The organism is Geodermatophilus obscurus (assembly GCF_900115395.1).
In the GTDB taxonomy this organism is placed as follows: domain Bacteria; phylum Actinomycetota; class Actinomycetes; order Mycobacteriales; family Geodermatophilaceae; genus Geodermatophilus; species Geodermatophilus obscurus_B.
Genome location: NZ_FOWE01000002.1, coordinates 1 through 54634, shown reverse-complemented (window position 1 = coordinate 54634; position 54634 = coordinate 1). Strand labels below are relative to the sequence as shown.

61 protein-coding genes, 1 tRNA gene, 1 pseudogene and 1 riboswitch (1 of these 64 cut by a window edge) are annotated in these 54634 nt (G+C 76.2%); of the genes and pseudogenes, 30 read left to right on the top strand and 33 right to left on the bottom strand.

The genetic code is table 11. The features are described from left to right. Both BM165_RS03635 and BM165_RS03630 read left to right on the top strand, forming a co-directional pair. A protein-coding gene (locus BM165_RS03635; protein WP_177225100.1) for a VOC family protein crosses the window boundary here: on the top strand, positions 1–69 show its 3' end. The gene continues 291 nt to the left of window position 1, outside the view; only the last 69 of its 360 coding nucleotides appear in the window; its start codon lies beyond the left edge, outside the window; its stop codon occupies positions 67–69. Then, positions 66–485 (top strand): PaaI family thioesterase, encoded by a 420-nt coding sequence (locus BM165_RS03630; protein WP_083427027.1) that lies wholly within the window; start codon positions 66–68, stop codon positions 483–485. Before BM165_RS03635 ends, BM165_RS03630 begins: the two co-directional genes overlap by 4 nt. 16 nt (positions 486–501) lie before the next feature. Here the strand turns inward: BM165_RS03630 and BM165_RS03625 are convergent, their stop codons facing one another. The 4 genes from BM165_RS03625 to BM165_RS03610 form a co-directional block, all read right to left on the bottom strand. Beyond that, positions 502–1464 (bottom strand): MSMEG_6728 family protein, encoded by a 963-nt coding sequence (locus tag BM165_RS03625; RefSeq protein WP_075012184.1) that lies wholly within the window; start codon positions 1462–1464, stop codon positions 502–504. Positions 1465–1495: 31 nt separating this feature from the next. After that, positions 1496–1852 (bottom strand): biopolymer transporter Tol, encoded by a 357-nt coding sequence (locus BM165_RS03620; protein WP_244274007.1) that lies wholly within the window; start codon positions 1850–1852, stop codon positions 1496–1498. Continuing rightward, complete coding sequence (locus tag BM165_RS03615) at positions 1849–2706, bottom strand: NAD-dependent protein deacetylase (RefSeq protein WP_083427026.1); 858 nt, start codon at positions 2704–2706, stop codon at positions 1849–1851. Before BM165_RS03615 ends, BM165_RS03620 begins: the two co-directional genes overlap by 4 nt. Before the next feature lie 95 nt (positions 2707–2801). Beyond that, the gene (locus tag BM165_RS03610; protein WP_075012183.1) at positions 2802–3251 is read right to left on the bottom strand and encodes an SRPBCC family protein; all 450 of its coding nucleotides are present in this window, start codon (positions 3249–3251) and stop codon (positions 2802–2804) included. A gap of 90 nt (positions 3252–3341) precedes the next feature. On the opposite strand from BM165_RS03610, the gene BM165_RS03605 reads away from it, so the two are divergent. Next, positions 3342–4214 (top strand): alpha/beta fold hydrolase, encoded by an 873-nt coding sequence (locus tag BM165_RS03605; protein WP_075012182.1) that lies wholly within the window; start codon positions 3342–3344, stop codon positions 4212–4214. Here the strand turns inward: BM165_RS03605 and BM165_RS03600 are convergent. After that, the gene (locus BM165_RS03600; RefSeq protein ID WP_075012181.1) at positions 4150–4521 is read right to left on the bottom strand and encodes a hypothetical protein; all 372 of its coding nucleotides are present in this window, start codon (positions 4519–4521) and stop codon (positions 4150–4152) included. The genes BM165_RS03605 and BM165_RS03600 overlap by 65 nt on opposite strands. Before the next feature lie 96 nt (positions 4522–4617). Between BM165_RS03600 and BM165_RS03595 the strand changes: the two genes are divergently transcribed. Further along, positions 4618–4693, top strand: a tRNA-Arg gene (locus BM165_RS03595). Between the two features lie 3 nt (positions 4694–4696). Here BM165_RS03595 and BM165_RS25115 read toward each other — a convergent pair. From BM165_RS25115 to BM165_RS03585, 3 genes and pseudogenes are all read right to left on the bottom strand, one after another. Beyond that, entirely contained in the window at positions 4697–5035 is a 339-nt protein-coding gene (locus BM165_RS25115) for a hypothetical protein (RefSeq protein ID WP_208976631.1), read from the bottom strand. A gap of 14 nt (positions 5036–5049) precedes the next feature. Next, positions 5050–5262 (bottom strand): annotated as a pseudogene (locus BM165_RS26275) (DUF6817 domain-containing protein); the annotation flags it as partial. Between the two features lie 10 nt (positions 5263–5272). Beyond that, a complete protein-coding gene (locus BM165_RS03585; protein WP_075012180.1) occupies positions 5273–5959 on the bottom strand; it encodes a maleylpyruvate isomerase family mycothiol-dependent enzyme in 687 nt (228 codons plus the stop codon). Positions 5960–6086: 127 nt separating this feature from the next. Here BM165_RS03585 and BM165_RS03580 point away from each other — a divergent pair, with 127 nt between their 5' ends. Continuing rightward, a complete protein-coding gene (locus tag BM165_RS03580; protein WP_075012179.1) occupies positions 6087–6383 on the top strand; it encodes a hypothetical protein in 297 nt (98 codons plus the stop codon). Between the two features lie 38 nt (positions 6384–6421). Here the strand turns inward: BM165_RS03580 and BM165_RS03575 are convergent, their stop codons facing one another. Further along, positions 6422–8041 carry an alpha/beta hydrolase gene (locus BM165_RS03575; protein WP_177225098.1) on the bottom strand — a complete coding sequence of 540 codons (1620 nt, stop codon included), beginning with the start codon at positions 8039–8041 and terminating at the stop codon, positions 6422–6424. A gap of 384 nt (positions 8042–8425) precedes the next feature. Between BM165_RS03575 and BM165_RS03570 the strand changes: the two genes are divergently transcribed. From BM165_RS03570 to BM165_RS03560, 3 genes are read left to right on the top strand one after another with little or no spacing between them, the layout of a single operon-like run. Next, positions 8426–8746 carry a GNAT family N-acetyltransferase gene (locus BM165_RS03570; RefSeq protein ID WP_075012177.1) on the top strand — a complete coding sequence of 107 codons (321 nt, stop codon included), beginning with the start codon at positions 8426–8428 and terminating at the stop codon, positions 8744–8746. Between the two features lie 48 nt (positions 8747–8794). Continuing rightward, complete coding sequence (locus BM165_RS03565; protein WP_075012176.1) at positions 8795–10168, top strand: cryptochrome/photolyase family protein; 1374 nt, start codon at positions 8795–8797, stop codon at positions 10166–10168. After that, positions 10161–10970: an Fpg/Nei family DNA glycosylase gene (locus BM165_RS03560; RefSeq protein WP_075012175.1), complete on the top strand. Its 810-nt coding sequence runs from the start codon at positions 10161–10163 to the stop codon at positions 10968–10970. Before BM165_RS03565 ends, BM165_RS03560 begins: the two co-directional genes overlap by 8 nt. A gap of 86 nt (positions 10971–11056) precedes the next feature. Here BM165_RS03560 and BM165_RS03555 read toward each other — a convergent pair whose 3' ends face one another. Next, on the bottom strand, positions 11057–11368 hold the full coding sequence (locus BM165_RS03555; RefSeq protein ID WP_075012174.1) for a putative quinol monooxygenase: 312 nt from the start codon (positions 11366–11368) through the stop codon (positions 11057–11059). A gap of 80 nt (positions 11369–11448) precedes the next feature. Between BM165_RS03555 and BM165_RS03550 the strand changes: the two genes are divergently transcribed. Further along, a complete protein-coding gene (locus BM165_RS03550) occupies positions 11449–12837 on the top strand; it encodes an FAD-dependent oxidoreductase (protein WP_083427023.1) in 1389 nt (462 codons plus the stop codon). On the opposite strand, the gene BM165_RS03545 is transcribed toward BM165_RS03550, so the two are convergent. Continuing rightward, positions 12834–13898 carry an inositol monophosphatase family protein gene (locus tag BM165_RS03545; RefSeq protein ID WP_348271784.1) on the bottom strand — a complete coding sequence of 355 codons (1065 nt, stop codon included), beginning with the start codon at positions 13896–13898 and terminating at the stop codon, positions 12834–12836. The genes BM165_RS03550 and BM165_RS03545 overlap by 4 nt on opposite strands. Positions 13899–13964: 66 nt before the next feature. Between BM165_RS03545 and BM165_RS03540 the strand changes: the two genes are divergently transcribed. Further along, positions 13965–14915 carry a glycosyltransferase gene (locus BM165_RS03540; RefSeq protein WP_075012173.1) on the top strand — a complete coding sequence of 317 codons (951 nt, stop codon included), beginning with the start codon at positions 13965–13967 and terminating at the stop codon, positions 14913–14915. Here BM165_RS03540 and ppc read toward each other — a convergent pair. Beyond that, complete coding sequence (gene ppc, locus BM165_RS03535; protein WP_083427022.1) at positions 14878–17691, bottom strand: phosphoenolpyruvate carboxylase; 2814 nt, start codon at positions 17689–17691, stop codon at positions 14878–14880. The genes BM165_RS03540 and ppc overlap by 38 nt on opposite strands. Positions 17692–17748: 57 nt before the next feature. Here ppc and BM165_RS03530 point away from each other — a divergent pair, with 57 nt between their 5' ends. Beyond that, entirely contained in the window at positions 17749–18648 is a 900-nt protein-coding gene (locus BM165_RS03530; RefSeq protein ID WP_075012172.1) for an SMP-30/gluconolactonase/LRE family protein, read from the top strand. Between the two features lie 31 nt (positions 18649–18679). Here BM165_RS03530 and BM165_RS03525 read toward each other — a convergent pair whose 3' ends face one another. From BM165_RS03525 to BM165_RS03515, 3 genes are all read right to left on the bottom strand, one after another. Further along, positions 18680–19540: a tetratricopeptide repeat protein gene (locus BM165_RS03525; RefSeq protein ID WP_075012171.1), complete on the bottom strand. Its 861-nt coding sequence runs from the start codon at positions 19538–19540 to the stop codon at positions 18680–18682. A gap of 127 nt (positions 19541–19667) precedes the next feature. Next, entirely contained in the window at positions 19668–20849 is a 1182-nt protein-coding gene (locus BM165_RS03520; RefSeq protein ID WP_244274006.1) for an ABC transporter permease, read from the bottom strand. After that, positions 20846–21772, bottom strand: coding sequence for an ABC transporter ATP-binding protein (locus BM165_RS03515; protein WP_075012170.1), 927 nt, complete (start codon positions 21770–21772; stop codon positions 20846–20848). Before BM165_RS03515 ends, BM165_RS03520 begins: the two co-directional genes overlap by 4 nt. A gap of 90 nt (positions 21773–21862) precedes the next feature. Between BM165_RS03515 and BM165_RS03510 the strand changes: the two genes are divergently transcribed. After that, a complete protein-coding gene (locus BM165_RS03510; RefSeq protein WP_075012169.1) occupies positions 21863–22537 on the top strand; it encodes a UdgX family uracil-DNA binding protein in 675 nt (224 codons plus the stop codon). A 100-nt stretch (positions 22538–22637) separates the two neighbouring features. On the opposite strand, the gene BM165_RS03505 is transcribed toward BM165_RS03510, so the two are convergent. Both BM165_RS03505 and pdxH read right to left on the bottom strand, forming a co-directional pair. Next, a complete protein-coding gene (locus tag BM165_RS03505) occupies positions 22638–23897 on the bottom strand; it encodes an MFS transporter (protein ID WP_244274005.1) in 1260 nt (419 codons plus the stop codon). Beyond that, entirely contained in the window at positions 23894–24541 is a 648-nt protein-coding gene (gene pdxH / locus BM165_RS03500; protein WP_143108012.1) for a pyridoxamine 5'-phosphate oxidase, read from the bottom strand. Before pdxH ends, BM165_RS03505 begins: the two co-directional genes overlap by 4 nt. A 161-nt stretch (positions 24542–24702) precedes the next feature. Here pdxH and BM165_RS03495 point away from each other — a divergent pair, with 161 nt between their 5' ends. Together BM165_RS03495 and serC are read left to right on the top strand one after the other, a co-directional pair. Beyond that, positions 24703–25833, top strand: a complete 1131-nt coding sequence (locus tag BM165_RS03495) for a citrate synthase 2 (RefSeq protein WP_075012168.1) — start codon at positions 24703–24705, stop codon at positions 25831–25833. Positions 25834–25864: 31 nt separating this feature from the next. Beyond that, entirely contained in the window at positions 25865–26980 is a 1116-nt protein-coding gene (gene serC / locus BM165_RS03490; RefSeq protein ID WP_075012167.1) for a phosphoserine transaminase, read from the top strand. On the opposite strand, the gene BM165_RS03485 is transcribed toward serC, so the two are convergent. Continuing rightward, positions 26977–28230, bottom strand: coding sequence for an osmoprotectant NAGGN system M42 family peptidase (locus BM165_RS03485; RefSeq protein ID WP_083427021.1), 1254 nt, complete (start codon positions 28228–28230; stop codon positions 26977–26979). The two genes, serC and BM165_RS03485, sit on opposite strands and share 4 nt — an antisense overlap. A 140-nt stretch (positions 28231–28370) precedes the next feature. Here BM165_RS03485 and sepH point away from each other — a divergent pair, with 140 nt between their 5' ends. Together sepH and BM165_RS03475 are read left to right on the top strand one after the other, a co-directional pair. After that, positions 28371–29255 (top strand): septation protein SepH, encoded by an 885-nt coding sequence (gene sepH / locus BM165_RS03480; protein ID WP_075012166.1) that lies wholly within the window; start codon positions 28371–28373, stop codon positions 29253–29255. Positions 29256–29347: 92 nt separating this feature from the next. After that, complete coding sequence (locus BM165_RS03475; RefSeq protein ID WP_075012165.1) at positions 29348–29824, top strand: YflT domain-containing protein; 477 nt, start codon at positions 29348–29350, stop codon at positions 29822–29824. A gap of 69 nt (positions 29825–29893) precedes the next feature. On the opposite strand, the gene BM165_RS03470 is transcribed toward BM165_RS03475, so the two are convergent. Continuing rightward, positions 29894–30694 (bottom strand): TrmH family RNA methyltransferase, encoded by an 801-nt coding sequence (locus BM165_RS03470; protein ID WP_177225094.1) that lies wholly within the window; start codon positions 30692–30694, stop codon positions 29894–29896. A gap of 51 nt (positions 30695–30745) precedes the next feature. Between BM165_RS03470 and BM165_RS03465 the strand changes: the two genes are divergently transcribed. The 5 genes from BM165_RS03465 to BM165_RS03445 all read left to right on the top strand — a co-directional run bounded on the left by BM165_RS03465 (position 30746) and on the right by BM165_RS03445 (position 34910). Continuing rightward, the gene (locus BM165_RS03465) at positions 30746–31714 is read left to right on the top strand and encodes an NAD(P)/FAD-dependent oxidoreductase (RefSeq protein WP_244274003.1); all 969 of its coding nucleotides are present in this window, start codon (positions 30746–30748) and stop codon (positions 31712–31714) included. After that, positions 31715–32746 (top strand): ABC-2 transporter permease, encoded by a 1032-nt coding sequence (locus BM165_RS03460; RefSeq protein WP_075012163.1) that lies wholly within the window; start codon positions 31715–31717, stop codon positions 32744–32746. A 93-nt stretch (positions 32747–32839) separates the two neighbouring features. Further along, positions 32840–33562 (top strand): ABC transporter ATP-binding protein, encoded by a 723-nt coding sequence (locus BM165_RS03455; RefSeq protein ID WP_075012162.1) that lies wholly within the window; start codon positions 32840–32842, stop codon positions 33560–33562. Further along, positions 33559–34293, top strand: a complete 735-nt coding sequence (locus BM165_RS03450; protein WP_075012161.1) for an ABC transporter permease — start codon at positions 33559–33561, stop codon at positions 34291–34293. Before BM165_RS03455 ends, BM165_RS03450 begins: the two co-directional genes overlap by 4 nt. Positions 34294–34349: 56 nt before the next feature. Continuing rightward, the gene (locus BM165_RS03445) at positions 34350–34910 is read left to right on the top strand and encodes a TetR/AcrR family transcriptional regulator (protein WP_083427020.1); all 561 of its coding nucleotides are present in this window, start codon (positions 34350–34352) and stop codon (positions 34908–34910) included. Here the strand turns inward: BM165_RS03445 and BM165_RS03440 are convergent. After that, the gene (locus tag BM165_RS03440) at positions 34907–35719 is read right to left on the bottom strand and encodes a thioesterase family protein (protein WP_075012160.1); all 813 of its coding nucleotides are present in this window, start codon (positions 35717–35719) and stop codon (positions 34907–34909) included. The two genes, BM165_RS03445 and BM165_RS03440, sit on opposite strands and share 4 nt — an antisense overlap. Before the next feature lie 28 nt (positions 35720–35747). On the opposite strand from BM165_RS03440, the gene BM165_RS03435 reads away from it, so the two are divergent. Then, a complete protein-coding gene (locus BM165_RS03435; protein WP_075012159.1) occupies positions 35748–36716 on the top strand; it encodes an aldo/keto reductase in 969 nt (322 codons plus the stop codon). On the opposite strand, the gene thpR is transcribed toward BM165_RS03435, so the two are convergent. The 5 genes from thpR to BM165_RS03410 all read right to left on the bottom strand — a co-directional run bounded on the left by thpR (position 36697) and on the right by BM165_RS03410 (position 41117). Beyond that, positions 36697–37236: an RNA 2',3'-cyclic phosphodiesterase gene (gene thpR, locus BM165_RS03430; protein WP_280140685.1), complete on the bottom strand. Its 540-nt coding sequence runs from the start codon at positions 37234–37236 to the stop codon at positions 36697–36699. The genes BM165_RS03435 and thpR overlap by 20 nt on opposite strands. Positions 37237–37256: 20 nt before the next feature. Beyond that, on the bottom strand, positions 37257–37673 hold the full coding sequence (locus tag BM165_RS03425; protein WP_075012158.1) for a hypothetical protein: 417 nt from the start codon (positions 37671–37673) through the stop codon (positions 37257–37259). 85 nt (positions 37674–37758) lie between these two features. Beyond that, on the bottom strand, positions 37759–39060 hold the full coding sequence (locus BM165_RS03420) for an MFS transporter (RefSeq protein ID WP_075012157.1): 1302 nt from the start codon (positions 39058–39060) through the stop codon (positions 37759–37761). Then, entirely contained in the window at positions 39057–39491 is a 435-nt protein-coding gene (locus BM165_RS03415) for a MarR family winged helix-turn-helix transcriptional regulator (protein ID WP_244274002.1), read from the bottom strand. The genes BM165_RS03420 and BM165_RS03415 overlap by 4 nt, the downstream gene beginning before the upstream one ends. A gap of 63 nt (positions 39492–39554) precedes the next feature. Further along, entirely contained in the window at positions 39555–41117 is a 1563-nt protein-coding gene (locus tag BM165_RS03410; protein WP_083427019.1) for an NCS2 family permease, read from the bottom strand. A gap of 105 nt (positions 41118–41222) precedes the next feature. On the opposite strand from BM165_RS03410, the gene BM165_RS03405 reads away from it, so the two are divergent. After that, positions 41223–41480 carry a DUF2530 domain-containing protein gene (locus BM165_RS03405; RefSeq protein ID WP_075012156.1) on the top strand — a complete coding sequence of 86 codons (258 nt, stop codon included), beginning with the start codon at positions 41223–41225 and terminating at the stop codon, positions 41478–41480. Between the two features lie 22 nt (positions 41481–41502). Here BM165_RS03405 and BM165_RS03400 read toward each other — a convergent pair whose 3' ends face one another. Beyond that, a complete protein-coding gene (locus tag BM165_RS03400) occupies positions 41503–42813 on the bottom strand; it encodes an ArgE/DapE family deacylase (RefSeq protein WP_244274001.1) in 1311 nt (436 codons plus the stop codon). A gap of 138 nt (positions 42814–42951) precedes the next feature. Between BM165_RS03400 and BM165_RS03395 the strand changes: the two genes are divergently transcribed. After that, positions 42952–43389: an Lrp/AsnC family transcriptional regulator gene (locus BM165_RS03395; RefSeq protein WP_075012155.1), complete on the top strand. Its 438-nt coding sequence runs from the start codon at positions 42952–42954 to the stop codon at positions 43387–43389. A 6-nt stretch (positions 43390–43395) separates the two neighbouring features. Here the strand turns inward: BM165_RS03395 and BM165_RS03390 are convergent, their stop codons facing one another. Then, the gene (locus tag BM165_RS03390) at positions 43396–44202 is read right to left on the bottom strand and encodes a DUF3027 domain-containing protein (RefSeq protein WP_075012154.1); all 807 of its coding nucleotides are present in this window, start codon (positions 44200–44202) and stop codon (positions 43396–43398) included. A gap of 96 nt (positions 44203–44298) precedes the next feature. Between BM165_RS03390 and BM165_RS03385 the strand changes: the two genes are divergently transcribed. Continuing rightward, positions 44299–46104: an MFS transporter gene (locus tag BM165_RS03385; RefSeq protein WP_244273999.1), complete on the top strand. Its 1806-nt coding sequence runs from the start codon at positions 44299–44301 to the stop codon at positions 46102–46104. Continuing rightward, positions 46101–46595: a DUF2771 family protein gene (locus BM165_RS03380; protein ID WP_075012153.1), complete on the top strand. Its 495-nt coding sequence runs from the start codon at positions 46101–46103 to the stop codon at positions 46593–46595. Before BM165_RS03385 ends, BM165_RS03380 begins: the two co-directional genes overlap by 4 nt. Here the strand turns inward: BM165_RS03380 and BM165_RS26270 are convergent. Both BM165_RS26270 and BM165_RS03370 read right to left on the bottom strand, forming a co-directional pair. Further along, entirely contained in the window at positions 46592–46987 is a 396-nt protein-coding gene (locus BM165_RS26270) for a cold-shock protein (protein ID WP_075012152.1), read from the bottom strand. The two genes, BM165_RS03380 and BM165_RS26270, sit on opposite strands and share 4 nt — an antisense overlap. A gap of 119 nt (positions 46988–47106) precedes the next feature. Then, on the bottom strand, positions 47107–47676 hold the full coding sequence (locus BM165_RS03370; protein WP_083427088.1) for a nucleotidyltransferase family protein: 570 nt from the start codon (positions 47674–47676) through the stop codon (positions 47107–47109). A 38-nt stretch (positions 47677–47714) separates the two neighbouring features. Here BM165_RS03370 and BM165_RS03365 point away from each other — a divergent pair, with 38 nt between their 5' ends. Beyond that, positions 47715–48482, top strand: coding sequence for an endonuclease/exonuclease/phosphatase family protein (locus BM165_RS03365; protein ID WP_075012150.1), 768 nt, complete (start codon positions 47715–47717; stop codon positions 48480–48482). A gap of 51 nt (positions 48483–48533) precedes the next feature. Here BM165_RS03365 and BM165_RS03360 read toward each other — a convergent pair whose 3' ends face one another. Together BM165_RS03360 and BM165_RS03355 are read right to left on the bottom strand one after the other, a co-directional pair. Then, positions 48534–48761, bottom strand: coding sequence for a hypothetical protein (locus BM165_RS03360; protein WP_075012149.1), 228 nt, complete (start codon positions 48759–48761; stop codon positions 48534–48536). A gap of 95 nt (positions 48762–48856) precedes the next feature. Next, positions 48857–49396 carry a hypothetical protein gene (locus tag BM165_RS03355; RefSeq protein ID WP_432276810.1) on the bottom strand — a complete coding sequence of 180 codons (540 nt, stop codon included), beginning with the start codon at positions 49394–49396 and terminating at the stop codon, positions 48857–48859. A gap of 57 nt (positions 49397–49453) precedes the next feature. On the opposite strand from BM165_RS03355, the gene BM165_RS03350 reads away from it, so the two are divergent. Together BM165_RS03350 and BM165_RS03345 are read left to right on the top strand one after the other, a co-directional pair. Beyond that, positions 49454–51715: a helicase C-terminal domain-containing protein gene (locus tag BM165_RS03350; RefSeq protein WP_075012566.1), complete on the top strand. Its 2262-nt coding sequence runs from the start codon at positions 49454–49456 to the stop codon at positions 51713–51715. A gap of 37 nt (positions 51716–51752) precedes the next feature. Continuing rightward, positions 51753–53438: a DNA repair helicase XPB gene (locus BM165_RS03345; protein ID WP_075012148.1), complete on the top strand. Its 1686-nt coding sequence runs from the start codon at positions 51753–51755 to the stop codon at positions 53436–53438. Positions 53439–53514: 76 nt separating this feature from the next. Here the strand turns inward: BM165_RS03345 and BM165_RS03340 are convergent, their stop codons facing one another. Beyond that, a complete protein-coding gene (locus BM165_RS03340; RefSeq protein WP_075012147.1) occupies positions 53515–53775 on the bottom strand; it encodes a hypothetical protein in 261 nt (86 codons plus the stop codon). An 89-nt stretch (positions 53776–53864) separates the two neighbouring features. Then, a riboswitch (guanidine-III (ykkC-III) riboswitch) is annotated at positions 53865–53931 on the top strand. Positions 53932–53942: 11 nt separating this feature from the next. Here BM165_RS03340 and BM165_RS03335 point away from each other — a divergent pair. Further along, positions 53943–54257 (top strand): DMT family transporter, encoded by a 315-nt coding sequence (locus BM165_RS03335; RefSeq protein ID WP_075012146.1) that lies wholly within the window; start codon positions 53943–53945, stop codon positions 54255–54257. A 25-nt stretch (positions 54258–54282) separates the two neighbouring features. Here the strand turns inward: BM165_RS03335 and BM165_RS03330 are convergent. After that, positions 54283–54634: HNH endonuclease signature motif containing protein (locus tag BM165_RS03330; RefSeq protein WP_244273997.1), on the bottom strand; the 352-nt coding region annotated here is incomplete at its 5' end.

Sequence of the window (54634 nt, the reverse complement as noted above, 5' to 3'; positions counted from 1 at the left end):
GGCGGAGGCGACTTCCGCGTCTACGCCGACCCTGCCGGCCACCCCTTCTGCCTGGTGTGGGACGCGTGAGCGCCGAGCTGCCCGGCGTCGACCGGGCCTCCGCGAGCGAGTTCGTCGCGGCCACCGGGTTCGACGTCGGCGAGGCGGGCGGCGCCCGGGTCACCGGCACCGTCGACCTCGGGCCCGAGCACCACACGCCGTGGGGCGTCGTGCACGGGGGCGTGTACTGCGCGGTGGTGGAGTCCGCGGCGTCGATCGGGGCCAGCGCCGCCGTCGCCGACCGCGGCCAGTTCGCCGTCGGGGTCAGCAACAGCACCGACTTCCTGCGGCCGGTCACCACCGGCCGGCTCGACGTCCTCGCCGAGCCGGTGCAGCAGGGCCGCACCCTGCAGCTGTGGCAGGTGCTGCTCACCCGCGCCGAGGACGGCAAGCTCGTCGCACGCGGTCAGGTGCGCCTGCAGAACGTCCCGCTGCCGGGGACCTGAGGGCGCGGCGCACGGGCTACACCAGCGGGAGGGCCGGCTCCCGGTAGGTGGTCCCGGCCAGCGACGGCGGGAGCACGTCGGGGTCGATGACGACCGAGAACAGCGCGCGCGGGTCCTGCAGCGTCGCGGGCGGCCGGGCGGCGGCGCGCGGCACGACGTGGTCCCAGCGGGCGGGGCGGCGGTGCGGCAGCAGCTCGCGGCCGTCGAAGAGGTAGTCGCCGAGCACCTCCCCCACCAGCAGCCCGGCGCCGTGCTCGATCGGCAGCGCCACCGGGTCGCCGGGGCGGATCTCGTCGAGGAAGGTCGACAGCTGCCGCAGGTCCTTGCTCGGGCGCCGCCCCGACAGCTCCTTGGCCAGCGCCCGCAGCTCCGCCGGGGACAGCCCGGTGGCGTCGACGTCGACCCCCGACTGGGTGCCCAGCCCGACGACGCCCGCGGCCAGGCACGCGCCCAGCTCGTTGTGCGCCCGCGGCCGCACGACCCACACCCGCGTCCCCTCGGGGGCCGGTGCCGGCGGGACGTCGTCGGCGCCGGGCCACAGGTAGGGCAGGTCCTCGGGCTCGGCGCCGAACAACGGACGGAACAGCGGCCGGTAGAAGTCCGGGTCCTTGGCCAGCAGGTTCGAGCGGTGCGACCGGTGCACCGCCTCGTCGCCCACCCAGGACGGCAGCAGCCCGGCGCCGGCGAGCTCCTGCTGCGTGGCGCCGGTGACGTCGGGGGCGAACTCGGCGATCAGCGTGTGCGTGCTGTCGGCGAACCCGCGCTCGCGCCACACCTCCACCATGGCGAGGCCGTAGACGACGAGGGCCGCCGTCCGCCCGCGCCACATGTGCACGACCGGGTGCGACGTCCAGCCGTAGTCGGGCAGTTCGAGGGCGCGCAGGACCTGCAGCGTCTCCACGCGCTGCTTGCCCAGCCGTGGCGAGTCGAGCAGCCGCGCGCTCTCCCGGAAGTCCGGCACCGGCAGGAAGGTCTGCATCGGGGGACCTCCTATCCCGGCCCGCTCCGGGTCAACCGTCCAGCGCCGCCAGCGCCGCCTCCCACCGGGCGCGGCGGGCGTCGTCGTCCTGCTCCCACCACGCGGGCCCGCGCTCCCCCAGCCCGGTCTTGGCCAGCTGCACCCGGTCCCGGGCGGCCCGCACGGCCGCCGGGTCGGGCGCCGTCCGCACCGCGGCGCGGGCGGCGCCCAGGTGGGAGAGCAGGCGGGCGCGGACGTCGTCGGGCAGCGACGGGTCGGCCGTCCGCCACCGCCGGCCGTCGACGACGACCCAGCGGCCGTCGTCGGTGAGCTGGCCTCCCTGCAGGGGCCCGGCGCGAGCCTGCGAGCGCTGGGGGGCGGGGAGGTCCTTCCGCTCGCGGCGGGTCACGCGCCGCAGCGGCGGGCGAGCTCGGGCAGCACGTCGCCGAGCGGGGCGTCGACGCGGACGTCGGCCCTCGCGTCGCCGCGGGTGGGGCCGAGGTTGACCACCCCGACCGGGATACCGAGCTCGGCGGCGCGCAGCACGAAGCGGTAGCCGCTCATGACGGTCAGCGAGGAGCCGAGGACGAGCAGGCCGGCGGAGTCCTCGAGCATGCGGAAGCAGGTGTCGACGCGCTCGCGTGGCACGGTCTCGCCGAAGAAGACGACGTCGGGCTTGAGCGGGCCGGCCCCGCAGGCGCGGCAGTCGACCATGACGAAGCCGTCGAGCACCTCCTCGGGCAGCTCGGCGTCGCCGTCGGGGTTGACCTCGTCGGCGCGGGGGCCGAAGTCCGGGTTGGCCGCGCGCAGCCGCCGGTGCAGCTCCGCGCGCGGGGCGACGTCGCCGCACGACAGGCAGACGGTGCGGTCGAGCCCGCCGTGCAGCTCGAGGACGTCGCGGGCGCCTGCGGCCTGGTGCAGCCCGTCGACGTTCTGCGTGATGACGCCGCCGAGCAGACCCGCCCTCTGCAGCCGGGCGACGGCGGAGTGGCCGGCGTTGGGGCGGGCGGCGGCCATCTGCGGCCAGCCGACGAAGCTGCGCGCCCAGTAGCGGTGCCGGCCGCGGGGGTCGCGGCAGAAGGTCTGCCAGGTCATCGGGGTGTGCCGGCGCAGCGAGCCGGTGGCGCCCCGGTAGTCGGGGATGCCGGAGTCGGTGGACAGGCCGGCGCCGGAGAGGACGAGGACGTCGCCGTCGGCGACCAGGCCGGCCAGCTCGTCGAGACCGGACGGGCTCTCGACGGCGGCGGGGAGGGCGGCGGTCACCGTCCCATGGTGCTCCGCGACGGCGCGCCGCGCCGCCGTCAGACCGTGGTGCCGGCGGCAGACCGTGGTGCCGCCGTCAGACCGTGGTCCCGCCGTCAGACCGTGGTGCCGCCCAGCTCGCGCTCGAGCCGGCCGAGCAGGTCGCCGTAGACGCGGCGCAGCCCCCTCGGCGCGAAGGTCCGCTCGAAGAAGCCGCCGACGCCGCCCGCGCCGTCCCAGGTGGTGCGCACCGCCACCGTGCTCCTCCCGGCGTCGGCCGGGGTGACCGTCCAGGTGGTGACCATCGACGAGCGGGTGTCGCGCTCGACCAGGGTGCCGTCGGGCTCGCTGACCTCGACCAGCTGGTCGCGCACCCGCTTCGACGTCGCGGCGAAGCGCCAGTGCACCTGCGTGCCGGCGCCCCGGCCACCGGCCTCGACGCGGTAGTCGCTGAACTGCTCGGGCAGCACCCGCGGGCGCATGCCGGAGTAGTCGGCGAGGGCCTCCCGGACCCGCTCGGCGGGCGCTGCGACGACGCGTTCGGCGGTGGCCACGACCTGTCCCATGTGCCCATCCTCCCCTCGTCCCCGCCGGCCCCGCCGGGGACGTGGCCCGGCTCACCGGTCGACCCGTTTCCCACCGGGTACTGACGGCGGATGCGCGAACTGCTGTCCGTCTCCCGCGCGGGCTCGGGCGAACCCCTGCTGCTGCTGCACGGCATGGGGAGCTCGCGACGCGACTTCGCCGCCGTCCTCCCCCTGCTGACCGGCCGCTTCGACGTCATCGACGCCGACCTCCCCGGAGTCGGCGGGTCGCCGGCCCTCGAGGTACGGCCCACGGTCGCCGCGATCACCGACGCGGTCGAGCGGACGCTGGACGCGGAGGGCGTCGACCGGGTGCACGTGCTCGGCAACTCGCTCGGCGGCCGCGTGGCCCTCGAGCTGGCCCGCCGGGGACGCGCCCGGTCGGTGGTGGCGATCGGGCCGTCGGGCCTCAACGTGCTGCCGGAGCGGATCCTGCAGGGCAGCGGCATGGCGCTGGCGCGCGTCGTGATGCGGATCGGCGCGCCGCTGGTGGCGCCGCTGTCGCGCTCGGCCCTGGGCCGGGCCGCGCTGCTGGCACCGCTGAAGGTCCGCCCCTGGGACACCTCCGTCGACGAGGCGATCGGGGCGCGCGAGGGGTTCGCCGACTCCCGCGACTACTGGCGCACCCTGCTGTGGGGACTGCTGCTCGACGTCCCCCTGGGCCTGGACCGCATCGACTGCCCGGTCACCCTGGCACAGGGTGTGGCCGACTGGATCGCCTCGGGGCAGACCTACCGGTACCTGCCGCTCGTCCCCGGCTCCCGCTTCGTCCTGCTGTTGTGGGCCGGTCACGCGCCGCAGTCGGACCGGCCGCGGACGATCGTGCGCCTGGTCGAGGAGACCGCGGCCCGGGCGGCCGCCGTCCCTGCCGTGGAGCAGGTCAGCGCTCCTCCTCGGCGTTCAGGTACCCGCACCGGTACCGGGCGTCGGCCATCGCCTCGGTGAACCGCACCTCCCAGGCCGGGTCGGCGGAGGGGAACGTCTGGAACACCCGCTCCTCCAGCACGGCCGGCAGGCCGTCCGGGCCGGTGTAGGCACGCCGCAGCAGCACGCGCGTCTCGCCGTCGACCTCGTCGTGGGCCGGCGCCCAGCGGGCCCGGGCGACCGCCGCCTCGGTGCGGCGCCGGCCGGGCAGCCGGGCCGGCGTCGCGCCGGGGGACCCGGACGGGGAGGCCGACCACACGCCCAGCCCGTACAGCAGGAGTCCGGCGAGCAGCAGGAGGACCACCAACTCGGCCACCAACACCACCATGGACCGACGGTAGTTCCCCCGGAGCGCCGGGAGGAGGGGCCGGACACCGGCCCGCTAACCTCGACCGGCACGCCCCAGCCGGCCTCCGGCCGACGAGCCCCCGTAGCTCAGGGGATAGAGCATCGGTTTCCTAAACCGTGTGTCGCAGGTTCGAATCCTGCCGGGGGCACCAGCCTCATCGCGCGCCCGCGGGCCCCAGCACCCGCCGTGCGTCCTCGCGGCCGGCCGGGCTGAGCAGCGGCTCCCAGGCCGCGACCAGCCGGCGGAGGTAGGCGCCGTACCGGTCGAGGAAGTCCGCCGAGTGCTCGGCGACGTCGAGCTCGTCGACCGTGCTCAGGTCGGCGAGGTCCCGCAGCTCGCCGGCGGTCAGATCGTGGTGCTCCCCGGTGAAGCGGTCCACCACCCGCCGGGTGCCGGGCAGCGCCGTCCAGGTGCGGCCGCGGTCGCAGGCGGCGTAGAGGTAGTCGCAGGCGGCGTAGAGGTACACGAGCCGCTCGGCGTCGGGGCCGACCACCCGGCCAGCAGCGGCCGCTCGTCGAGCCCGAGGAGGGCGACGTCGAAGCCGTCGGTGCCGTAGACGGCGTGCGCCCCGGCGGCCAGCTGCAGCGTCGTCGAGGCGCCCAGTCCGGCCAGCCGGTGCCCCACGCGCTCGAGGTGGGCGGCCAGCGTGCCGCCGGGGTGCCCGATCGTCCCGGCGCCCCGCTCGCGCAGCAGGTCGGCGAGCGCCGTCCCGTCGGACACGGGACCGACGCTAGCGCCGCTCACGGGACGCCGCGCGCCCCCGCGGCGGGCCGCCCGCGCAGCGCCGCCGCAGGACGGCCGCGCCGGGGCCGGTGAGCTCGTCGCAGGCGGACTCCCGGCCGGCCATCGCCACGAGGAGCGCCAGCGTCGTCCCGCGGACGAGCGGGCCCTCGCCGGTCGCGAAGGGCCCGTCGGTGGCCTCCAGGCGCAACCCCGTGACGGCGGTCCGGCCGGAGACGGTGAAGTCCCGCCGGGCGGAGAAGCGGGCGACCGCGGTGACGGTCTCCACCGGCGGGGTGTGCGACAGGCCCAGGGGACGGCGGACGTCCTCGCCGTGGATCACGACCTCGCCCAGCCACGCCTCGACGGGACCCCACGGCGCCGTGGTGCTGGTGGTGACGCGGCGGAACCGCTCGAGCGTCTCCGCCGGTGTCGCCCCGCGGTGCTCGGCCAGCCGCCGCTGGTTGTGCAGGTCGGTGTCGAACCGCGCCCCCACGACGCTGGCGACCCAGCGCCACGGGCCCACGCTGGCGGCCGCCGTCAGGTGGGCGACGACCTCCTCGACCGACCAGCGCGCGCACAGCGACGGCAGCGCCCACCGCGCGTCGTCGAGGCCGGCCAGGTCGTCGGCGAGGGCGGCGCGCTCGGCGTGCGCCGCCGCCCAGAGGTGATCGCGTGTCGGGGCGGTCCTGCGCACGGGGTCCTCCGGGGGGTCGGACGGGGCTGTCGCCAGTACCGACCGGCCGGCGCCGCCGGGCTCATCGGTCCGGACCGGATGACCGGACGCCGCACGGTGCCGGCGCGTCGGCGGGTATGCACCCGGCATGTCACCGCGCACCTCGGCCGTCGCGGCCTCCGGCCAGTGGACCGACCCGGACGACGGCATCCGTTACCCCTCCGGAGAGGTGCACGCCTGGGAGCAGGGGCGCAACGAGGCCGTGTGCGGGCTGTCGCTGTCGCGGTCCCGGCTCACCCGCTTTCCGCACGTGAGCTGGGCCGACGTCCAGCCGGAGTCCGGCCGGCACGCCGAGGAGGTGCAGGCGGTCTGCCGTCGCTGCCGGGCCGGGCTCGGCGGCCGGCGCGACGAGCGCCCCTGGACGCGGAGGGACCCCCGCCCCTGACCGGGACGGTCAGAGGCGGGGGTCCCGGGTGGAGCGCGTCAGCGGAGGGCGGTGAGCAGTCCCCGGTCCACCGGTCGGGCCGTGAGGACGCCCGTGCCGGACGCGGCGTCGACGCCCTCGAGCGCGGTGAAGGGCACCTCCTGCGTGCACACCGTCCCCGGGGCGGGGAGCGTCACGTCGACCAGGTAGGCCTCGGTGGCGGAGTCGATGCAGGTGGAGCGGCCGCCGTAGGCGGTGTGCCCGTCACCCTCCATCGTCAGCAGGGTGGCGTTGCCGAGGTCCTCGACCATCTGCAGCGACCCCCGGTACGGGGTCGCGGGGTCGTAGGTCGTCCCGATGACCAGCGGCGCGGGCGAGGTCGCCGGCACCTCGAACGGACCGGCGAAGGCGTCCTCGTCCCGGGCCGGCCACAGCCCGAGCGTGATCTCGGCGTAGGCGAAGCTGGCCCAGAAGTGCGGGAAGGCGACCCACTCCTCCGCACCCCGGTCCAGGTACTCCTCGACGTCGCGCGGCCACTGCTGCTCGCCCGCGGAGATGGAGAAGAACGCGTCGTTGCCCACCGGGTCGGAGGTGATCAGGTCCAGCAGCGCCCGGACGGGCGAGCCGTCGCCGGCCTCGGCGGAGGCCAGCACCGCGGCGAGCAGGCCCCAGTTCTCCTTGGCGTACAGCAGCGTCAGCGTGACCGCGCGGATGTCGTCGGCGGTGACCGGCGTCGGGTCGTCGGGGTAGCCGTCCGCCGGCAGCGGCGCGGCGTCCGCGGCGGCCAGCAGCCGGTCGTAGGCCAGGTAGGGGTCGGTGCCGCCGAAGCCGGCGCAGGCGACCTGGTCGACCGCGCACGCCTGGGTGAAGCGGGCCAGCGCGAGCTCGAAGCCGCTCGCCTGCGCGGTGCTCAGCGAGACCGGGTCGTTGATGTACCCGGTGGGGTCCAGCGCCCCGTCGAGCACCATGGCGCGGTAGCGGTCCGGGAAGAGGCTCGCGTACGTGGCGCCCAGGAACGTCCCGTAGGAGAAGCCGAGGAAGCTCAACTTCTCGTCGCCGACGGCGGCGCGCAGCGCGTCCAGGTCTCGCGCGACGTTGGCGGTCGAGACGTGCTCCAGGAGCTCGCCGTTGGCCGCCGCGCACCTGTCGGCGTAGCGCTGGGCCCCGGACACCAGCTCCTCGACGTCGACGTCGAGCGGCGTGGGTGCGGGGCTCGGGAAGAACTCCTCGGTCCGCTCGTCGATCTGGCAGTCGATGGCCGGCGTGCTCTGGCCGACGCCGCGCGGGTCGAACGCGACGATGTCGAACCGCTCGTTCAAGGTGGCGAACAGGCCGGCACCGGCCGCCTGCAGGTAGTCAACGGCGGGACCGCCGGGGCCACCGAAGTTGAAGAACAGCGAGCCGACCCGGTTGGCCGGGTCGGTGGCCGGCACCTTGGCGACGGCGATCTGCACCTGCCCGCCGGTGGGCTCGTCGTAGTCCAGCGGCAGGCCGGCCACCGCGCACTGCACGTCGGCGGCCGTCGCCTCCTCGGTCAGGCCGCAGGCGGCCCACGACAACGACGGCACGGTGAGCGTCGCAGGCACGACGCTCGCCTCCTCCGTCGCGGCGGCGGGTGCCCCGCTCGCCACCAGGAGAGCGACGACCGCGCCTCCCACCGTGCCGACCTGTCGTCTCATCCGCATCTCCCTGCTCGAGCTGTGAGTTGCCTGTGAAGAGCGCCTGCAGGAAAGCGGGCAGCAGCCCCCAGGACCAACCCGCCGGGAGGAATCAGCCGGGCCGACGCGCGACCCGCCGTGCGGCCGCCCCGGAGGGTGACCGCCGTCCCCCTCCTGGGTGACGACGGCGCCCGCGCGCCCGTGACGGGGACGGCCTGGTCGGGCACGTCCCCGGTGTGGCGGAGCCGCGCGCGCTGACGGTGCGGAGCGGCGGCGACCGGGCCGACCCGTCCGCGGGACACCCCGTCGGAGGGGCACGGACGCGGCTCCGAGGCGTTACCGTTCCAGTTGCACGTCGTGACCCCGGCAACGGCGCCGGGGCGATGCGGAGGTGGCAGGACAACGATGGAGACCACGGTGGTCGACGTCCCCGAGCGGGGACGGTTCGAGGTGCGCGTCGGCGAGCAGGTCGTCGGACTGGCCAGCTACCACGTCGAGGACGGCACGATGGCCCTGCCGCACACCGAGGTGGACCCGAGCATGGGCGGCCGCGGGCTCGGCAAGATGCTGGTGAGCGGCGTGCTCGACGCCGCCCGCGAGCGGGGGCTCACCGTGCTCCCCTACTGCTCGTTCGTCCGCCACTACATCCAGCAGCACCCGGAGACGCTGGACCTGGTCGCCGACGAGGACAAGCCCCACTTCGGGCTGGCCACCTCCGACGCCTGACCGGTCGCTGACCTGCGGCGTCGCACCCGGCCACCTAGCCTGGGGCGGGTGCCCACCGCCCTGCTCTGGTTCCGCCGCGACCTCCGGCTCGCCGACCACCCCGCGCTGCTGGCCGCCCTCGACGCGGCCGGCGACGGCGGGTCGGTGCTGCCGGTCTTCGTCGTGGACCCGCGGCTGTGGGAGCCCTCGGGGCGGCCACGCCGCCAGTTCCTCCGCGGCTGCCTGGAGGACCTGCGGGGGCAGACCGGCGGCGCGCTGGTCATCCGCTCCGGCGACCCGGTGCGGGTGGTCCCCGACCTCGTCCGCGAGACCGGGGCGGAGAGCGTGCACGTCTCCGCCGACGCCGGCGTCTACGGCCGGGCCCGTGACGCCGCCGTCGAGCAGGCGCTCCGCGACGTCCCCCTGGTGCGCACCGGCTCGCCCTACGGCGTGACGCCCGGCCGGCTGACCAAGGACGACGGCACGCCGTTCAAGGTCTACTCGCCGTTCGCCCGCGCCTGGCGGGCCCGCGGCCTGCACGGGCCCGCGCCCCGGCCGGACGACGTCGCCTGGGCCGACGGCGTCCGCTCGGAGGACCTCCCGCCCGCGCAGGACCTCGGCGACACGGTGCTGCCCACCGCCGGGGAGGCCGCCGGGCGCGACGTCTGGGCGCAGTTCCGCGACCAGCGGCTGCTCGGCTACGCCACCGGCCGCAACACCCCCGGCACCGACGCCACCAGCCGCCTGTCCGCGCACCTGAAGTACGGCACCGTGCACCCGCGCACGCTCCTCGCCGAGGCGCAGGCACTGGCCGACGAGCACGCCGAGGCGGTGGACAAGTTCGTCGGCGAGCTGATCTGGCGGGACTTCTACGCCGACGTCCTGTGGCACCGCCCCGAGACCGCGCGCGAGCCGGTCGACCCCCGGATGACGGCGATGCGGTACGACACCGGGCCCGTCGCCGACGAGCACTTCCGCGCCTGGGCCGAGGGCCGCACCGGCTACCCGATCGTCGACGCCGGGATGCGCCAGCTGCTCGGGGAGGCCTACGTGCACAACCGCGTGCGGATGGTCGTGGCGTCGTTCCTGGTCAAGGACCTGCACATCGACTGGCGGCGCGGCGCGCGCCACTTCTTCGACCACCTCGTCGACGGCGACCTCGCCAGCAACCAGCACGGCTGGCAGTGGGTGGCCGGCACCGGCACCGACCCCTCGCCGTACTACCGCGTGTTCAACCCGACCCGGCAGGGCGTGCAGTTCGACCCCGACGGCGCCTACGTGCGGCGCTGGGTGCCCGAGCTGCGCGACGTCCCCGACCGCTACGTGCACGAGCCGTGGACCGCGCCCGGCGGCCTGCCCGTGGGCTATCCGGAGCGGATCGTCGACCACGCCGAGGAGCGGCAGGTCGCCCTGGCGCGGTACCAGGCGGTGCGCGATGCCTGAGGGGCACACCCTCTTCCGACTGGCCAGGGAGCAGTCGGAGCTGTTCGCCGGCCGGCCGGTGCACGTGACCAGCCCGCAGGGCCGCTTCGCCGCGGGCGCCGCGCTGCTCGACGGCCGGGTCGTGGAGGAGATCACCAGCTACGGCAAGCACCTGTTCGCCGATTTCGGCGGGCCCGTCCTGCACGTGCACCTGGGCCTCTACGGCACCTACACGACCGGCCTGGGCGACCCGCCGTCCCCGCGCGGGGCGCTGCGCATGCGCTGGGTCGCCGACGGGCCGAAGGGCGAAGGTGTCTGGACCGACCTGCGCGGGGCGACGGCGTGCGACGTCCTGACCCAGCCCGAGGTCGACGGGATCCTCGACCGGCTCGGCCCCGACCCGCTGCGCACCCGCCGCGGCGGCCCGCTGTCGTACGCGAGGGTCGGCCGCAGCCGGACGGCGGTCGGTGCGCTGCTCATGGACCAGTCGGTGCTGGCCGGGGTGGGGAACGTCTACCGCGCCGAGATCCTCTTCCGGCACCGCATCTCGCCGTTCCGCCCCGGCCGCGACGTCGGCGCGCAGGAGTGGCAGGCGCTGTGGGACGACCTGGTGAAGCTCATGCGGGCCGGCGTCCGGATGGGCCGGATCGTGACGACCGAGCCTGCGGACCGCTCCCGGCGCTCGGGTGCGGTGCGCCGGGAGGACGCGCACTACGTCTACCGGCGCACCGGCCTGCCGTGCCGGATCTGCGGCACCGAGGTGCGCACCGAGGAGATGGTCGGCCGCAACCTGCACTGGTGCCCGACCTGCCAGGCGGTCTAGCGCACCACGCCCGTCGAGATCCCGTGATCTCGACGCGCACGCCGGCCCTGGATGCCGAGATCACGTGATCTCGACGAGACACCGGGCTACAGCGCGCCCTTGTCGGGGTCACCGGCGGGCAGCGCGTCGAGCACGGTGACCGCCGGCGCCCCGGTGAGCTTGCCCTCCAGCCTCCCCGACAGCGCGGTCAGCGCCTCCGCCTTGCCGTGGGCGGCCAGGGCCTCGGCGCTCTCCCACTTCTCCACCATCACCAGCGCCCCGTCGCGGCCCTGGTGCAGCGAGTAGCGCTCGCAGCCCGGCTCGCCGTGCACCGCCGGCACCGTCCCGAGCACCGCCTCGCGGACCTCCTCGGCGTGCTCGGGCTTCGGGGTGATGGTGGCGATGACGACGACGGACACGGGCGGTCCCCTTCACTGCAGCGGTGTGTTGTGGGCGGTGATCTGGCGCACCACTACCCCGCCGGGCCAGGATCCCAGTCGTGGCGGACGAGAGTGACGCGGAGAGCCGCCCGCTGCGGGTGGCCGTCGTCGGCGCGGGGCCGGCCGGCATCTACGCCGCGGAGACCCTGACCCGCCGGGCACCGGTGCCGGTGACGGTGGACCTGCTCGACCGGCTGCCCACGCCCTTCGGCCTGGTCCGGCACGGCATCGCCCCCGACCACCCGAAGATGCGGGCCATCCGCGACACCCTGCACCGCGCGCTCGACGACCCCGGCGTCCGCTTCGTCGGCAACGTCGAGGTGGGCACCGACGTCACCCTCGAGGACCTGCGCGCGCACGTCGACGCCGTCGTCTACACCTACGGCGCGGCGCTGGACCGGCCGCTGTCGGTCGACGGCGAGGACCTGCCCGGCAGCCTCGCCGCCACCGACCTCGTCGCCTGGTACTGCGGCCACCCCGACGCCGACCGGGCCCGGGTGGAGTCCGCGCTCGAGGGCGTGCGCCGCGCGGTCGTCGTCGGCGTCGGCAACGTCGCCCTCGACGTCGCCCGCGTGCTGGCCCGCGCCCCCCAGGAGCTCGAGCCCACCGACATGCCCCAGCACGTGCTCGACGTCCTGGCCGCGGCGCCGGTCGAGGAGGTCACCGTCCTCGGCCGGCGCGGCCCCGCCCAGGCCAGCTTCACCACGATGGAGCTGCGCGAGCTCGACGGGCTGGAGCAGGCCACGGTGCTGGTCGACCCGGCCGACCTCGAGCTGTCCCCTGCCGCCGAGGAGCGCATCGCCGGCGACCGCAACGCCACCCGCAACCTCGCCGTCCTGCGCGGCTGGGCCGGTCACGACGCCGGGCCCGGCCGCGTCGCGCTGCGGCTGCGCTTCCACCGCCGACCGGTGCGCCTGCTGGGTGCCGACCGGGTCACCGGCGTCGAGGTCGAGCGGACGACGGTCGGCGACGACGGCCGCGCGACCGGCACCGGAGAGTTCGAGGTGCTGCCCGCCGACCTGGTGGTGCGCTCGGTCGGCTACCGCGGGGAGGGCCTGCCCGGCCTGCCGGTCGACCAGCGCAGCGGCACCGTGCCGAACGAGCAGGGCCGGGTGCTGCGCGACGGGCGGCCCTCACCCGGGGAGTACGTGGCCGGCTGGATCAAGCGCGGGCCCAGCGGCGTCGTCGGCACCAACAAGCACGACGCCCGGGAGACGGTGACCTCGCTGCTGGCCGACGCGGAGGCCGGCGTCCTCCGGTCCGGGGGCGACCGCGACGACCTCGTGCGCACGCTGCAGGCGCGGGGCGCGGAGCCGGTGCTGCTGGAGGACTGGCGGGCCATCGACGCCGCCGAGGTCGCCCTCGGCGCCACCCGGGGACGGGCCCGCACCACGATGCACGAGCGGGAGACGCTGCTGGCCGCCGTCCGCGCCGCCACGGCCCGCTAGCGGCCCACCGCGCCGATCAGCTCGCGCGCCGACCGCTCGCTGGCCGCGGCGGCGAAGCGGATCAGCGTCTCGGTGTCCGGGCGCAGCCGCAGCGGCGCGCCGTCGTCGGTGAGCGCGACCCCGCCGGCCGCGGCCAGCACCGCCAGCCCGCCGGCGACGTCGTGGACGTGGGTGCCGCTGCGGTCGAGGTCGTGCCACGCGCCTGCCGACCCGTCGGCGACCAGGCACAGGTCGACGGCGGTGCAGCCGGTCACCCGCACCCGCCACGCCGTCGACGGCACCCGCACCACCCGGCCGGACGGGGCGACGACGGTCGAGCCCTCGCGCACCCGCGCCGGGACGCCGTCGCGCCAGGCGCCGGTGCCCACTCCCCCGGCCCAGCGGCGCCCCGACGACAGGTCGACCACCAGCCCGGCCACCGCCTCGCCGCGGTGCACCAGGGCCGCGGAGAACGCCCACGGCGGCAGGCCGGCGCGGAAGTTACCGGTGCCGTCGAGGGGGTCGAGCACCACCCACGGCCCGTCGTCGGGCACCGCGGGGTCGGCCCGCTCCTCCGACAGCACCGGCACCCCGAGCGGGGCGAGCACCTCGACGGCGGCGTCGTGCGCGGCGTCGTCGGCGGCGATCGACCAGCTGCCGTCGTCCTTGCGCTGGTCGCGGCCGCTGTCCCGGGCCAGCGCCACCGCCACCTCCACCCGGGTGGCGGCCAGCGCGGCCAGGTGGGCGAACCGCTCGGGCAGCGGGGCGTCCTCCGGCGGGCCGGCGACCTCCAGCACCCGGCCGGTGCCGGCGTCGTGGACGGTCGAGCAGCCCCACGCCGAGGCGACGGCGAGCAGCGCCGACCGCCCGGTGACGTGTGTCGAGCGGCGCAGGACCACGGCCTCGGTGCGGCCGGCGTCGGTCCAGCGCCGGCGCAGGTGGGCCGCGGCGCCGTCGGTGAGCAGCAGGCGGGCGCCGGGGTCGAGCAGCTCGGGGGCGAGCGCGGCCGGCGCCACGCCCAGCAGCGCCGCGGCGGCGCGCAGCTCGGCTCCCGACGCCGCGACCCGCATCGTCTCGGTCACGGTCCCCCCGCTGTGTGTGCTCCCCGGAACGGTAGGCCACCCGCGCGCCCCGGGTAGGGCGGCACGGTGGAGACCCCCGCGCGCACCGGCCTCGACGACGTCGACGTCGTCCTCCTCGTGCACCGCGAGCCGCCGGAGGTGCTGGCCCGCCACTGCGCGGCGGTAGCGGCGGCCACCGGTCCCGGCTGGCGCGGGCGGGCGCTGCTGGTCGAGAACGCGCCCGCCCCGGCCACCTCCGCCGCCGCTCGGCGGCTCCTGCGCAGCGGCCACCCCGACGCGGACCGGCGCGTGCTGTCCTCGCCCCGCAACCTCGGCTTCGCGCGCGCCATGGACCTCGCGCTCGACGCCTGCCGCGGCCGCTACGTCGCGCTGCTCAACTCCGACGGCGAGCCGGCGCCGGACGTGCTGCGCCGGCTGGCGGAGGTCCTCGACGCCGAGCCCGACGCCGTCTGGGCCGCCCCGGCGGTCTCCGGTCCCGGCGAGGACGACGACCCGCCGGGCCCGCCGTTCGACGTCGACGACCTGCCCGGCACCGCGCTGCTGGTCCGCCGGGAGGAGTTCCTCGCCGCCGGCGGGTTCGATCCGCTGTACTTCTTCTACAACGAGGACCGCGACGCCTCGCGGCGCCTGCGCGCCGCCGGGCACCGGCTGCTGCGCGTCCCCGACGCCCGGTTCCACCACGGCAAGGACGGCCGCGGCCGCCGCGCGGCGCTGCGCCGCGAGTGGCACTACGCGCGGACGGTGCAGGTGCTCGTCCCGCAGCACGCCGCCCGCCCGGTGCGGGAGACGGCCGCGTTCCTCGCCCGCCGGCCGCGCGCCGTCGCCCGCCACGTGCGCGAGGGCGACCTGCTCGGCGCGGCCGGGATCGTGCTCGCCCTGGCCGAGCTCCCCCGCGCGCTGGTGCTGGCCGCCGCCCGCCGTCGCCGCCCCTGGGACGGCGCCCGGCTGGCGGCCTGGCTGGAGAGGAACCGGATCGAGGTCAGCCGGAGTTCCGCAGCGCCGTCGCGATCCCGTTGATCGTCAGCTGGATGTTGCGGCGGACGATCTCGTCGTCGTCGCCCGTGCGGCGGCGGCGCAGCATCTCCACCTGCAGGTGGTGCAGCGGCTCCAGGTAGGGGAAGCGGTTGCGGATCGAGCGGACCAGCGACGGGTTGTCGGCCAGCAGCGACTCGTCGCCGGTGACGGCCAGCAGGACCCGGCAGCTGCGCTCGTGCTCGGCCCTGATCTGGTCGAACACCCGGGCCCGCAGCTCCTCGTCGGGCACCAGCGCGGCGTAGCGGGCGGCGAGGTCGAGGTCGGTCTTGGCCAGCACCATGCCCATGTTCGACAGCACGGTGCGCAGGAACGGCCACCGCCGGTGCAGCTCCCGCAGCCGGGCCAGCCGGGCGGTGCGTCCGCCGGGGCCGTCGCCGTCGATCCACGACTCCAGTGCCGTCCCGGTGCCGTACCAGCCGGGCAGCATGATGCGCGCCTGCGACCAGCTGAACACCCACGGGATCGCGCGCAGGTCGGCGATCCGGTCGCCGGCCTTGCGCGACGGCGGCCGGCTGCCGATGTTGAGCTCGGCCAGCTCGCGGATCGGCGTCGCGGCGCGGAACCACTCCACGAACCCCGGCGTCTCGTGCACCAGGGCCCGGTAGGCGGCCTGCGCGCGGGCGGCGAGGTCGTCGAGCAGCGCGTAGGCCTCCTCGGCGTCGTCCCCGAGGCCCTCGACGTCGAGCAGCGTGGCCTCGAGCGTGGCCGCGACCAGCGCCTCGAGGTTGCGGCGGGCGAGGTCGGGCTCGCCGTACTTGGCGGCGATCACCTCGCCCTGCTCGGTCACCCGCAGCGCCCCGGCGACCGCGCCCGGCGGCTGCGCGCGGATCGCCTCGTAGCTCGGCCCGCCGCCGCGGCCGACGGTGCCGCCGCGGCCGTGGAACAGCCGCAGCCGCACGCCCTCCCGGCGCGCCACCTCCACCAGCGCCAGCTCGGCGCGGTACAGCGCCCAGTTGGCGGCCAGGTAGCCGCCGTCCTTGTTGCTGTCGGAGTAGCCGAGCATGACCTCCTGCTGGTCGCCGCGGGCGCCGACCAGCGCCCGGTACAGCGGCTGGGCGAGGACGGCGGTCATCGTCGCGCCCGCGCCCTGCAGGTCGGCGATCGTCTCGAACAGCGGCACGATCCCGACCGGGCAGGAGGGCCCGGCCGGGTCGAGCAGGCCCACCTCCTTGAGCAGGACGGCGACCTCCAGCACGTCGCTCACCGACTCGCACATGCTGATCACGTAGTTCGGGATCGCCCGCGGGCCGAGCAGCGCCACCTGCTCGGCGGCGGCGACCAGCAGGTCGAGCTCCCCGCGGGCCAGCTCGGAGAGCTCCGCGCCGGCGCGGACCAGCGGGCGGCGCAGCCGGAGCTCCCCGGCCAGCAGCTCGACCCGGGCGGCCTCGTCGAGGGCGGCGTAGTCGGCGCAGACGCCGGCCCACGCCAGCAGCTCGGCGACCACCTCCTCGTGGACGGCGGAGTTCTGCCGCATGTCCAGCCCGGCGAGGTGGAAGCCGAAGACCTCGACGGCGTCGCGGAGCCGGGCCAGCCGGTCGTCGGCCAGCGCCCCGGCGCCGTGGCTGCGCAGCGAGGCGTCGACGACGTCGAGGTCGGCGAGCAGCTCGTCCGGGGTGCCGTAGGGCGCGAGCTCCGCGTGCGGCGGCACACCCGGCACCGAGCCGAGGACCCGCCGCGCGGTGGCCGCCAGCCGCGCGTGCACGCCGTTGACCGCCCGCCGGTAGGGCTCGTCGGCGCGGAACGGGGAGTCGTCGCGGGCGGCGTCGGCCAGCCGCGACAGCTCCGGCGTCACGGTCACCAGCCGGTCGGACATCGACAGGTCGCGGTAGAGCTCCACCAGCTCGCCGAGGTGGTGGGCCAGCGCCGTCTCGGCGTGCCGGGTGGTGGCCCGGCGGACGGCGTCGGCGGTGACGAACGGGTTGCCGTCGCGGTCGCCGCCGATCCAGGAGCCCGGCTGCAGCACCGGCTGGGTGGGCAGCCCGCTGCCGGGCCAGCGCGCGCCCAGCTCCCGGCGCAGGCCGGCGTTGATCTCCGGGACGACCCGGAACAGCGACAGGTCGTAGTAGCGCAGCGCCTCGTCGATCTCGTCGGTCAGCCGCAGCCGCGACAGCCGCAGCAGCGCCGTCTGCCAGAGCGTGAGCACCGAGCGCTCCAGCGCCGCCGACCAGCGCTGCTCGTCGAGGTCGCCGGGTGCCGTCCGGTCGCGCTCGCGGACCAGCTCGGTGACGTCCCGCTGCACCTGCGAGATCGTCTTGCGGCGCACCTCGGTGGGGTGGGCGGTGACCACCGGCACCACCAGGGCGCCGTCGAGGTGGCGGGCCACGACGTCGGGGTCGAGGCCGGCCCGGTCGAGCAGCGCGAAGGTGGCCGCGAGGCTGCCCGGCTGGGGTGGCGACCCGGCGCGGCGGTGGTGCCGGCGGCGGCGCTCGTGGTGCAGGTCCTCGGCGAGGTTGGCCAAGAGCGAGAAGTGGCTGAACGCGCGGATGACGTGGTTGGCGGCGCGGACGTCGAGGTCGGCCAGGCGGCGCGCCAGCCCGGCGCGGTCGGCCTCCGAGCGGCGCACGGCGAACGCCTGGAGGCGGGTGGACTCCACCAGGTCGAGGACGTCGTCGCCGGCCTGCTCGCGGATGACCTCGCCGAGCACCCGGCCCAGCAGCCGGATGTCGTCGCGCAGTGGGGCGTCGTCGGCCCGGCCGTCCCCCTCGGGGTCCCGCCCGGGCAGGCGGAGGTCGGCGACGTCGACGGTGGCTTCGGACATGGCCGGCAGTATCGACGGTCCGTGTGACGCGGAGGTGTCGCGGGCACCTGGGCGGCCGTGCAGACGCTGCGAGCCACCCCCGCCGCCCCCGCTCCCGCCGACCACGGCGAGGGCCCGACCTGGGACGCCGCCCGCGGCGAGCTGCTCTGGGTCGACATCTCCGCGGGCCGGGTCCGCCGCGGCGCCCTCGACGACGACGGCGCGATCCGCGACACCGGCTCCCTGCACGCCGGCGACACCGTGGGCTTCGCCGTCCCCGCCGCGGCCGGGGGCTGGCTGACCGGCGCCGGCGGCGGGTTCACCCACGTCGCCGACGACGGCACCGCCCGCGTGCTGGTCGACCTGCCCGGCGAGGGCGGCGGCGAGGGCGACGGCGGCACGCGGATGAACGACGGGAAGTGCGACCGCGCGGGCCGGCTCTTCGGCGGGACGATGGCCTTCGACCAGCGGCCCGGCGCCGGCAGCCTGTACCGGGTCGACACCGACGGCACCGTCACCACGGTGCTCGACGGGCTGACCGTCTCCAACGGCCTGGGCTGGTCACCCGACGGCCGGACGGTGTACTTCGCCGACTCCGGCCCCGCCGTGGTGCACGCCTTCGCCTACGACCCGGGCAGCGGGGAGTTCTCGGACGGCCGTGTGCTGCTGGAGACCGGCGGCCCCGACGGCGTCGCCGACGGGCTGACCGTCGACGACGAGGGCTGCCTGTGGACGGCGATGTGGGGCGGCGGGCAGGTACGCCGCTGGTCCCCCGAGGGCGAGCTGCTCGCCGTCGTGGAGGTGGGGGTGGCGAACACGTCGAGCTGCGCCTTCGCCGGCGACCTGCTGGTGATCAGCACCGCGCACGGCGACGCCGACGAGCCCGACGCCGGGCGGCTGTTCACCGTGCGGCCCGGTGTCAGCGGCCCGCCGGCGGAGCCCTACCGGGGTCCGCTGGAGGGGCTGCGGACGGTGTAGACCTGCGCACTTCCGCGGAAGTGCACGGGTCTCAGCTCTCCTGGAGCAGCGCGAGGGCCGCGGCGGCGAGCTGGTCGCCGGCGTCGGCGCCGCGCTGGAACTCCTCGGCGGCGCCGGTGAGGTCGCCGCGGTCGGCCAGCAGCACGCCCAGGTTGTGGTGGCAATAGGAGTCACCGGCCTGGATGCCGGCGCGGTAGGCCTCCTCGGCCGCCTCGTCGTCGCCCAGCTGCTCGCGGTAGAGGTTGCCCAGCGGCAGCCACGCCACCTGCTCGCCGAGCTTGGCGCCGCGCTCGAGGACCGAGCGCGCCTCGGCGCCGCGGCCGGTCTGCAGCAGCAGCGCGGCGAGGTCGGCCCGGGCGGCCGCGAAGTACGCCGCGCCGGTCCGCAGCCGCTCCTCCAGGGCGGGGTCGAGGGTGGCGCACCACTCCCAGCAGGCGGCGACGGCGTCGGCCTCCTCGTCCCCGCCGGCGGCGAGCTCCTGCGCGACGGTCAGCGCCTGCTCGCGCTCGCCCTGCTCGCGCAGGAGGAACGCCAGCTGCAGCCCGCCCTCGGTGTCGCCGGCCGCGGCGGCGCCGCGGTAGGCGGCCATGGCCCCGGCCAGGTCGCCCAGCTGCTCCAGGGCCAGGCCGAGGTTGCGCCAGGCGTCGACCTCGCCGCCGGACAGCGCCACCTCGTAGGCCTCGACGGCCTCCGACCAGCGCTCCTGCGCGGCCAGGCTGTTGCCCAGGTCGTAGTAGCCGGTGACGTCGCCGAGGGCCGCAGCGCGGCGGAAGCACCACTCGGCGTCGGTCTGCCGGCCGGCCTCGGCCAGGTCGCAACCCAGGTCGATGAGCTCGTCGGCGTCCTCGGAGGCCTGCAGCCGCCAGAGGCGTGCGTCCAGGTCCTCCGTCATGCCGACGATGATGCGGGCGCTGACCTGGGCGCACGCCCTCCCACGGGGTGAGGTCACCCCAACGTGTCCGGGCCTCGTCCGGGCGGGTGTCCCCCCGCCGGGACCCCGCCCGGGACGGGCCCGGAGGTCACGCCTGACCGGCCCGCAGGGCCTCCTTCAGCTTCGTCCTGCCGCCGGTGCGCAGCAGGGCGCCCGAGTACACCCGCCCGCCCAGCCGGACCACCAGCGCGATGGCCACGAGCATGAGCAGCACGGCCACCGCGACCTCCCAGAGCGCCACGTCGCCGGCGGCCTGGCGCACCGGCATGACCATCGGCGAGAGGCCCGGCACGTAGGAGGTGACGACCGCCAGCGTCGACTCCGGGTCGCTCGCGGCCTGGATGGCGACGATGAAGCCGGCGACCAGGACCAGCGAGGCGGGGGTCAGGACGCTGCCGAGGTCCTCCTGCCGGCTCACCAGCGAGGCGGCGACGGCGAAGAGGGAGGCGAAGAGCGCGTAGCCCAGGACGAACCAGAACAGCAGCCACAGGACCGTGCCCACGAGCTCGCCGGGCAGCTCCACGACGTCGAAGGCCAGGGCGCCGCCGATCCCGATGGCGGCGATGACGGCGATCTGCCCGAGGCCCAGCACGCCCAGACCGAGGATCTTGCCGGCCAGCAGCTGCCACGGCCGCATCGTGGCCAGCAGCAGCTCGACCACCCGGCTGGACTTCTCCTCGACGACGCCCTGCGCGACGAACTGGGCGAACAGGATCAGCAGGCTGTAGAGCACCACCACGCCGACGACGGCGACGGCGGTGCGCTGCCCGTCGGCCGCGGTGTCGTCGTCGAGCGAGGTCACCGTCACCTGCGGCAGGTCGGCGGCGTCGACGCCGGCCCCGGCGAGCACCTCGCCCAGCGCCACGCTGCCCACCGCACCGGACACCAGCGCCTCGAGGGTGGCGTCGGGCGTGCCGACGACCAGCTCGGGGGCGCTGCCCGTGCCGTCGAGCAGGACGGCGTCGACCTCCTCGGTCTCGACGGCGGCACGCGCGGACTCCCCGGTGTCGAAGGGCACCACCTCGACGCCGACGTCGAGGGCCTCGGCCTGCGCCTCGATGGCGGTGCCGAGCTGCCCGGGGTCCCCGACGACGCCGACCCGCTGGGTGTCGTCGCCGGAGTTGACGACGACCTGGAACACCAGCACACCGAGGATGAGCACGATCATCAGCACCGAGCTGGCGATGAACGTGCGGTCGCGGATGCGGGTGGAGATCTCGCGGGCGGCGACCAGCCGGACCATCTGCACGCTGGACAGGGGCGCGCTCACGCGGCGACCTCCTGCCGGACCTGCCGCTGCGCCGGGTCGGCGACGGCCTCGCGGAACAGCTCGACGAGCGTGGCCTGGCGCCAGGCGAAGTGGGTGACCCGCCCGGTCCGCAGCGCGGCGGCGAGCACCGCCTGGTCGTCGGTGCCCTCGTCGAGCTCGAGCAGGGTGTCACCGCCCTGCTCGGACACGACCCGCACGCCGGGGACGGCGGCGGCCCAGCCCGGCGCGGCGTCGGGGACGACGACCCGCAGCACCCGGCCGGCCTCCCGGCGGCGCAGCTCCTCGACGGTGCCGGAGGCGACCATGCGGCCGCGGGCGAGGATGCCGACGGAGTCGCACAGCCGCTCGACGAGGTCGAGCTGGTGGCTGGAGAACACGACCGGCACCCCGGCGCGGCACTGCTCGAGCAGTGCGTCGGCCAGCGCGTCGACGCCGACCGGGTCCAGTCCGCTGAACGGCTCGTCGAGGATGAGCACCTCGGGTCGGCTCACCAGCGCCGCGGCCAGCTGCACGCGCTGCTGGTTGCCCAGCGACAGCTTCTCGACAGCGTCGCCGCGGCGCTCCGCCAGCCCGAGGCGGCCGGACCACTCCTCGGCCGCGCGGGCCGCAGCGGCGGCGTCCATGCCGTGCAGCCGGGCGAAGTAGGTCAGCTGCTCGCCGACGCGCATCTTCGGGTAGAGCCCGCGCTCCTCCGGCATGTAGCCGATGCGGCGGCGCATCCCCTCGTCCAGCGGCCGCCCGCGCCAGCGGACCTCGCCGGCGTCGGCGCGGGCCAGCCCCATGGCGATCCGCATGGTGGTCGTCTTCCCGGCCCCGTTGGACCCGCAGAAGCCGAACATCGAGCCGGGGGCGACGGTGAACCCGACGCCCTCCAGCACGTGGTTGTCCCCGTAGCTCTTGTGGAGCCCGTCGAACTCGAGCACTGTCCCTCGATCCCTGGTCCGCCGCCCGTGCACGGCGACGCTATCGGTCGCCGCCTCGCGCGCCCGGCCGACCTGCGGTGTCATCGGTCCATGAGCCAGGAGAACGTCCCCGCCAGCCCGCCGTCGGGTGTGGGGCTCGAGGGCCTGCGGGCCGCCGCGGCCGGCTGCCGGGCGTGCGAGCTGTGGGAGCCGGCCACCCAGACGGTGTTCGGCGAGGGCCCGGAGACCGCGCGCATCGTGTTCGTCGGCGAGCAGCCCGGCGACCAGGAGGACCGCAAGGGCGAGCCGTTCGTCGGCCCGGCCGGCCGGCTGCTCGACCGGGCGCTCACCGAGGCCGGCATCGAGCGCAAGGACACGTACATCACGAACGCCGTGAAGCACTTCCGCTTCACCCCGACCCCGAAGCGGCGCATCCACCAGTCGCCGGGCGCCGAGCACCTCCGCGCCTGCCGGCCGTGGCTGGAGGCGGAGTTCGAGGTGCTCAAGCCCGAGGTCGTCGTCTGCCTGGGGGCGACGGCGGCCAAGGCGCTCATCTCGCCGTCGTTCCGGATCACCAAGGAGCGCGGCAAGCTGATGCCGTGGACGCCGCCGGGCGTCGCGCAGGTGACCCCCGACGAGGAGCCCGAGGAGGACGCGCCCGCCCAGACCTGGATGCTCGCGACCGCCCACCCCTCGGCGATCCTGCGGACCCCGGACGAGGCGCGCGAGGCCGCCTACGGCGCGCTCGTCACCGACCTGCGCGTCGTCGCCGGCGCGCTGGCGTAGGGGCAGCCGACCCGGTGATCACCTCGGGTCCAGCGGGGCCTCCGGTGGCAGGAGGGCCCGCTGCACCCGAGGTCGTCACCGGCCGCGCCGGAGCACTCGCCTAGGCGGCCGCGCGCGACGCCCGGAAGTGCAGGAACGAGGGCACCAGCAGCGCGACCACCACCATCGACACCACGACGACGACGCCGCCGGACACCATCGCCGCGCTCACCCCCACCGCGCTGGCCATCGCCCCGGCGCGCAGGTCGCCCAGCCGCGGACCGCCCGCGACGACGACGAGGAACACGCCCTGCATGCGCCCGCGCATGTCGTCGGGTGCCGCCGTCTGCAGCATCGACGACCGCAGCACCGCGCTCACCATGTCGCCGGCGCCGGCGACCGCCAGGAACAGCACCGCCAGCCACAGGGTGGGGGCCAGCCCGAACCCGACGATCGCGACGCCCCACACGACGATGGCGGCGAGCACCACCGCCCCCTGCCGGTCGACCCGGGACACCCACCCGGAGGTCAGGCCCATGAGCAGGGCGCCGATCGAGACGCCGGCGAACAGCCAGCCCAGCGCGTTGGGCGAGTCCGCGTACCGGCCCTCGGTCAGCTCCGGGAACACCGCCTGCGGCCAGGCGAACAGCATCGCGATCACGTCGACGACGAAGGTCATGAGCAGCACCGGCTGGGTGCGCAGGAACGCGAACCCCTCCCCCACCCCGCGCAGCGCGGCGCCGAGGCGCAGCGGCCCCGTGACGCCGGCGGGCGGCAGCGCCGGCAGGCCGCGCAGCAGCAGCACCGCGACGAGGAACCCGAGGGCGTCGACGGCGTAGGCGAGGAACAGGTCGCCCAGGCCGATGAGGACCCCGGCCAGCAGCGGCCCGGCGATGACGCCGACCTGGCGCACCGTCATCGCCAGCGCGTTGGCCGCGGGCACCCCCTCGGGGCCGACCAGCGCGGGGATGACCGCGCTGCGGGTCGGCTGGTTGACGGCGGTGAAGCCGGAGACGGCCGCGACCAGCAGCCACAGCAGCCAGAGGTTCCCGCCGCCGGGCAGCAGGGCCTGCACGGCCAGCAGCGCGCTGGTGACCGCCGAGCCCGCGCCGGTGACCAGCATCAGCCGGCGGCGGTCCATCGCGTCGGCGATGGCGCCGCCCAGCAGGCCGAAGACGACGAGCGGCACCAGCGCGACGACCGAGGTGACACCGACCAGCAGCGAGGAGCCGGTGAGCGCGTAGACCTGGTACGGGACGGCGACCAGCGTCATCTGCTGGCCGAGCATCGTGGCCGCGACGCCCCAGAACAGCCGCCGGAACCCCGGCTCGCGCAGCGGCGAGGTGTCGAGCGCCCAGGACCGTCGGGGCGCCGCCGTCACGGGGCCAGCCGCTGCAGGACCCAGCCGCCGCCCTCCTCGTCGTCGCGGACGAAGCGCAGCCGGTCGTGCAGCCGGCCCGGCCCGCCCTGCCAGAACTCGACCTGCTCGGGCACCACCCGGTAGCCGCCCCACGTCGGCGGCCGCGGCACCTTCTCCGTCTCGGTCCCCTCGTCGAGCAACCGCACCCGCGCCACGAGCTCCTCCCGCGAGTCGACGACGGTGGACTGCACCGAGGCGACGGCGGCCAGCTGGGCCTCGCGCGGGCGGGGGTCCCACAGGTCGTCGGAGGCGGTGTCGCCGATGCGCTCCACCCGGCCGGTCACCCGGACCTGGCGCTGCAGGGCGTGCCACGGGAAGACGAGCGCGGCGCGGGGGTTGGCGGCCAGCTGCGCGCCCTTGGCCGAGGCGTAGCTGGTGCCGAAGACGAAGCCGGCCTCGTCGTAACCCTTGAGCAGCACGATGCGGGCGTCGGGAGCGCCGTCGGTGTCGGCGGTGGCGACGACCACCGCGTTCGCGTCGGGGAGGTCGGCGGCGACGACGTCGCGGAACCAGCGGTCGAACTGCTCGACCCAGGTGGGCGCGAGGTCCTCCTCGCGCAGTCCCGGGCGGTCGTAGTCCCTGCGCATGCGGGAGAGGTCGGCCACCCCGCCATGCTGACACCGCCGCCGCGGACGGGTGCCGGACGGCTCCCGCTGGACGGCAGCCCCCCGTGTGCCGGTGGCCTGGGCACCGCCTAGGGTCGCCGGTGCAGTCGTGCGGCACGACCCGTGTGCGCACGAGGTCCGCAGGCAGAGAGGCACGCGAGATGGCCGACGACTTCGTACCCGGCCTCGAGGGCGTCATCGCCTTCGAGACCACGATCGCCGAGCCCGACAAGGACGGCGGCTCCCTCCGCTACCGCGGGGTCGACATCGAGGACCTGGTCGGCAAGATCACCTTCGGCAACGTCTGGGCGCTGCTGGTCGACGGCAAGTTCGGGCCCGGCCTGCCCCCGGCCGAGCCGTTCCCCATCCCGGTGCACAGCGGTGACGTCCGCGTCGACGTGCAGGCCGCGCTGGCCATGCTCGCGCCGTTCTGGGGCTACCGCCCGCTGCTGGACATCTCCGACGAGGAGGCCCGCGACCAGCTGGCCCGCGCCGCCGTCATGGCGCTGTCCTACGTCGCCCAGTCCGCCCGTGGCATCGGCACGCCCGCCGTGCCGCAGAGCCGCGTCGACGAGGCCACCACGATCGTCGAGCGCTTCATGGTCCGCTGGCGCGGCGAGCCCGACCCCCGTCACGTCGCCGCCGTCGACGCGTACTGGACGTCGGCCGCCGAGCACGGCATGAACGCCTCGACCTTCACCGCCCGCGTCATCGCCTCCACCGGCGCCGACGTCGCCGCTGCGATGTCGGGCGCCATCGGCGCCATGTCCGGCCCGCTGCACGGCGGCGCCCCCTCCCGGGTGCTGCACATGCTCGACGGCGTGGAGGCCGAGGGCGACGCGGAGAAGTACGTGAAGGGCCTGCTCGACCGCAAGGAGCGGCTCATGGGCTTCGGCCACCGCGTCTACCGCGCCGAGGACCCCCGCGCCCGCACGCTGCGCAAGGCCGCCAAGGAGCTCGGCGCCCCCCGCTTCGACGCCGCGCTGGCGCTGGAGCAGGCCGCGCTCAAGGAGCTGCGCGAGCGCCGCCCCGACCGGCCGATCGAGACGAACGTCGAGTTCTGGGCGGCGATCGTCCTCGACTTCGCCGAGGTGCCCAGCCACATGTTCACCTCGATGTTCACCTGCGCCCGCACCGCCGGCTGGTGCGCGCACATCCTCGAGCAGAAGCAGACCGGCCGCCTCGTGCGCCCGTCGGCCCGTTACGTGGGCCCGGCGGCGCGCAAGCCCGAGGAGGTCGACGGCTTCGACACCATCCAGGTCAAGTCCGTCAGCGACGCGACCCCGGCGTAGCCGGGCCAGCCCCCCGAGGAGCCCCTCCCGCATGACCATCGAGATCCCCGGCGACCTGCTGCCCGCCGACGGCCGGTTCGGCTGCGGCCCGTCGAAGGTCCGCCCCGAGGCGCTGCAGGCCCTGGCCGCCGACGGCGCCGGGGTCATGGGGACCTCCCACCGCCAGGCGCCGGTCAAGGCCCTCGTCCGGCAGGTGCGGGAGGGGCTCACCGAGCTGTTCGGCCTGCCCGACGGGTACCAGGTCGTGCTCGGCAACGGCGGCACCACCGCGTTCTGGGACGCCGCCACCATCGGCCTGGTCCGCCGTCGCAGCGCGCACGGCAGCTACGGCGAGTTCTCGGCCAAGTTCGCCTCCGGGGTGGCCGAGGCGCCGTTCCTCGAGGAGCCGGTCGTCGCGAAGGCCCCGCCCGGCTCCCTGGCGCTGCCCGAGGGGCAGCCCGGGATCGACGTCTACGGCTGGGCGCACAACGAGACCTCCACCGGCGTCATGGCGCCGGTGGAGCGGCCCGCCGGGGCCGACGACGACGCCCTGGTGCTGGTCGACGCCACGAGCGGCGCGGGCGGCCTCCCGGTCGACGTCGCGCAGTCCGACGTCTACTACTTCGCGCCGCAGAAGTCCTTCGCCGCCGACGGCGGCCTGTGGATCGCGCTGATGAGCCCCGCGGCGCTCGAGCGGGTGGCCGAGGTCAAGGCGTCGGGCCGCTGGATCCCCGGCTTCCTCGACCTGTCGATCGCGGTCGACAACTCCGCGAAGGACCAGACCTACAACACCCCCGCCGTCGCCACGCTGTTCCTGCTGGCCGACCAGGTGCGCTGGATGCTCGGCCTCGGCGGGCTCGACGGCGCCGTCGCGCGCAGCCGGGACTCCTCGGGCCGGCTCTACGGGTGGGCGGAGGCCTCGCCGTACGCGACGCCGTTCGTCCGCGACCCCGCGCACCGCAGCCTCGTCGTCGGCACGGTCGACTTCGACGAGTCGGTCGACGCCGCGGCCCTGGCGAAGACGCTGCGGGCCAACGGCGTCGTCGACGTCGAGCCCTACCGCAAGCTCGGCCGCAACCAGCTGCGGGTGGGCATGTTCCCCGCCGTCGACCCCGACGACGTCAGCGCGCTGACGGCCTGCATCGACTTCGTCGTCGAGCGCCTCTAGCGGGCCAGCTCACCGTCGGCGGGCTGGACGGCGGTGCTGGGGAAGTCGCGCAGGTCGCCGGTGGGCGTGCGGTCCCAGCTGCGGAACGTGAGGTCGGTCTGCAGGTAGAGCGCGACCAGCTCGGCGGTGCTGCGGATGCCGTCGAGGTGGGTGCGCTCGTTGCCGTGGCTGCCGTCGATGCCGAAGCCGATGAGCGCGGCGCGGGTGTTGGCCCCGGCCTCCAGCGCCGAGGCGGCGTCGGACCGGTAGTACTTGTAGACGTCGCGGCGGTGCGGCACGTCGTGCACCCGGCACAGGTCGATCAGGTGCCGGGTCAGGTGGTAGTCGAACGGCCCGGTCGAGTCCTGCATGGCGATGTTCACGCACTGCTCGGACGAGGACTGCCCCGGCGCCACCACCGACGTGTCGATGCTGACCAGCTCGGCGACGTCGGCGTCGAGGCCGTGGCTGGCGCCCAGGCCGACCTCCTCGGCGATGGTCACCAGCAGGTGCGCGGTGACCGGGACCTCGACGCCGTGGTCGAGGATCGCCTTGAAGGCGCCGAGCGCGGCGGCGATGCCGGCCTTGTCGTCGAGGTGCCGGGAGTTGACGAACCCGCTCGAGGTGATGACCGGCTGCGCGTCGATGGCGACGAAGTCGCCCACCTGGATGCCGCGCCGTTCCAGGTCGGCGCGGCTGTGCACCACCTCGTCGACGCGGACCTCCACGAAGTCCCAGCCCACGCCCTGCTCGTCGACCTCGTCGCCGAAGCGGTGCCCGCTGGCCTTGATCGGCAGGATCGTGCCGGTGTGCCAGTAGTCGCCGGAGACGTCGTCGCTGAAGATCGTCACCCGCGCGCCCTCGGCGAAGCGGGCGCTGTGCGTGCCGACGGGCACGATCGCCAGCCGGCCGTTGTCCTTGAGCTGGCTGACCATGCAGCCGATCGTGTCGGCGTGCACGACCACGGTGCGGTCGGCGCCGGGGCTGCGGCTGGGCAGCTCGGCGATCAGCGCGCCGCGGCGGGTGACCTCGAAGTCCAGGCCGAGGTCGCGCAGCTCGCCGCCGACGAGCTGCATGACGTGGTCGGTGCGCCCCGACGGGCTCGGGATGGTGAGCAGCTCCATCATCACGCGCTGGACGTAGTCCATGTCGATCGGCAGCCGCTTCTGGCCGGCGTCGACCGGTGAGGGCAGGAAGCGCTCGTTGCGCTCGGGATCGTCGCGGGTCGCGTCACCCACGAGGCCGGCGTCGTCCCGGGGACCGGTCAGCATGGGATGCGAGTCTAGGGCCGCGCCCTCCCCGGCCCGCCACGCCGGACGGCCTGCCGCCGTCGGACGCCGTCCGCGGATAGCCTCGCGCGTGGCCCGGTGTACCCGGGCCACTCGTCCACCGCCGTCCGAGGAGGTCACCCGTGCGCACGCTGCGCCTCGTGGGCCTGTCCGAGGACGGTCGCAGCCTCGTGCTCACCGTCGAGGGCGGGGACGGCACCGACGACGGCGAGCGCTTCGAGCTGCCGGTCGACGAGCGGGTCCGCGCGGCGGCCCGCGGGGACGCGCACCGCCTGGGCCAGATCGAGGCCGACGGCGGGCTCTCGCCCCGGGTGATCCAGGCCCGCATCCGCGCCGGGGAGACTCCCGAGCAGGTCGCGGCGGCCTCCGGCACCCGGGTGGAGCGGATCATGCGCTTCGCGCACACGGTGCTGCAGGAGCGCTCCCGCCTCGCCGAGCAGGCCCGCGACGCACGGGTGCGGCTCTCGGAGGGCGTCCCCGGCGCGCCGCTGCAGCAGTACATGGCCGAGCGGCTGCGGCTGCTGGGCGCCGACCTCGACGCGGTCCGCTGGGACGCCGCCCGCTCCGACGACGGCACCTGGGTGGTCACCGCCGCCTGGCGGGCCGGCACCAAGGAGGGCACCACGCACTGGGTCTACGACGTCCCGGCCCGCACGGTCTCCCCGCTCGACGCCGCCACCCGCGACTTCGCCGAGGGCACCCGCCTGGTCCGGGTCGTCCCCGGGGTGCCGGCCGAGCGCCCGTCGCTACCGGTGCACCGCAGCGCCGCGGTGCCCGACCGCGCCGCCGCACCGCAGGCGCCCGCGTCGTCCCCGGGGTCGGCACCCGCCCACGAGCGGCCCGTCGCTCCCCCGGCCGACCGGCGGACCGACGCCCCGGCGCCGGACGACGACGTCTCCGAGCACGACACCGTCGTCCTGCGCACCGGTGAGGGCGAGGACGAGGACCCCCGCGCCCGCGTGCCGGCCTGGGAGGACATCGTCTTCGGGGTCCGCCGCAACCGCTGAGCACTACGCTCGTCACACCGGACCGACGTGTCCGTCCGGGGGCTCGCGGGTACGTCGTCCACAACCGTACGAGCGCGGGAGTGGAGCCACACATGTCGATGTCCGTGTCGATGCCCACCGGCGGGGTGCAGGTGGGGTCCTACGACACCTACCCGCAGGCCCAGGCCGCCGTCGACCACCTGTCCGACGAGAAGTTCCCCGTCGAGAACGTCACCATCATCGGCTCGGACCTGCGGATGATCGAGACGGTCACCGGCCGGCTGACCTGGGGGCGCGCGATCGGCGCGGGCGCGGTCGGCGGCGCCTGGTGGGGTCTGTTCGTCGGCCTGCTGCTCGGGATCTTCGCCCCCAGCGGGACGAGCTGGATCAGCTCGGTGCTCACCGGCCTGCTCATCGGGGTCCTGTTCGGCGCGCTGTTCGGCGCCATGGGCTACGCGGCGACCCGGGGGCAGCGTGACTTCACGAGCACCTCGAAGATCACCGCCAGCCGCTACGACGTGATGTGCGACCCCTCCCGCGCCGAGGAGGCCCGGACGATCCTGGCCCGCTGGTCCCTGCGCTCGCAGTAGAAGGACCCCCCTACCCCCCACCGCTCGCGAGCTCGCGGCGGGCCCCTGCAGGAGGGCCGTTCCAGCACGTCACCGGAGGGTGGCGAAGGCGACCGCCGCGGCCGCGGCGACGCCGAGGGAGTCGACGCCGGCCCGCATCGGGATCCGGGCGCGCACCCGCGCCGCGGCCTGCGCCTCCGGCGTGAGCCCCGGCCCCTCCGCGCCGAGCAGCACGGCGGTGCGCGGGTGCGCGCGCGGGTCGACGTCGGCGAGGTCGACGGCGTCGGGGGCCGGGGTGAGCGCCACGGTGAGGTACCCGGCCTCGTGCAGCCGCCCGAGGCCGGCGGGCCAGTCGGGGAGCACGGCGAACGGCAGGGCGAGCACGTGCCCCATCGACACCCGCACCGCCCGGCGGTAGAGCGGGTCGGCGCAGCGCGGGTCCAGCAGCAGCCCGTCGACGCCCAGGGCCACCGCCGAGCGGGCGATCGAGCCGAGGTTCTCCGCGTCGTTGAGCGCCTCGAGCACCGCCAGCCGCCGCGGCGCGGCCGGGTCCGGGCCGGCCAGCAGGGCGCCGACGTCGGCGGGCGGGAGCCGGTCGGCCGAGGCGAGCACGCCGCGGGTCAGCCGGAAGCCGATGAGCTCCGACAGTGCCCACTTGTCCATCTCGTAGGCGGGCACGCCAGCGGGCAGGTCGAGGTCGGCCAGCCGCCCGGGGACGCCGAGCACCGCGCGCACCGGATACGGCGAGGCGAGCAGCCGCTGCACCGCGGGCACGCCCTCGACGATCACCGGGCCGGTCCCCCGCTCCCGTCCCGCGGGCCGGTCGCCGGCGTGCAGGTCGCGGAAGTCGGCGACCCGCGGGTCGGCGGGGTCGGGGATCGGCTCGGGCACGACGGCGATCCTCCCCGAGCGGTCCCGGCGCGCTGACCGCAGGATCCAGTGGTGCGTCAGTCATCCCCCGGGAACTCGACGGTCGTCGTCGGAGCCGGCATCGCCGGCATGGCCTGCGCCCGCGCGCTCGCGGGGGCGGGCACCCCGGTCCGCGTCCTCGACCGCGGGCGACGTCCCGGGGGGCGGATGGCCTCCCGCACGCTCTCGGGCCGGGCCACCGACCTCGGCGCCAGCTACCTGACCGCCGCCGAGGGGTCGCCCTTCGCCGCCGTCGTCGCCGGCTGGGTCGACCGCGGGCTGGCCCGGCCCTGGACCGACACCTTCGCCGTCGCCGGGCCCGACGGGATCCGCGAGACCCGCACCGGCCCCGTCCGCTACGCCGCCCCGCGCGGGCTGCGGTCCCTGGTGGCCGACCTCGGCGACGGCCTCGACGTCGACCAGGAGCACACCGTGGACGGCGTGGCGCCCGGGCCGCGGGTCGACGGCGAGGACGTGCCCGCCGTCGTCCTGGCCCTCCCCGACCCCCAGGCCCGCCGGCTGCTACGCGGCGACCTCGCCGGCCGGCTGCTCGGCGCGGAGGACGGGCACCCGTGGCAGCCGACCCTCGCCGTCGCGCTGGGCTTCGACGAGCGGCGGTGGCCGGCCGACCTGCACGGCGCCTTCGTGCACGACGACCCGGTGGTCGAGTGGATCGCCGACGACGGCGACCGGCGCGGCGACGGCGCCCCCGTCCTCGTCGCCCACAGCACGCCGGGCACCGCCGCGGCGCACCTCGCCGACCCCGACCGGGCCGTCCCCGAGGTGACCACCGCGGTGTGCCGCGCCCTGGGCATCGACGCGGTGCCGGCGTGGACGCACGTGCACCGCTGGACCTACGCCAAGCCCGTCGCGCCCCGGGCGGAGCCCTTCGGCCTCGTCGACGGCGTCGGCGCCTGCGGTGACGGGTGGCGGGCGCCGTCGAAGGTGGAGAGCGCCTGGACCTCGGGGCACCTCCTCGGCACCGCGCTGGCGGGGCGCTGAGTGCCCGCGGGTCTCGCCCCGCCCCCCGGCCCGGCCGACCAGCGGGCCGAGCAGGAGCGCTCCGAGGGGAGCCCGGCCCGCGCGGGCCTGCGCGGCATCGTGCTGCCGGCGCTGGTCGCGGTGCTCGTCGGCTGCCTGTTCCTGGTCGTGCAGCTGTCGATCGTCACCACCGCGACCCCGCGCGACCTCCCGGTGGGCGTCGTCGGCGGCGCCGAGCAGGTCGGGCGGGTCCGGGCGGAGGTGGCCGCGGCGCAGCCCGGCGCCCTGCGGCTGGTCGAGCTGCCCGACGCGGCCGCCGCCGAGCGGGCGGTGCGCCGCGACGACGTCCGCGGCGCGGTCGTGCTCGACGGGCCGGCGCCCGAGCTGCTCACCGCGGGGGCGCACGGCCAGGGCGTCACCGAGACGCTGACCCAGGCCCTGACCCCGGTGGTGCAGCGGGCCGGGCAGCAGCTCACCGTCACCGACGTCGTCCCGCTGACGCCCCAGGACACCCGCGGGCGGGCGATCGACCACCTCGCCTTCGCCGTCGTCCTCGGCGGCTTCCTGTTCGGGATCACCAGCTACCAGGTGGCGCCGCGGCTGTCGCTGCGGCTGCGGCTGGCCAGCTCAGCGCTGTTCGCCGCCGCCGCCGGGCTCACCGGGGCGGTCGTCGCGGTGCTGGCCTTCGACGCGGTCCCCGGGTCGGCCCCGGTGGTCGGCGGGCTCGTGACGCTGCTCGCGCTGGCGGCCGGCGCCGTGGCGGCGGTGTGCCTGCGGCTGCTGGGCGGGGTGGGCACCTTCGTGGCCACCGCAGTGCTGCTCATCCTCGGCGCGGCGACCAGCACCGGGTCCGACCCGGCGGAGTACCTGCCGGCCTGGGCGGCGCCGCTGGCACACGTCCTGCCCTCGGGCGTGGCCGTGCAGGGGCTGCGCGACGCCGTCTACTTCGCCGGCGACGGTGTGCCCCGGGCGGTCGCCGTGCTGGCGCTGTGGTCGGTCCTGCCCTTCGCCGTCATCGCTCTCGTCGACGCCGCCTCCCGCCGCCGGGACTGAGCTCCCCCGCGCGGGATGCCGTTGACGCCGCCCGCGGAACTCACCTACCGTTGACTTCATCGGGCGTTGAGTTCTTCTCCTCGGGAGGCCGACATGGACGACGCCGTCACCGTTCGACACCTGGTCGTCGACCGCGGGCACCGCCGGGTGCTGCCCGGGCTGTCCTGTGCCGTGCCGGCCGGCGCGGTCACCGGTCTGCTCGGCCCCAGCGGCAGCGGCAAGACGACGCTGCTGCGCGCGCTGGTGGGCGTGCAGCGGGTCCGCTCCGGCGAGGTCACCGTGCTCGGCGAGCCCGCCGGCTCCCCCGGCCTGCGCCGCCGGGTCGGCTACGTCACCCAGGCGCCGAGCGTCTACCCCGACCTCACCGTGCGGGAGAACGCGCGCCACTTCGCCGCCCTGTACGGCCGGGGTGCGCGCGCCGCCGACGACGCGGTCGCCACCGTCGGCCTGGCCGACGCCGCCGGGCAGCTGGTCGCCGACCTCTCCGGCGGCCAGCGGGGCCGGGCGTCGCTGGCCTGCGCCCTGGTGGGCGAGCCCGAGCTGCTCGTCCTGGACGAGCCCACGGTGGGCCTGGACCCGGTGCTGCGGGTGGAGCTGTGGGACCGGTTCCACGCCCTCGCCGCGGCCGGCACCACCCTGCTGGTCTCCAGCCACGTCATGGACGAGGCCGGCCGCTGCGACCGGCTGCTCCTGCTGCGGGAGGGCCGGCTGCTGGCCGACCTGACCCCCGGCGAGCTGCGCACCGACGCCGGCACCGCCGACCTGGAGGAGGCCTTCCTCAGCCTGGTGCGGCGCGGCGAGGGGGTGTCGGCGTGAACGGGACCGTCGCGACCACGGGCCGGGTGCTGCGCCAGCTGCGGCACGACCCGCGCACGCTCGTGCTGATGCTCGTGGTGCCGAGCCTGCTGCTCGGGCTGCTGTACCTGCTGTGGAGGGACCTGCCGCTGTCCCCGTTCGACGGGGTGGGTCTGACCATGCTGGGGGTCTTCCCGTTCGTGGTGATGTTCCTGGTCACCAGCATCGCGATGCTGCGCGAACGCACCTCCGGCACCCTCGAGCGGCTGCTCACCACTCCCCTGTCGCGCGGTGCCCTGCTCGCCGGCTACGGCACCGCCTTCGGGCTGGCGGCGGTCGCGCAGGCCGTGGTCACCGTCACGGTGGCGACGACGCTCTACGACCTCGACCTCCGCGGGCCGCTGGCGCTGGTGGTGCTGGTCGCCGTCGCCGACGCCGTCCTCGGGGTCGCCCTCGGCCTGCTCGCCAGCGCCTTCGCCCGCAGCGAGTTCCAGGCGGTGCAGTTCATGCCGGTCGTCGTCCTGCCGCAGTTCTTCCTGTGCGGGCTGCTGGTCCCGCGCGAGCAGATGGCCGGCTGGCTGCAGGCGGTCAGCGACGTGCTGCCGCTGACCTACGCCGTCGAGGCGCTGCAGGAGCTCGGGCGCTCGGAGACGGTGACCGGCAGGATGTGGGCCGACGTCGCGGTCGTCGCGGGCGCGGCCGCCCTCGCGCTCGCCCTGGCCGCGGCGACCCTGCGGAGGAGGACCAGCTGAGCCCGTCACGGCGCCCGACCGGACGGCGGCCGGGCAACCCCGACACCCGCGAGGCGGTGCTGGCCGCGGCCCGCGCCGCCTTCGCCGAGCGCGGGTACGACGGCGCCTCGATCCGGGCGATCGCGGGTGCCGCGGGCGTCGACCCGGCGCTCGTGCACCACTATTTCGGCACCAAGGACGCGCTGTTCCTCGCGGCGGTGCAGGCGCCGGTCGACCCCGACGAGTTCCTGCCGGCCGTGCTCTCCGGGCCGCCGGAGGAGCGTGGCGCCGCGGTCGTGCGCACGGTGCTGCGCGTCTGGGACGGCCCCGGCCGGCCCGCCGCCCTGGCGCTGGTCCGCTCGGCGGTCAACCACGAGCGGTCGGCCGCGATGCTCCGCGAGTTCGTGCTGGTGAAGATCATCCGCCGGGTGATCGGGTCGCTGGACATGCCCCGCGAGGAGCGGGAGGCGCGCGGCGCGCTGGTCGCCTCGCAGGTCGCCGGCCTGGTGCTCATGCGCTACGTCCTCCGGCTGGAGCCACTGGCTTCCGCGCCGGCCGAGGAGGTGGTGGCCGCCGTCGCCCCGACGCTGCAGCGCTACCTCACCGGCGAGGTCACCCTCCCCACCCGCCGCGACTAGCGCGCCACGCGGGCGAGCTGACGGGCCTGGGCGACCAGGCGGCCGGTGGCGTCCCAGATGCGGCACTCCTCGTCCGACCAGCCGCCGGTGACCTCGGTGGAGCGGGACTCCACCAGGCACCAGCCCGGGGCCGGGAGCGCGCGCACCAGCACCTGCAGCTGCACGGTGGGCGCCCAGCCCGGCTTCCCGACGGCGAAGGCGGTCGGCGGCAGCGCGTCGGCGAACAGCAGCAGCGCGAGCGGGTCGGGCTCACGGCCGTCGGCCAGCCGGATCCAGGCCCGCAGCAGCCGCGTGTCCGAGGGCCGCCCCTGCACCCAGCCCGCCGTCGCCGGGTCGAGCCGGGTGTCGAGGTGCCGCGCGAGCCCCACGCTCGGCCCGCCCTCGCTGGTGCGGGTGGCCACGCAGTCGCCGGGCGGCGGCACCTCCGGAGCGGGGTTCACCGTGTAGTCGACCGGGTCGCGGCCGAGGGACGCCGTCGTCACCTGGACGGCGAGGGAGGGGCCGGCCGCGCCCGCGAGCAGCACCGAGGCGTGCGCGAGGGTGCGCCCGGCGGAGCCCGGGGTGACGGTGAGGTCGGCCGGCCCGCCGGGCGTGGCCCGCAGGTAGCTCGCCGACAGCGCGACGGGGTCCGGGTGCGGGCTGTCGAGGAGCGCGGCCCGGGCGACGACGGCGAGCAGGTAGCCGCCGTTGAGGATCCCGTTGCCCACGTCCCAGCCCGGGTCCAGCTCGGCGCGGACGCCCCTGCCCTCGGTGCGGGAGACGGCGGTGGCCCGGTCGAAGGCGGGGATCACGGTGTCGGTCTGCGGCACGGCCGCCAGGGTGCCAGGGTCGTCAGACGTGGAGTACACACACCTCGGACGCAGCGGCCTGTCGGTCTCCCGGCTCTGTCTCGGCACGATGAACTTCGGCTGGAGGACGGAGGAGGCCGACTCCCACGCGGTCATGGACCGCGCCCACGACGCGGGGATCAACTTCTTCGACACCGCCAACGTCTACGGCTTCGAGGCCGGCAAGGGCCGCACCGAGGAGGTGCTCGGCACCTGGTTCGCCCAGGGCGGGGAGCGCCGCGAGCGGACGGTGCTGGCCACCAAGGTCTACGGCGGCATGTCCGACTGGCCCAACGACACCTTCCTGTCCGCCCGCAACATCGTGCGGGCGTGCGACGCCTCGCTGCGCCGCCTGCAGACCGACTGGATCGACCTCTACCAGTTCCACCACGTCGACCTGGCCACGCCGTGGGAGGAGATCTGGCAGGCGTGCGAGACGCTCGTCGCCCAGGGCAAGGTGCTCTACGTCGGGTCGTCCAACCACGCAGCCTGGCAGCTCGCCGCGGCCAACGAGGCCGCCGCCCGCCGGCACTTCCTCGGCCTGGTCAGCGAGCAGTCGCACTACAACCTGCTCACCCGGCACGTGGAGCTCGAGGTGCTGCCCGCCGCGAAGCACTACGGCATCGGCGTCATCCCCTGGAGCCCGCTGGCGCAGGGCCTGCTGGCCGGCGTCCTCGGCGACCAGGAGGGCGACCGCCGCCACCAGCAGCGCAACCGCGAGCGCGTCGAGCAGCACCGCCCGGCGCTGCAGGCCTTCGAGGACGCCTGCCGGGAGTGGGGGCTGGCACCGGCCGACGTCGCCCTGGCCTGGGTGCTGCACCAGGACGGCGTCACCGCGCCGATCGTCGGCCCGCGGACGATGGAGCAGTTCGAGGGCTCGCTGGCCGCGCTCGACGTGACGCTGGAACAGGCACAGCTCGACCGGCTCGACGAGGTCTTCCCCGGCTACCGCGCCGCTCCTATGGAGTACGCCTGGTGACGGAGGAGAGCACCTCGTGGCGGCCGCCGCTGCTGCGGACCAGCGTCACGGCGTCGAGCGGCCAGTCCGGCCCGCGGTAGCCGGCCAGCCGCCCGGGCAGGTCGCCGTCGGCGGGCCGGCGGGGGTGCCACCGGCCGAGGGTCAGGTGCGGGCGGAAGGGCCGGTCCTCGATCGGGAGGCCCAGCCCGCGGGCGGCGGCGGCCAGCCGGACGGCGAGCGCGGTCAGCACGGCCACGTCGCCGTCCACCCCCGCCCAGAACACCTGCGGCCGCCGGGCCGACCCGAACCGCCCCGCGCCGGCCAGCCGCAGCGAGGCCGGCGGCGTGGGCGCGACGGCGTCCCCGACGGCGCCGGTCAGGGCGGGCAGCAGGTCCGGTGGCACCGCGCCGAGGAAGAGCAGCGTGAGGTGCCAGCGGCCGGGGTCACCCCAGCGCGGCGCACCGGGGGCGTCCCGCAGCGGTGCCAGCGCCGCGGCCAGGTGGTCACGGGCCGCCGCGGGCGGGGTCGCCGCGACGAACAGCCGCAGCGGCGACGGTCCGCTCAGCGCACGACCAGGCCGGCGTCGGCCAGCGCCGTCTCCACGCGCAGTCGCTCGACGTCGCGCGGGAAGCCCGGGGGCATGCCGCGCAGCGTCGTCGGGATGGCGAACTGCCCGGCCGCCTCGCACAGGACGTCGTCGTAGGCGGCCTGGAACCCGCGGCGGCGCACCTGCGGCGACCCGGCCGGGACGACGTCGACCTGGCGGGCCAGCCGGCGCAGGTCTGCGGCGACCGCCTCCACCGGCCGGTGCACCGGCTCGGGCGGGAGGTCGCGGCCGCGCGCCCGGCGGCGGGCCCGCAGGTCCTGCTGGAGCTGGCCGGAGAAGGCCCGCAGCAGCAGTCCGAGGAGGGCGAAGCTGGCCGCCATCGCCGCGGTGAGCAGCACGAGGTACAGCACGGCGTTGGTCATCGGGCTCATGCGGCGCGCTCCCCGTGCGTACCGGCGGTGGCCGCGACGGTACGTCGACCCGGTGACCTGCGCCACGTGGCCGGTCGGGCGACCGTCAGGGACCCGTGGGCACCGGCCGCACGCGGGCCGCCGTCCGCACCCGCCGCCCTCGGGCCACCGCCAGCGCGGACGCGGCCCCGGCGAGGACCACGACCCCGCCGCCCAGCACCAGCCCCCAGCGTGCACCGAGGTGCTCGGACACCCAGCCGATGAGCGGTGCGCCCAGCGGGGTGCCCCCGAGGAAGCAGGTGAAGTACAGCGCCATCACCCGCCCGCGCATCTGCGGGTCGGCGCCGAGCTGCACGAAGCTGTTGTTGGCGACGCTGAAGACCAGGGCGGCCGCGCCGGTGGGGACGAGCAGGACGGCGAACGGCCAGGTGCCGCCCGGGACCAGCCCGCAGGCCACGGTGAGCAGGCCGAAGACCACCGAGGAGACGAGCAGGAAGCGCTGCCGCGGGCGGGCGCTGCGGCGCGTGGACAGCAGCGCGCCGGTCAGCGAGCCCACCGCGAACGCCGTCGACAGCAGGCCGAAGCCCTCCGCGCCGAGGCCCAGCACCTCGCGGGCCATGAGCGCGATGGTCACCTGGAAGTTGAAGCCGAACGTCCCGATGACGAAGGCCAGGACCATCGCCAGCCGCAGGTCGGCCCGGCCCCAGGTGTAGGACAGCCCCTCCCGCAGCTGCCCGCGGGCGCGCGCCACCGGGTCGCTGCGCCGCAGCTCGTCGGGGCGCATGGCCAGGAGCGCGGCGATGGTGACGACGAAGCTCGCGGCGTTGACGGCGAACGCCGGCGCGGTGTCCCCGCCGGAGGCACCGATGAGCAGCCCGGCCAGCGCCGGCCCGACCAGCCGGGCGCCGTTGAAGATCGTGGAGTTGAGCCCGACGGCGTTGGGGAGCAGGTCGCGGCCGACCATCTCGGACACGAACGCCTGGCGCACCGGCGCGTCGATCGCCGACACCGACCCCAGCCCGGCGGCCAGCCCGAACACGTGCCACAGCGCGATCGCGTCCGTGGCCACCAGGGTCGCCAGCGCGACGGCGAGCAGGCCCATCAGCGCCTGGGTGGCGACGAGCAGGCGCCGCTTGTCGTAGCGGTCGGCCAGGACCCCGCCGTAGAGGCCCAGCACCAGGGTCGGTCCGAACTGCAGCGCGGTGACCAGGCCGAGCGCGACGCCGCTGTCGCCCGACAGCTGCAGCACCAGCCAGTCCTGGCCGATGCGCTGCATCCAGGTCCCGGTCAGGCTGACCAGGTTCGCCGACGCGTACAGCCGGAAGTTGTGCACCCGCAGCGACCGGAACGAGCCACGGTCGGCGGGGCGCGGGTCGGCGGGGCGCGGTTCAGCGGCCGTGGACGTCACCCACCGGCGAGCTGCTCCATGATCGCGGCGGCCTCGCGGAGGGTGGCGCGCTCCTCCGGCGTCAGCCGGTGCAGCCGCGCCGACAACCAGGCCTCGCGCGCCCGGGCCTCCTCCGTCAGCAACCGCTCGGCGGCGTCGGTGAGGCCGATGACCACCTGCCGGCCGTCGGTCGGGTGCGGGGTGCGGGTGACCAGCCCCCGCTCCTCGAGCGCGACGACGACGCGGGTCATCGACGGCGGCTGCACCCGCTCGTGCGCGGCGAGCTCGCCCGGGCTCATCGCACCGTGCCGCTTGAGCGTCGACAGCGCCGCGAGGTGCGTGAGCGTGACGGAGGTGTCGACGCGCTGGTTGCGCAGCCGCCGGCTGAACCGCATCACGGCCAGCCGGAGGTCGTGGGCGAGCGCCGCGGTGTCCAGCGTCGTCCGGCCCACGATCCGTAGCCTACCTAACGACCGCCCGGGAGCCCGCCCCGAGCGCGCGAGGGGGTCCGTCGACTAGAAGAGCTGCTGCAGCGGCTCCAGGGCGAAGTAGACGAGGAACAGCACGCTGATCACCCACATCAGCGGGTGGACCTCGCGGACCCGGCCGACCGCCGCGCGCAGCAGGACGTAGCTGACGACGCCGGCGCCGATGCCGTTGGTGATCGAGTAGGTGAACGGCATCAGCGCGATGGTGAGGAAGGCCGGGATGACCAGGCCCATGTCGTCCCACTCGAGGGTGCGGATCTGGCTGATCATGAGCGCGCCCACGATGACCAGCGCCGGGGCCGCCGCCTCGGAGGGGACCATCTGCACCAGCGGGGTGAAGAACATCGCCACGAGGAACAGCACGCCGGTGACCACGCTGGCCAGGCCGGTGCGGGCGCCGTCGGCCACGCCCGAGGCCGACTCGATGTAGGTCGTGTTCGACGAGACGCTGGCCGCGCCGCCGGCCGCGGCGGCCAGCGAGTCGACCAGCAGCACCGGCTGCGAGCCGGGGAGGTTGCGCTTCTCGTCGAGCAGGTCACCCTCGGCGCCGACGGCGGTGATCGTGCCGACGGTGTCGAAGAAGTCGGCGATCATGATCGAGAAGACGATGAGCAGCGCGGCGACGACGCCGATCCGCTCGAAGCCGCCGAACAGCGAGAACTGCCCGATGATCGACAGGTCCGGCGTGCTGACGACCTCGTCGGGCAGCGTGGGCACCTGCAGCGCCCAGCCCCGCGCGTTCGCCTCCGCGCCGTCGGGGCCGATCCGCGGGCCGATCCCGGCCACCGCCTCGACGACCACCGCCAGGACGGTCGAGACGACGATGCCGATGAGCAGCGCGCCGCGCACCCGGCGCACGACCAGGACGGCGGTCAGCAGCAGGCCGACGACGAAGACCAGCAGCGGCCACCCGGCGAGCTGGCCGCCCACGCCGAAGCTGATCAGCGGCGTGCCCGGCCGGATCACGCCGGCGTCGGCGAGGCCGATGATGGTGAGGAAGAAGCCGATGCCGACGGCGATCGCCGTCTTGAGCTGCGGCGGGATGGCCTCGAACACCGCGCGCCGGAACCCGGTGAGCACCAGCACGGTGATGAGCAGGCCCTCGAGCACGACCAGGCCCATGATCTCCGGCCACGACAGCTGCGTGGCGGCGAAGACGGCGACGATCGCGTTGATGCCCAGCCCGGTGGCCAGCGCGAAGGGGTAGCGCCCGACGACGCCCATGAGGACGGTGAGCGCGCCGGCCAGCAGCGCGGTCACCGCCGCGACGGCGCCGAAGGACAGCGTGGCGCCGGTGATGTCCGTGCCGGACAGGATGATCGGGTTGAGCACCACGATGTAGGCCATCGTGAAGAAGGTGGTCAGCCCGCCGCGCACCTCACGGCCGACGGTGCTGCGCCGGGCACTGATGCCGAAGTAGCGGTCGAGCCCGTTGCGCGGCCGCAGCTGCGGGCCGTCGCTGCGCCGGGGCCGGGTCGCGGTCGCCGCGACGTCGGCGGGGGTGTCCCCCGCGGCCGGCGTGCCGCCGCCGGTGGACCGGGTGACCCGGGTGGCGCCGGCGCTCTTGGCGGGACGGGACTTCTCGGGCATGCGGGCTCCTGCGGACTGATGCCGGGCGGTGAGCGGCGACAGCGTGCCACACGCCGCGCGCGCCTCCCCGCCGGTTCCCGCGGCGTGCCGCCTAGGGTCGGGAGCGTGCCCCGCCCGTCCCCCTCGCGGCCCCTGCGGCCGGCTCCTCCCCCGCTGCGCGTCGACACCGCCCGCGTGGTGCTGGCCGGGATCGCCGTGTGGGTGGTCGCCCTCGTCGTCGTGCTGCTGCTCGGCGACCGGCTCGACCGGGTGTGGACCTGGACCTGCGTCGCCGGGATCGTGCTGCCCTTCGGCGGGCTGGGGATCATGCGCTGGCAGGGCCAGCTCGGCCGGCGGGGGCGGTGGAGCCGGCGGCAGCGGTAGCCGGCGGCAGCGGTGGGCCGGCTCAGCCGCCCTGCAGCAGGCGCACCGTCGCCACGGCCAGCACGCGGGTGACCGCCGTCAGCTCGGCGAGGTCGACGTACTCGTCGTAGGCGTGCGCGTGGACCACGTCACCCGGGCCGTAGTGCAGCGTGGGGACGCCCTCGGCGGCGTAGAGCCGCAGGTCGCTGCCGTAGGGCACGCCCCGCTCCCGGGGCGCGGTGCCGGTCAGGGCCTCCTGGGCGGAGGTGACGGCGTGCCGCAGGAGCGCCCCGCCCGCGGTCCGCCCGGGCGCGAACTGACCGCCGGGCCAGGTCACCTCCACCGGGTGGGCGCGCAGGAACGGGTGGTCGGCGCACGCGGCTGCCAGGCGGGCCTCCAGGGCGGCCCGCGCCTGCGCGGGGTCCTCGTCGAGGCGGACGCCCAGGCGCCCGGTGGCGACGAGGGTGTCGGGCACGGTGCTCGCCCAGTCCCCCGCGACGACGGTGCCGACCGAGATGGTGTGCGCGACCGGGTACTCGGCCATGAGCGGGTCGACGACGGCGTTGCGCTCGGCCTCCAGCTCGCGGATCGCGGCGTCGAGGTGCACGAAGTGCTCGACGGCGCTGCGCCCCGCCCACCGGGCGCTCCCGTGCGCCGGCTCGCCAGCGACGACCAGCCGGAAGGTCAGCGCGCCGCCGGCCGCGGTGGTGAGCGTGCCGCTGGTGGGCTCGGTGATGACGCAGGCGTCGCCCCGGTGCCCGCGGGCCAGGGTCGCGAACGCGCCCAGGCCGCCGTCCTCCTCGCCGCCGACCAGGTGCAGGGCCAGCCGGCCGGGCAGCCGCACGCCGCTGGCCAGCACCGCCTCGGCCACGGCCAGGTCCGCCGCCACCCCGGCCTTCATGTCGCAGGCGCCGCGCCCGTGCAGCCGCGGCCCGGCCACCCGCGGGGTCCACGGGTCACCGGTCCACCGCCGCCGGTCGCCCGGGGGGACGACGTCGACGTGGCCCTGCAGCACGACCGTCGGCCCGTCGCCGTCCCCGGTCGTCGCCACCAGCCCCCACGACTCCTGCCGGGGCGCCTCGGTGCCGGGGAAGCCGGGCCGGGCGGTGAGGTCGGCGAGGTCGAGCCGCCAGTGGTCGACGTCCATCCCGGCGCGCGCGGTGCGGTCGGCGAGCGCGGCGAGCAGGTCGGACTCGGCGTCGCTGCCGGTGACGCTGGGCACCCGCAGCAGGTCGGCCAGCGTGCGGTGCAGCGCCTCGACGTCGAGCGCGTCGAGCACGGCGAGCTCGGCACGGCTCAGGGCGTCCGGCCGCGGCGGTGCGACGGTCGGCACCGGGGACCCCGTCAGCGTCACGGCTCCTCCTCCCGGCTCCCCGCATGGCGAGCGACGCCGAGGCTAGGGACGCCGGGTCGTTCCGGCCAAGACCGTTCCGCTGCGCGCGACCTACGATCCGTTGCGTCCCGAGGGGGCTGCGCGCAGCGAGGAGACGCCGTGGACGAGCTGGACAGGTCAATCGTGCAACACCTGCTACGGGACGCCCGGACCACGTACGGCCGGATCGGGGCCGAGGTGTCGTTGAGCGCACCGGCGGTCAAGCGCCGGGTCGACCGCCTGCTGCGCAGCGGCGCGATCCGGGGGTTCACCGCGGTGCTCGACCCCGCGGTCCTCGAGTGGGACGTCGAGGCCTACGTGTGGGTGTACTGCCAGGGCGCGCCGGACCCCGACGAGGTGCGCGCCCAGTTCGAGGACGTGCCCGAGGTGGTGCAGGCGACCACGATCTCCGGCACCGCCGACGCCGTCCTGCGGCTGCAGGCGCGCGACACCGCCGAGCTCGAGCGGGCCGTCCGCCGGCTGCGGGCGCTGCCCACGGTCGCCCGCACCGAGAGCGCGGTCGTGCTCTCCCGGCTCATCGACCGCCCGCGGACCTGAGGCCGGCTACAGGACGTCGAAGTCCGCGGTGTCGTAGCGGGCCGACGTCACGACCTCCGCCGGCTCACCGACGGCGAGGGTCGCCTGGCTGTGCGCGCCGCAGCCGTAGTCGATGCCGACGACGCGGCCGTCGGCCGGGGAGTACTCGTTGCCGCAGGCGCCCAGCAGCGTCCGCAGCGAGCCGGCCAGGGGCAGGAAGAACCCGCAGGTGCCGCACGGGCCGGGGGCCTGTCGGGCCATGGGCGCGCGCGGGCCGAAGTCGCCGGCCAGCCAGCGCGCGGCGGCGGAGGCGCGGCCCTCCGCCGACATCACCCGCTCGCGGCCCAGCCCGATCTCGGCGGCCAGTGCCTGCGCCTCGGGGTCGGCCGCCGCGTCGTCGTCGGCGGTGTAGGAGGGGACCAGCCGCGGGTCGTCCTCGGTGGCCGGCAGCACGTCGCCCACCGACAGGTCACCGGGGCGCAGCCGCTCGTGCCACGGCACCCACGCCGGGGCGAGCAGCGCGGCGTCGCCGGGCAGCAGGACGACCTCGTCGACGGTGACCTCGTCGCTGCCGGGGACGGCGGCGAGGGTGACCGCCCAGTGCCAGCCGACGTAGCTGGGCAGGCGGCTGGCGAAGGAGTGGGTGACGACGGCGCCGAGCGCCTCCGGCGGGGTGCCCTCGGCCGGCGTGCCCGGCCTCTCGGCCGTGGCACCGAGGTGCTCGCCGACCAGGCCCGGGTCGCCGGCGGTCTCCTCGGCCGCGGCGCGGGCGGGGTCGACGGCGGCGGTCAGCACGTCGGTGCCGGCCGGGGCGGGCTGGGAGTCGGGACGCACCGGGTCATCGTCCCAGACGGGACGCCGCAGGCCGACCCTGCGTCCGGGTGATCACACCGGCCCCGGATCCGCGGGTCGGTGCGGCACCATGGGGGCGTGCCGTCCTCGCGTCCGCCCGGGTCCCGCAGGGGTCCGCTGCGCCGCACCCGGCCCGAGCCGGCCGACGCCGGCCGGGTGGACACCGACCGGATGGACACCGCCCCGCTCGACCTCCCCCGGCCGGTGACCCGGCCCCAGGCCGTCCCGCCGCCGGTGTACCCGGCGCCGCCGGCGTACCCGGCACCGCCCGGCACCATGCCGGCCCCGTACCCCGCCTACACCGTCCCGCCGGTCCCGCCGGTGTACCCGGCACCGCCCGGGTACGGCCCGCCGCCGTACGCCGCGCCGCCGGGGTACGGCCCGCCACCCGGGTACGGCCCGCCGCCCGGGTACGGCCCGCCGCCCGGGTACGGCCCGCCACCGGCCGCGCTGCCGCCCGCGGCCCCGCCGCCGGCACCCGAGCCGGAGCCGGGGCCGGCCACCGCACCGCGGGTGACGGTGACCCGGGTGGCGGCCGCCCGCAGCCGGGAGCTGACCCGCGCGGGCGTGGCGCGGGTGCGGGCGGCCAGCCGTGCCGACGGCGCCGCGGAGAGCGGGCTGACGCAGCTGCTGTGGGTCAACGCGCTCCACATGGCCGGCGACGCGATGATCGCCGTCTCGCTGGCCGGCACGCTGTTCTTCGCCGCCGCGTCCGACGCCCAGCGCGGCAACGTGGCGCTCTACCTGCTGGTGACCATGGCGCCGTTCGCCGTCGTCGCGCCGGTCATCGGCCCGCTGCTCGACCGGCTGCAGCGTGGCCGGCGGTGGGCGCTGGGCACCGCGTCCTTCGGCCGGGCGGTGCTGGCGCTGGTCATGGCCGCCCACCACGACGACTGGTGGCTCTACCCCGCCGCCCTCGGCGTGCTGGTGCTGTCGAAGGCGCACAACGTGCTGCGCGCCGCCGTCGTCCCGCGGGTACTGCCCGGCGCGATGTCGCTGACGTCGGCCAACGCCCGGCTGTCGGTGTTCGGGCTGGTCACCGCCGGCGTCTTCGGCGGGATCGGCGCGGGCCTCGCCTGGGCGTCCGGGTTCCCGCCGGAGCTGTGGGCGACCGCCGCCGTCTTCACCGTCTCCGGGGTGCTGGCCGTCCGGCTGCCCCGCCACGTCGACGTCCCCACCGGGGAGCAGCCGGCCGACGTGCTGAGCACCGGCCAGGTCCCGGTCGCCGGCCGCCGGCGCCGGCCGGTCAACCCGCACGTGGTGCTGGCGCTGCGCGCCAACGCCGCGCTGCGCGGCCTCGGCGGGTTCCTGACGATCTTCTCGGCGTTCCTCGTCCAGGCCACCGTCGAGGGCGGCTGGGAGTCGACGCTCGCGCTGGGCGCGATCGCCGGGGCCGCCGGCGCCGGGAGCGTGCTGGGCACCGGCATCGGCTCGCGGCTGCACTCGGCCGACCCCGACCGGGTCGTGGTCTGGTCGGCCGGCGTGGCCGCCGCGGTCACCGTGCTCGCCGCCGTCTTCTTCGGCCTGGCGACGGCGGCCGCGGTCGCCGGCGTCGCCGGGGTCGCCAACGCGCTGGGCAAGTCCGCCCTCGACGCGATCATCCAGCGCGAGGTCCCCGAGAGCCTGCGGGCCTCGGCGTTCGCCCGCTCGGAGACGGTGCTGCAGCTGGCGTGGGTGGTCGGCGGCGCCATCGGCATCGCGCTGCCGCCGATCGGCTGGCTGGGCTTCACCGTCGCCGCCGCGCTGCTCGTGCTCGCGGTCGGCCTGGTCCTGTGGACCCCGCGGCGCCGCGGGCCGGCCGCGGTGGACCCGGAGGCGCCGACCGTCCCCGGGGTCCCCACCGCGCCGGGCGCAGGGACCGTTCCGGAGGCCCCCCGCCCGTGAGGTCGCACTCCCGTGCCGCCGCCGTGCTGGCCGGCGCGCTCGCCGCACCGCTGGCCGGCTGCGGCGGCTCCGCCGCGTCGGACACACCGCCGGACGTGCGGGTCGTCGCCGGCCCCCAGGAGATCACCGCCCGCCCGACGCAGTACTGCGGCGAGGGCGAGGGGCAGGCCTACGAGGTCACGCCGCCGATCATCGAGGTCTCCCCCGACACCACGATCGAGCTGACCGTGCCCGAGGACGTCGCTGCCAACGGCTGGAGCGTGCAGGTCTTCGACGGGCAGTTCGAGGAGCAGCTCGGCGTGGTCGACGTCGACCCCGGGACGACGACGTACGAGGGGATCAACAGCTCCGACGTCGTGCCGCCGGCGTACTACCTCGTCGTCGTCGAGGACCAGCACGACGAGTGCCTGCTCACCGGCTCGTGGCCGATCGGCTTCGTCCGCGCCGGTGGCGACCTGGGGACCGCGCCGACGGGGACGCCGTCGGGCTAGGCCTCCAGGTCGCCGGCGACCGCGCGCAGCACCGCCGCGACCTTGCGCGACTCGCCGCGGTCGGGGTGCCGGCCGCGGCGCAGGGAGTTCGACACGTCGTCGAGCAGCTTGATGAGGTCCTCGATGATCGGGACGAGCTCGTCGGGCTTCTTGCGCCTGGCCTCGGCCACCTTCGCCGCCACCGACGGCAGCGGGTCGAGGACGCGCACCTGCAGCGCCTGGTCGCCGCGCCGGCCGGCGACGATGCCGAACTCCACGCGCTGGCCCGGCTTGAGCTCGGCCGTGCCCGACGGGAGGGCGTCCTTGTGCACGAAGACGTCGGGCCCGTCCTCGCGCGAGAGGAAGCCGAACCCCTTCTCGGGGTTGAACCACTTGACTCTGCCGGTGGGCACGGTGGGGTCCTCGGTCGCTCGCGGGGTGGTCCGGCACGGGGCCGGCGGACGGCGGACGGTCGCACCGCCCGCCCCAGGTTAACCGGCCGCCCGCCCGCGCCCGCGCGGTTTCCCGGCGCTCAGCGCGCGAACTGCTCCGCGTCGACGACGCCGAGGCGGCCGAGCAGGTCCAGGAAGACGGCGGCGAAGGGGTTGTCCTCGATCTCGCGCTGCACGGTGACCCAGTCGACCTGCTCGCGCAGCGCCCGGGCGACCGGCAGCAGCCGGGAGAAGTCGCAGTAGTGCTCGTCGAGGGCCATGAGCTTCGTGACCAGGATGTCGGTGGCCGCCAGCACCGGCATGTGCACCGACAGCACCGGCATGACCTCGGCGCGCTCGATGAGGTCGCTCTCCACCGGCCGGCCGCAGGTGCGCCAGAGGACGTCGACGAACGAGTTGCCCTGGACGACCTTCGTCAGCCAGTCCTCGGCCGGGTCCCGGACCTGCAGGCCGGCGTCGGTGAGCACCTTGGCCGCCCGCTCGGCCTCGTCGTCCGCCACGAGGAAGTCCGCGTCGTGGTCGGGCTCGGGGGCGCCGCGCACCCAGGCCGCGTACCCGCCGCACAGGGCGAAGGGCACCCCGCCCTCCTTGAGGGCCACGGCCACGCGCTTGAGCAGGTCACGGATCTCGTCGCGGTCGGAGGGCTGCACGCGCATGCCGCTACCCGCCCCCGGGCACGGCACTCCTCGTGCGCATCGCGACCTTCAACATCCTGCACGGGCGCTCACCGGCCGACGACCGGGTCGACGTCGACCGGCTGGCCTCGGCGGTCAAGACGCTCGACGCCGACGTCCTGGCGCTCCAGGAGGTCGACCGCGACCAGCCCCGCTCGATGAACGCCGACCTCACCGCGGTGGCCGCCGAGGCCATGGGCGCCGTCGACTCCCAGTTCGTCGCCGCGCTGGCCGGCACCCCCGGCGGCACCTGGATGGCCGCGACCGGTGACGAGCAGCCCGGCGCGGCGAGCTACGGCATCGCGCTGCTGTCGCGGTACCCGGTGGTGTCGTGGCGGGTGGTGCGGCTGCCCACGCTGCCCGGGCGGGTGCCGGTGTGGTTCCGGGGCGCCCGGCGGCCGGTGCTGGTCAGCGAGGAGCCGCGGGTCGCCGTCGCCGGGGTCCTCGACGGGCCGCACGGGCAGTTCACCGTCACCTGCACGCACCTGTCGTTCGTGCCGTACTGGAACTCGGTGCAGCTGCGCCGGCTGGTGCGGTCGCTGCGGGGGACGCGGGAGCCGCTGGTCGTGCTCGGCGACCTCAACATGGAGCCGCGCAAGGCCACCCTGGTGAGCGGGATGCGACCCCTCGCCCGGGCGCTCACCTTCCCGCTGGAGGAGCCGACCCGCCAGCTCGACCACGTGCTCGTCCGCGGCGGGCTCGCCGCCACCGGGCCGGCCGAGGCGCCGCAGCTGCCGCTGTCGGACCACCGCGCGCTCGTCGTGGACGTCGAGCCCACCTGAGCGGGCCGTCCGCGCCGCCGCCGCTCCGGGGGCGGCGGCGCGGGAGGCGGGTCAGCGCCGGCGGTTCTCCGGCAGCTGCACGCCCGCCCGGTTGGGCTTGTCGGTGGGGTGGGCGTAGCGGATGCGCTCCGGCGGCAGCGGGAAGCTGTGGTCCTCGCCGAAGGGCGACAGCGGGCCGGCCATCTCGCCCAGCAGCTCGGTCACCGGCGGGCCGGCGTCCTCCGACTGGCCCCAGGTCGGCTCCACCAGGTGGGCGTGCTTCTCCTTGCGCTTGGCCATCTCGCCTCCGTGCTCGGGCGCACCCCGGGTGCGCGTTCCCCACCATCTTCCCGCGACGGTGTCCCTACCCACGCGAGGCCTGCCACGACACGGGGTCAGCGGCGGCGGCGCGCGGTCCGGGCGCCGAAGAGCGTCGGCAGCCCCTCGGCGGTGAGCACCCACTGCCCGCTGCCGACCGGCGCCGCCCGCACCTCGCCGCCGTCCAGGTCCTGCACCTGCCGGGTCCGCCAGACCGAGGTGCTCACCAGGCGCAGCCGCACGGGCTCGTCGTCGGGGTCCCACTCGTCGTAGCCCTCGGGCTCGAAGGCCACGATGGCCGGGCCGGCGATGCGCAGCAGCCCGCGCTGCCAGGAGACGGCGCGCAGCGCCCGGCTCCAGCGCAGCGCCCGGGCCAGACCGCCCAGCCCGGCGATCGCGGACACGACCCCGCCGCTGACCAGCGCGACGACGACGAGCCCGGCCAGCGGGACCGGGCGGCCGCGGTCCTCGGCGAGGCTGATCGCGACCGCCCCCAGCAGCACGGCGAGCACGACGGCGATCACGCCGCCGACCAGCCACCGCAGCGCCCCGGCGCGGTAGCCCTCGAGCGCGGCTCGGGTGTGCGGGTCCTCGGTGGCCGGTGACACGCCCTCCATGCTGACAGTCCCGGCCGCCGGGGCGGCACCCCCTGCGGCGGACGTAACGTGGTCCGGATGCCTGCCGACCGTCCCGCCACGCTGGCCGCGTGGTTGCGCACCCGCAGCGACGCCCAGCTGGCGGAGCTGCTGGGCGCGCGTCCCGACGTCGCCCGGCCCGCCCCGTCGGACGTCGTCACCCTCGCCAGCCGGCTGGCGGTGCCGGTGTCGGTGGACCGCGCCCTCGACGAGCTCGACGCCGCCACCCTCCAGGTGCTCGACGTCGTGCTGCTCGCCCCCACCGACGGGGTGGAGGCCGCCGAGGTCGCCGCGGCGCTGCCCGGCCTGCCCGACGACGTCGTGGCCGCGGCCGTCGAGCGGCTGACCACCCGGGCGCTGCTGTGGGGCGAGGACGTCCTGCACGCCCCCGACCAGGTACGCCGCGCCGTCCGGTACCCCGCGGGGCTGGGCCGGCGCGCCGCCGAGCTCCGCGTGGCCCTGCCGGCCGACCTGCCGGCCGCCGTCGGCGCGCTCGACCCCGCCGAGCGCCAGGTGCTCGAGCGGCTGGCCGGCGACCGCCCGGTGGGGCACCTGCCCGAGGCGGGCGGCGGCGCGGCCTCGCCCGCGCGGCGGCTGCTGCAGGCCGGGCTCCTGGCCCGCATCGACGCGCTCAACGTCGAGCTGCCGCGCGAGATCGGGCTGCTGCTGCGGGGCCCCGAGCCGTACGGGCCGCCCCGGCCTGAGCCGCGGCCGGCGGTCGTCGAGCGGGAGCCCGCCGTCGTCGACCGGCAGGCGGCCGGCGCGGCGCTGGAGTCGGTGGGGCGGGTCGGCGAGCTGCTGGCCGTGCTCGAGGAGGAGCCGGCGGGGCTGCTGCGCAGCGGCGGGGTGGCCGTGCGCGACCGCAAGCGGCTGGCGAAGGCGCTCACGGTGTCGGAGGCCGACGCCGGCTGGCTGCTGGAGCTGGCGTTCGCCGCGGGGCTGCTCGACGTCGGCGGCGCGCACCGGGACGAGTGGCTGCCCACCCGCGGCTACGACGTCTGGCGCGAGCAGCCGCTGGCCGACCGCTGGGCGACGCTGGCCGCGGGCTGGCTGGAGAGCACCCGGCTGCCGTCGCTGGTGGGACAGCGCGACGTAGCGGGCAAGGGGGTCAACGCCCTCTCCCCCGACCTGGTCCGGCACACCGCCCCGGCGATCCGCCGCTCGGTGCTCACCGCCCTCGCGGCCTCCCCGCCGGGCTCCGGCCTGGCCCCGGACGACCTGGTGGCGCTGCTGCGCTGGCGCACGCCCCGGCGGGCCGACCGGCTGGCGCCGGTGCCGGACATGCTCGCCGAGGCCGCGCGGATCGGCGTCCTGGTGGGCGGGGTGCTGTCCTCGGGCGGCCACGGGCTGCTCACCGGCGGCGAGGAGGGCGCGGCGATGCGCATGCAGGGCCTGCTGCCCGAGCCGGTCGACCACGTGCTCGCCCAGCCCGACCTCACCCTGGTCGCACCGGGTCCGCTGGTGGCGCAGCTCGCCGACACGCTCTCGCTGGTCGCCGACGTGGAGTCCTCGGGCGGGGCGACGGTGTTCCGGGTGACGGAGTCCTCGGTGCGCCGGGCGCTGGACGCCGGCTGGTCGGCCACCGACCTGCACGACCTGTTCACCCGCGCCTCGCGCACGCCGGTGCCCCAGGCGCTGGACTACCTGGTCGACGACGTCGCCCGTCAGCACGGCCGGCTGCGGGTCGGCGCGATCGAGTGCTACGTGCGCTCCGACGACCACGGCCTGCTCTCCCAGGTGCTCAGCGACCGGCGCACCGCCGGTGCCGAGCTGCGCCGGCTGGCACCGGGGGTGCTGGTGAGCGGGCTGGGCGCCGACGAGGTACTCGGCGTGCTGCGGGCCGCCGGTTACGCCCCCGCCGGGGAGTCACCGGGCGGGGCGGTGCTCACCCGCCCGCCGGCGCGGCCCCGCGCGGCCGGCCGCCGTCACGGCGCGCTGCCCTCCCCCGCGGCCCGGCCGGTGACGGCGGCCGAGGCGGAGGCGACCGTGCGGGAGATCCGGGCCGGCGACGCCGCGCTGGCCGCCCGCCCGGCGGCGCCGGTGCGGCAGATCCCGGGCGTCACCACCGCGGGCACGCTGGAGGTCCTCTCGCGTGCGATCCGCGAGGGCCTGCCGGTGTGGCTCGGCTACGTCGACGCCCAGGGCAGCGGCAGCCAGCGCGTGGTCCAGCCGGTGTCACTGGCCGGTGGTTTCCTCCAGGGCTGGGACGAACGCCGGCAGGAGAACCGCACGTTCGCGGTGCACCGCATCACCTCGGTGGCGCTCGTCGACGAGGAAGCACCGGCCGCCGGTAACGGTTGACCAGACAGACGCCCGCCGAGGAGAGGCTCCCCATCCCGTGAACGACGGACCGCTCATCGTCCAGTCGGACAAGACCCTGCTGCTCGAGGTCGACCACCCCCAGGCGCGCGACTGCCGTGCCGCGATCGCGCCGTTCGCCGAGCTCGAGCGCTCCCCCGAGCACGTGCACACCTACCGCGTGACGCCGCTGGCGCTGTGGAACGCGCGCGCCGCCGGGCACGACGCCGAGCAGGTCGTCGACGCGCTGGTGCGCTACTCGCGCTACCCGGTGCCGCACGCGCTGCTGGTCGACGTCGCCGACACGATGGACCGCTTCGGCCGGCTGACGCTGGTCAACCACCCGGTGCACGGGCTGACGCTGGCCACCACCGACCGCGCCGTGCTGGAGGAGGTCATCCGCTCCAAGCGGGTGGCGCCGATGCTCGGTGCGCGGATCGACCCCGACACCGTCGTCGTGCACCCCTCCGAGCGCGGCCGGCTCAAGCAGGCGCTGCTCAAGGTGGGCTGGCCGGCCGAGGACCTCGCCGGCTACGTCGACGGGCAGGCGCACCCGATCGAGCTGGCGCAGGACGGCTGGCACCTGCGCGACTACCAGCAGGAGGCCGTCGAGGGCTTCTGGGCGGGTGGCTCGGGCGTCGTCGTGCTGCCGTGCGGTGCGGGCAAGACGCTGGTCGGGGCCGCGGCGATGGCGCAGGCCAAGGCGACCACGCTGATCCTGGTGACCAACACCGTCTCGGGGCGGCAGTGGAAGCGCGAGCTGATCGCGCGCACGTCGCTGACCGAGGAGGAGATCGGCGAGTACTCGGGCGAGCGCAAGGAGATCCGCCCGGTCACCATCGCCACCTACCAGGTGATGACCACCCGCCGGAAGGGCGAGTACCGGCACCTCGACCTCTTCGACGCCCAGGACTGGGGCCTCATCGTCTACGACGAGGTGCACCTGCTGCCCGCGCCGATCTTCCGGCTGACCGCCGACCTGCAGTCCCGCCGCCGGCTCGGGCTGACGGCGACGCTCGTGCGCGAGGACGGGCGGGAGGACGACGTCTTCTCCCTCATCGGGCCCAAGCGCTACGACGCGCCCTGGAAGGACATCGAGTCGCAGGGCTACATCGCCCCGGCCAAGTGCATCGAGGTGCGCGTCGGTCTCGACGACGAGGAGCGCATGACCTATGCCGTCGCCGAGCCCGAGGAGCGGTACCGGATCGCGGCCACCGCGACGTCGAAGCTGCCGGTGATCCGGCGGGTGCTCGAGCGGCACCCGGAGGAGCCGTCGCTGGTCATCGGGGCCTACCTCGACCAGCTCGAGGAGCTCGGGCGGGCGCTCGACGCGCCGGTGATCCAGGGGTCGACCACCAACAAGGAGCGCGAGCGGCTGTTCCAGGCGTTCCGCGTCGGGGAGATCCGTACGCTGGTCGTCTCCAAGGTCGCCAACTTCTCCATCGACCTGCCCGAGGCCGCGGTCGCCGTCCAGGTGTCGGGGACGTTCGGGTCGCGGCAGGAGGAGGCGCAGCGGCTCGGCCGGGTGCTCCGTCCCAAGGCCGACGGCCGGCAGGCGCACTTCTACACGGTGGTCAGCCGCGACACCCTCGACGCCGAGTACGCCGCGCACCGGCAGCGGTTCCTCGCCGAGCAGGGCTACGCGTACACGATCATCGACGCCGCCGACCTCGCCGGCCCGGGCGAGGTCAACGGCCCGGACTGGGCGGACGAGCCCGCCGACTGACGCCGCCGCCCCACTGGCTCGCGAGCCCGCAGCGGGGCCCTTGCGGAGGTGACCCCTCGGGGGCTGCTCCCCCGGCTCAGTCCTCGGTGAGCTCGGCGAGGACGTCGGCGGCGTCGCGGTTGCCGGCGCCCGCGAGGCTGCGCAGCTCGTCCAGGTCGCCCAGTTCGGCGGCGGCCTGGACGAGTTCGTCGGCGGCGTCGCGGTTGCCCGCGTCGGCGAGGCGCCGCAGCTCCTCGAGGTCGCCTCGCTCGCCGGCCAGCTCCACGAGCTCGTCGACGGCGTCCGGGTCGCCCTGTGCAGCGCGCAGGCGTACGGCGTCGTACTCCGGATCGGTCATGGCGGCAGGGTCCCACCGTGGTCGCCGCGGGGGGCCGCCGCCGGTGGCCGTTGTCACCGCCCTGGTCGGCCGCCGTGTGCGATGGTGGGACGTGGGTCCGCAGGGGATCCCCCGGACGAGCGGCGCCGTACCCGGACAGCGACAAGACGGCGACCACGGGAGTCGTCGTGGCCTGGTTCGTACTCGTCCTGTCCGGTGTCCTCGAGGCCGTGTGGGCAACCGCCCTCGGCCGCTCGGAGGGCTTCACCCGGCTCACCCCGACGGTCGTCTTCGTCCTCGGGCTCGTCGGCAGCATGATCGGGCTGGCGTACGCCATGCGCACCCTCCCCATCGGGACGGCGTACGCGGTGTGGGTGGGCATCGGCGCGGCCTTGACCGCCGGTTACGCGATGGCGACCGGCGAGGAGCCGCTGTCGGCGCTGCGCGTGCTGCTCCTGCTGGGCATCGTCGGCTGCGTGATCGGGCTCAAGCTCGCCCACTGAGCCGCTGCACGCCGCGCTCCGTCCCTCAGTAGGGCGGTGGTGTGGTGGCGGCGGTGAGGCCGGTGGGTGTGGTGACGGTGAGGGTGCCGTCGGGTGTCATGTGGTGGTGCCAGCCGGGTGCCTGGTGTTTGCCGCGGTGGTGGCCGGTGCAGTAGCCGGTGAGGTTGGCCGCGTTCGTCTGGCCGGTGGGCCAGGGGGTGGTGTGGTCGAGTTCGCCACTTCCTGGGACGGGGCGGCGGCAGCCGGGGAAGCGGCAGCGGCGGTCGCGGGCGCGGACGTGCCGGTCGAGGGCGGCGCCGGGCCGGTAGCCGCCGGTCGCGCCGGATGGGGTGAGCGCTGCTCCGCTCCTGGCTGCGCGGTGCAGGGCGGGTAGGTCG

Excerpts from the sequence above, each read along its gene's own strand:
- BM165_RS03625 (WP_075012184.1), bottom strand. The coding sequence starts at position 1,464 with ATGCAGACCTTCCTGCCGGTGCCGGACTTCCGGGAGAGCGCGCGGCTG.
- BM165_RS03610 (WP_075012183.1), bottom strand. The coding sequence starts at position 3,251 with ATGGGACAGGTCGTGGCCACCGCCGAACGCGTCGTCGCAGCGCCCGCC.
- BM165_RS03605 (WP_075012182.1), top strand. The coding sequence starts at position 3,342 with ATGCGCGAACTGCTGTCCGTCTCCCGCGCGGGCTCGGGCGAACCCCTG.
- BM165_RS03600 (WP_075012181.1), bottom strand. The coding sequence starts at position 4,521 with ATGGTGGTGTTGGTGGCCGAGTTGGTGGTCCTCCTGCTGCTCGCCGGA.
- BM165_RS03580 (WP_075012179.1), top strand. The coding sequence starts at position 6,087 with ATGTCACCGCGCACCTCGGCCGTCGCGGCCTCCGGCCAGTGGACCGAC.
- BM165_RS03575 (WP_177225098.1), bottom strand. The coding sequence starts at position 8,041 with ATGAGACGACAGGTCGGCACGGTGGGAGGCGCGGTCGTCGCTCTCCTG.
- BM165_RS03570 (WP_075012177.1), top strand. The coding sequence starts at position 8,426 with ATGGAGACCACGGTGGTCGACGTCCCCGAGCGGGGACGGTTCGAGGTG.
- BM165_RS03560 (WP_075012175.1), top strand. The coding sequence starts at position 10,161 with ATGCCTGAGGGGCACACCCTCTTCCGACTGGCCAGGGAGCAGTCGGAG.
- ppc (WP_083427022.1), bottom strand. The coding sequence starts at position 17,691 with ATGTCCGAAGCCACCGTCGACGTCGCCGACCTCCGCCTGCCCGGGCGG.
- BM165_RS03525 (WP_075012171.1), bottom strand. The coding sequence starts at position 19,540 with ATGACGGAGGACCTGGACGCACGCCTCTGGCGGCTGCAGGCCTCCGAG.
- BM165_RS03510 (WP_075012169.1), top strand. The coding sequence starts at position 21,863 with ATGAGCCAGGAGAACGTCCCCGCCAGCCCGCCGTCGGGTGTGGGGCTC.
- BM165_RS03495 (WP_075012168.1), top strand. The coding sequence starts at position 24,703 with ATGGCCGACGACTTCGTACCCGGCCTCGAGGGCGTCATCGCCTTCGAG.
- serC (WP_075012167.1), top strand. The coding sequence starts at position 25,865 with ATGACCATCGAGATCCCCGGCGACCTGCTGCCCGCCGACGGCCGGTTC.
- BM165_RS03485 (WP_083427021.1), bottom strand. The coding sequence starts at position 28,230 with ATGCTGACCGGTCCCCGGGACGACGCCGGCCTCGTGGGTGACGCGACC.
- BM165_RS03475 (WP_075012165.1), top strand. The coding sequence starts at position 29,348 with ATGTCGATGTCCGTGTCGATGCCCACCGGCGGGGTGCAGGTGGGGTCC.
- BM165_RS03455 (WP_075012162.1), top strand. The coding sequence starts at position 32,840 with ATGGACGACGCCGTCACCGTTCGACACCTGGTCGTCGACCGCGGGCAC.
- BM165_RS03425 (WP_075012158.1), bottom strand. The coding sequence starts at position 37,673 with ATGAGCCCGATGACCAACGCCGTGCTGTACCTCGTGCTGCTCACCGCG.
- BM165_RS03410 (WP_083427019.1), bottom strand. The coding sequence starts at position 41,117 with ATGCCCGAGAAGTCCCGTCCCGCCAAGAGCGCCGGCGCCACCCGGGTC.
- BM165_RS03360 (WP_075012149.1), bottom strand. The coding sequence starts at position 48,761 with ATGGCCAAGCGCAAGGAGAAGCACGCCCACCTGGTGGAGCCGACCTGG.
- BM165_RS03355 (WP_432276810.1), bottom strand. The coding sequence starts at position 49,396 with ATGGAGGGCGTGTCACCGGCCACCGAGGACCCGCACACCCGAGCCGCG.
- BM165_RS03350 (WP_075012566.1), top strand. The coding sequence starts at position 49,454 with ATGCCTGCCGACCGTCCCGCCACGCTGGCCGCGTGGTTGCGCACCCGC.
- BM165_RS03340 (WP_075012147.1), bottom strand. The coding sequence starts at position 53,775 with ATGACCGATCCGGAGTACGACGCCGTACGCCTGCGCGCTGCACAGGGC.